Raw genomic sequence first — 56128 nt, 5'->3', positions numbered from 1 at the left:
CGGGTTCCCGCCGTGCAGGGCCACGACGGTGGGAGTGCGGTTGATCATGTGCCGACCTTAGGGGCTGGTGGGGCGGGACGAGTGGTTGCGGCGTGGCGTGTTCTGGGCGGATTTCCCGCCGAGAACTGGGAAAACACACTCGGGCGGAGGCATTGACACGCTATGAAGCGCTCGTAGGATTGTCAACAATCCACGGGTACCCTCGGCCGACGAGGTGATTCCCGCCCAACCCCCCGGGCGGGACCGGAGGAGATGCGCCAACAACCCCCACTCCTTGCGAACGGAAAGATCACGATGCCCAGGTACCTGTCGATCACGCTGGAAAAGCGCGGTGTGTCCTGCGTGGCTGAACTGCTGGACAAGGACGCCCCCCGGACCTGCGAGGCGGTGTGGCAGGCGCTCCCGCAGGTCGGGCCGGTGCACCACGCCAAGTACGCCCGCAACGAGATCTACACGATGGTGCCGCGGTTCGCCGCGGAGGAACCCGGTCAGGAGAACCCCACGGTCACCCCGATCCCCGGCGACGTCGTCTACTTCTCCTTCCCCGGTGGGATGCTCGACCGGGAGTTCAAGGAGGAGAAGGGCATCCACGAGCTGCCCGGGGTGATCGACCTGGCGATCTTCTACGGGCGCAACAACCTGCTGCTCAACGGTGACGTGGGCTGGGTGCCCGGCAACGTCTACGCCACGATCGTCGACGGCCTGGACCGGATGGCCGAGGCGTGCAACGACGTCTGGCGCTCGGGCAGCGTCGGCGAAACCCTGCGCTACGACCGCTTCGAGAGTTGACGGGAGCGCCCGACATGCCGCCTGACTTCCTCGGGGCGGTGTCCGGCCCGCAGCCGCAGCGCGGCGTGGGCGTGATCGCTCCGTTCGACCTGGCGCTGGACCGCGAGCTGTGGCGGTGGACCCCAGCGGAGGTGTCGCTGTACCTGACGCGCACCGCGTTCGTGCCGGTGCCGGTGACCGTCGAGCAGGCCAACCTGGTCTCCGACGAGGCGGCGGTGCACAGCGCGACCCGCGACCTGCTGGTGCCGGAGCCGGAGGTGGTGGCCTACGCCTGCACCTCCGGCAGCTTCGTCAACGGGGCCACCGGGGAGCGCACGCTGGTCGAGGTGATGCTGCAGGCCGGTGCCCCGGCTGCGGTGACCGCCTCGGGTGCGCTGGTGCAGGCGCTGCAGCTGCTGGGCATCAGCCGGATCTCGGTGGCCACGCCCTACGTCACCAGCGTCACCGACCGGCTGCGCGACTTCCTCGACGAGTACGGCATCGAGGTGGTCGCCAGCGTCGGGCTGGGGCTGCTCGGCCAGATCTGGAAGGTCGACTACCGGCAGGTGGTGGACATCGTGCGCTCGGCCGACCGGCCGGAAGCCGAGGCGATGTTCGTCAGCTGCACCAACCTGCCCACCTACGACATCATCGGCCCGCTGGAGCGGGAGCTGGGCAAGCCGGTGCTCACCGCCAACCAGGTCACCCTCTGGGCGGCGCTGCGGCTGATGGGGCTGCGGGCCGTGGCCTCCGAGCAGCGGTTGTTGCAGGCCGTGGACGCGCCTGCCGCGTAAAGAACGAGTCACGAGCACGCGATCGCGGCGAACCGTGCGGTAACATTGTCAACAATCGACCGGTCGCCTGATGGTTCGCGGCGGTGGCAATCCGACGTCGACAAGGATGGAGCACCTCGTGCCGCACACCGCAGGGATTCTCTACCCCGGCTACAGCGCCGAAGACGACTACCCCACCCTCGAACGCCTGCTCGGCGACGACGTCCGCCTGCCGTTGGTGCACACCCTCATGCGCGAGGACGCCCACCGGGTGGACGCGCTGCTGGACATCGGCTCGGAGCAGGTGCTGGCCGACGGGGCGCGGGAGTTGCTGTCGCGTGGCGTGCAGTCGGTGATCTGGGCGTGCACCTCGGGCAGCTTCGTCTTCGGCTGGCAGGGCGCGCGGGAGCAGGTGGAGAAGTTGCAGGCCGTCACCGGCCTGCCCACCTCGAGCACCTCGTTCGCCTTCGTGCACGCCGCGGCCCAGCTGGGGTTGCGGCGGGTCGCGGTGGCCGCGACCTACCCGGCCGACGTGGCCGCGAAGTTCGAGGAGTTCCTGCGGGCCGCCGACCTGGAGGTGGTGCGGTTGTCCAGCCGGGGCATCGTCACCGCCGCCGAGGTGGGCACGCTCGAGCGCGCCGAGGTGCTGTCCTTCGCCGCGGCCAACGACGACGACCGGGCCGATGCGCTGCTGATGCCGGACACCGCGCTGCACACCGCGGCGTGGCTGGAGGAGCTGGAGGAGGAGCTCGGCAAACCCGTGCTCACCGCCAACCAGGTCAGCGCCTGGGAGGCGCTGCGGCTGGCCGGTGCCCAGCAGGCGCGCGACGGATTGGGAGAGCTGTTCCGCAGTGGAACAGGCGGGGAGCGCAGTGCCTCCCCGGGTTGAGGAGATGGTGTCAGGTGCTCGGGACCGACGAGCAGAACCAGCAACCGGGTGAGTTAGAGCCGGTGCAGCGCAAGTCGACCGCGGCGATCGTGGCTGATCAGCTGCGGGCGGCGATCATGTACGGGTCGCTGCCCCCGGGCAGCCAGCTGGGCGAGGCCGAGCTGGCTGCCCGGCTCGGGGTGAGCCGGGGCCCGCTGCGGGAGGCGATGCAGCGGTTGGTCGCCGAAGGGCTGCTGCGCAGCGAGCCGCACCGCGGGTTGTTCGTGATGGACCTCGACGCGGCCGATGTCCAGGACATCTACCTGGCGCGGCTGGCGGTGGAGCGCGCCGCGTGCGAGCAGATCGTGCGCCACCACCGGGTGGAGGCGGTGGCGGAGCTGACCGCGGCCCAGAGCCGGATGGTCGCCGCCGCGGGCAAGGGCGACCCGATAGAGCTGGCCGATGCCGACCAGGAGTTCCACGAAACCCTGGTGCGGGTCTCGGGCAGTGCCCGGCTGCAGCGGATGGCGCAGACCCTGCTGGTGGAGAAGCGGATGTGCCTGACGGCGTTGCAGGACAAGTACCACGCCGACGTCCAGGCGCTGGTTGACGAGCACAGGGGCCTGGTGGACGCCATCGAGGCAGGTGACGAGGAGCTGCTGCTCAACCGCCTGCAGGCCCACATGACTGATGCCCTGGAGCGCCTCAACGGCTCCATGGCCAGCTGACCCGCCGCCGCTGTCGGCGTGCTGGGCTGCGGCACGCCGACAGCGCGTTCCGGTGGTGCCGAGTTGCCCGGGGAGGTCAGGTCTGCGACCTGCCCGGGCAACTTCCGGTCACAGGCCGCCGATGGCGATGTACTTGGTCTCCAGGAACTCGTCGATGCCGACCTTGCCGCCCTCCCGGCCCAGGCCGGAGTGCTTGACCCCGCCGAAGGGCGCCGCCGGGTTGGACACGATGCCCTGGTTGAGGCCGACCATGCCGCTCTCCAGCGCCTCCGACACCCGCAGGGCGCGCTGCAGGTCGCGGGTGTAGAGGTAGCTGACCAGGCCGTACTCGGTGTCGTTTGCCTGGGCGATGACCGCCTGCTCGTCGGTGAAGGTGGTGATCGGGGCGACCGGGCCGAAGATCTCCTCCCGGCTCATCCGGGCCTGCACCGGCACGTTGGCCAGCACCGTGGGCCGGTAGAAGTAGCCGTCGCCGTCGGCGGCCCCGCCGCCGGTGACGACCTCGGCGCCGTGCTGGAGGGCGTCGTCGACCAGCTCGGTGACCTTGTTCAGCTGGGCGTCGTCGATCAGCGGTCCCACCTGCACCTCGTCGGTGACGCCGCGGCCGATCCGCAGGCCCGCCATCCGCTCGGCCAGCCGCCGGGAGAACTCCTGGGCGACGTCGGCGTGCACGTAGAACCGGTTGGCCGCGGTGCAGGCCTCGCCGACGTTGCGCATCTTGGCCAGCATCGCGCCGTCGACGGCGGCGTCGAGGTCGGCGTCGGCGAAGACCAGGAACGGCGCGTTGCCGCCCAGTTCCATCGACACCCGCAGCACCTGGTCGGCGGACTGCTCGATGAGCTTGCGGCCCACCGCGGTGGAGCCGGTGAACGACAGCTTGCGGGCGCGGCCGTCGCGGATCATCGGTTCCATCAGCTGCCCGGCGCGGCGCGAGGTGACCACGTTGAGCACGCCGTCGGGCAGGCCCGCTTCCTGCAGGATCTCGGCCAGCGCCAGCATCGACAGCGGGGTCTGGTGGGCGGGCTTGATCACCGAGGTGCAGCCGGCGGCGATGGCCGGGCCGATCTTGCGGGTGCCCATCGCCATCGGGAAGTTCCACGGGGTGATCAGCAGCGCCGGGCCGACCGGCTGGCGCATCACCAGGAACCGGCCGGACCCGTTGGGGGCCACCGCGTAGTCGCCGCCGATGCGCACCGCCTCCTCGGCGAACCAGCGGAAGAACTCCGCGGCGTAGGTGATCTCGGCGCGCGACTCGGTCAGCGGCTTGCCCATCTCCAGGGTCATCAGCAGCGCCAGGTCCTCGTGCCGGGACATGATCAGCTCGTAGGCGCGGCGCAGGACCTCGCCGCGCTCGCGCGGCGGGTGCTTGGCCCAGCTCGGCTGCGCCTCGGCGGCCGCGGCGAGCGCGGCCAGCCCGTCCTCGGGGGAGGCATCAGCCACCGAGCACAGCGCCCGGCCGGTGGAGGGGTCCTCCACCTCGTAGCTGCGGTCGGCGGTGGCCGGGCGCCACTTGCCGCCGATGAGCAGCTGCTTGGGGGCGGCCTCGACGACGGTGGCCTCGCGGGGGTGCTGTTCGGTGGAAATGCTCATGGCGGTGCGAACCCTTCCGGCTCGGACGGTGGACAGCGACGCTCGGTGATGGTTGCATGACACCCGAGATTGTCGACAATCCTACATTTTCACGACGCTTGGAGTCGATCATGGCTGAGCTCTCGCCGGCGCTCAAGCAGGCCACGCCGGTCCTGGCCGCCCGCGGCGAAGGGATCCACCTCTACGACGAGCAGGGCCGGCGGTACCTGGACTTCACCGCCGGGATCGGGGTCACCAGCACCGGGCACTGCCACCCGCGCGTGGTCGAGGCGGCTCAGCGCCAGGTGGGTACCCTGATCCACGGCCAGTACACGACAGTCATGCACCGGCCGCTGCTCGAACTGACCAACCGGCTCGGCGAGGTGCTGCCGGCGGGCCTGGACCGGCTGTTCTACGTCAACTCCGGCAGCGAGGCCGTCGAGGCGGCGGTGCGGCTGGCGCGGCAGGCCACCGGTCGGCAGAACATCGTGGCCATGCAGGGCGGCTTCCACGGCCGCACGATGGGCGCGGGCGCGCTGACCAGCTCCGGCACCAAGGTGCGCGCCGGAATCGGCCCGATGATGCCGGGCGTGGTGTTCACCCCCTTCCCCGAGCCCTACCGGCAGCGCTGCAGCCAGGCCGAGGCGGTGCGCTCCGCGCTGGCCGAGTTCGACCAGCTGCTGGTCACCGTCAGCGCACCGCGCGACACCGCGGCGATCATCGTCGAACCGGTCCTGGGCGAGGGCGGGTACCTGCCGGCTCCCGCGGAGTTCCTCACCGGCCTGCGCGAGCGCGCCGACCGGCACGGCATCCTGCTCATCGTCGACGAGGTGCAGACCGGTGTCGGGCGCACCGGCCGGTTCTGGGGCCACGACCACGCCGCCGTGCGACCGGACATCCTGATCACCGCCAAGGGGTTGGCCAGCGGCTTTCCGATCTCGGCCATCGCCGCCCCGGAGCAGCTGATGAGCCAGGCCTGGCCGGGCTCGCAGGGCGGCACCTACGGCGGCAACGCGGTGGCCGCCGCGGCAGCCATCGCCACCCTCGACGTGGTGCGCGACGAGAAGCTGGTGGACAACGCCGCCGAGCAGGGCCAGCGGCTGTTCGACGGGCTGCGCGGTGTGGCCGCCCAGCACCCGGTGATCGGTGACGTGCGCGGGCTCGGGCTGATGCTGGCCAACGAGTTCACCGCCGAGGACGGCACCCCCGACGCCGCCGCGGCGGCCCGCGCGCACGCGGCCGCCGCCGAACGCGGCCTGCTGCTGCTGACCTGCGGACCGCACGGCAACGTGGTGCGGATGATCCCGCCGCTGATCGTCACCGCCGACCAGGTCGACGAGGCGGTCGGGCTGTGGGGAGAGGCGGTGGCCGCAGCGGTGTGACCAGCGGCCCGAGGTGGCGGGTGTGACGTGGGACTCCCGCCCGCCACCAGCCCAAACGGGCGGGCCTCGGTCACTGTTCGATAGCGGGGGCTGCCCGGCGGTTCCCGGTCTGGAATGCTGCACGCCAACGATCGACGAGCGCGGGCCGCGCCCGCACACGACCGACGCAGGTGTGAGCATGAGCGACTGGTCGGCTGGGCAGCAGCCGAGAGGCCGGAGGCCGCAGGGCGGCGGCTACGACTACTACCGCGGCGCCCGTCGTCCGGACGGGCCACCGCCGGGACGTCGTCCACCGCCGCCCCCGCCACCGCCCCGGCGGGGACACCGGCCGCCGGTGGACGAGGAACCACCGCCCCGCCCGCCGCGCCGCAAGAAGCGGTGGGGTCGGCGCATCGGCATCACGCTGGTCGTGCTGGTGGTGCTGCTGGGTGGCCTGGTGATCTACTTCGACAGCACCCTGCAGCGCACCGCGGCGCTGGACTTCGGTGGCCAGTCCCCGGACTCCTCGGGCACCAACTGGCTGCTGGTCGGCTCGGACAGCCGCGAAGGACTCGACGACGCGCGGCGGGAGGAGCTCTCGGCCGGTGACGCCGGAGGGCGCCGCACCGACAGCATGATGCTGGTGCACATCCCCAGCGGCGGCGGGCAACCCGCGATGGTCAGCCTGCCCCGCGACTCATACGTGTCCATCCCCGGCCACGGCAAGACCAAGCTCAACGCGGCCTTCGCCTTCGGTGGCCCGCAGCTGCTGGCCCAGACCGTGGAGCAGGCCACCGGGGTGCACATCGACCACTACGCCGAGATCGGCTTCGGTGGGTTCGCCGACCTCGTCGACGCCGTGGGCGGGGTGGAGATGTGCCTGGACAAGCCGATGAAGGACGAGATGGCCAACGTCGACCTGCCCGAGGGCTGCCAGACGTTGGACGGACCGGCCGCGCTGGGCTTCGTGCGGGCCCGCTACTCGCTGGACGGTGGCGACCTGGAGCGCGCGGAGAACCAGCGCAAGCTGCTGGGGGCCCTGGTTGACCAGGCCACCAGCCCGGCCACGCTGTTCAACCCGTTCCGGCTGTTCCCGCTGGCCTCGGGCGCGAGCAAGACGTTCCTGGTCGACGACGGCGACCACCTGTGGCACTTGGCGTCGCTGGGGCTGGCGTTGGGCGACATCAGCGGTGGCGAGGGCGTGACCACCAGCGTGCCGTTCGGCCGCTTCGGCCGGGACGCCAACGGTGGCTCGGTGATCGTCTGGGACTCCGACGGCGCCTCGCGGATGTTCGACGCGATCGCCAACGACCAGCCGATCCCACCGGACCTGCTCGGCCAGTGACCGGACACGATGTGGGCCGCCCCCGAACCTCGGGAGCGGCCCACATCGCCGTTGGGAGGGACGATCAGGAGGCGAAGCGCCGCAGCTGCTTGGCGTTGCCGTTGAAGGTGTCCTGCCCACCGGGCAGCGGGCCCTGGTCGCCGTGCTGCCAGATGCTGTGGTAGTCCCACCCGGCTGGCAGCTGGCCGATGTGCTCGGCGTAGCGGGCGATCCACAGCGGGTTGTTCGCGGCGAAGTCGGGGTTGGCACCGGTGCAGCGGTTCCACCAGTCGGTGGTGGTGTAGATGACCGGGAAGCGGCCGGTGCGGGCGTGGTAGGTGTTGGAGAAGTCGGCGATCCAGCGCGACATCGCGGCCGGGTCCAGCCCGTAGCAGCCGTCACCGTAGGGGTTGTACTCGATGTCCAGCGCGCCCGGCAGGGTCCGGCCGTCGCGGTGCCAGCCGCCGCCGTTGTCGACGAAGAAGTTGGCCTGCTGGGCTCCGCTGGAGCGGTCGGGCAGCCCGAAGTGGTAGGCGCCGCGCACCATGCCGACCTGGTGCGAGCCGGTGTACTGCTGGTGGAAGCTGCCGCTGCGGAACCCCGAGCCCTCGGTGGCCTTGACGTAGGCGAAGCGGGCACCGTCGGCCCAGGCCCGCGCCCAGTCCACGTCGCCCTGGTGACCGCTGACGTCCATTCCGGACATCGCCCCCGCGGGCAGCTGCGGGGTGGTGGAGCTGCGGGTGCCGGGCAGGCTGTAGCCGGCCCAGGCGCCGTTGGGGTCCTGCGGGTCGAGCAGCGGGGCGCTGCGGGCGTTCTCGGGCGCGGCCTGGGCGGTCCCGGTGATCAACGCGGCCGCGGTGACCAACGCGGCCAGCAGCCCGGATGTCCTACGTGGACCACCGGTGGACCGGGAACGCCGGTGGTTCTTGCCGAACGAACGTCGCACTGAACTCGCCTCCTCACCGACGCGGAACGTCGATCGGAGCCGGGCCGTTGGACCGGCGGGGGATGAGGATCTTCTGGTGATCGGAGAATAACGCGGCCCCCGGGGCACCGCTGTGCTCCGACGCGCCGATTCGCCGGATTTGCCCGGTGGTTGCAGTCCACAGTGGTGTGGCGTGACGCAGGTCTCCCGACTGGAGAATCGCGCCGCGGTCAGGTAGGTCTCGGGCATGGCACAACGAGCGGGTGGCCCCGGACCGGGGCGGCGCGGGTATCGGCGGCGACCGGATGATCGCGAGTTCGCCGGGGGTGAGCGCGGGGACGAGCAGGCGCTGCGGCAGGAACTGCGGGCCGCGCACGGCGCGAGCTACGGCCGCTACAAGGCCCTGCGGGGCCGGTGGTCCTTCGGCGGGTTCACCCTGGAGGTCCAGAAGGTCCAACCCGACCCCTACGCCCCGGCCAGCCGCTGCGAGGTCCGCGTCGCCGACCCGGTGGCCGGGTTCCCGGCGCAGTTGTGGCGCGGGCCGGTGCGGGCCCGGGCGCTGGCCGGGTACCTGGTGCGGGCCGCGCACCAGCGGCTGCGCGACAGCCGGCTGCGGGTCGACGCCGGTCGCCAGCAGGTGCTGGACCGCTCGGCCTGCCAGGTGGTCGACGGGGAGGTGGTGCTGCGGTTGGGCATCGACCTGCCGGGGCGCGGCCGCACCATCGACGGCCGAGCGGCCGAGCGGGCGCTGTGCGACGAGCTGCCGGAGGTGGTCGAGACCGCGCTGCGCTGGGCCACCGCGGACCAGGCGCGGGTGAGCGAGTTCGTGGAGTCGGTGGAGGACACCGACGCGTTGCGGCGCCAGCTGCCGGAGCTGGGGTTGATCGCGTTCGTCGCCGACGGGGCGGTGCTGCCGCGGCGCAGCGGGGTCGACGAGCGGCCGCTGGTCGACGGGGTGCCCTTCGAGTCGCCGGAGTCGATGCGGGTGGCGGTGGAGCTGCCCAACCGGGGCCGGGTGACCGGGATGGGCGTGCCCGAGGGGATCACACTGGTCGTCGGTGGCGGGTTCCACGGCAAGTCGACGCTGCTGCGGGCGCTGGAGTTCGGCGTCTACGACCACGTGCCCGGTGACGGCCGCGAGCTGGTGGCCTGCCGCGAGGAGACGGTGAAGATCCGCGCCGAGGACGGGCGGCGGGTGCACCGGGTGGACGTCAGCCCGTTCGTCAGCCACCTGCCCACCGGGGCCGACACCACCGACTTCTCCACCGACAACGCCTCCGGCTCGACCTCGCAGGCCGCGGCGATCGTGGAGGCGGTGGAGGCCGGAGCCAAGGTCCTGCTGGTCGACGAGGACACCGCGGCCACCAACCTGATGATCCGGGACGCCCGGATGCAGGAGCTGGTGGCCAAGTCCGCCGAGCCGCTGACGCCGTTCGTGGACCTGATCCGCCCGCTGCGCGCCGCCCACGGGGTGTCCACGGTGCTGGTGATGGGTGGCTCCGGGGACTACGTGGACGTCGCCGACCAGGTGGTGATGCTCGACGCCTACCGCGCGCACGACGTGACCGACCGGGCCAAGCAGTTGGCCGCCCAGCCCACCGGCCGCCACTCCGAGGCCGAGACCTACCCGCCGGTGCGCCACCGGGTGGTGGACCCGCGGTCGATCCCCGCCGAGCGGCCCAAGGTCCGCGCCCGCGGAGTGGACGCGCTGACCCTGGGCGAGTCCACTGTGGAGCTGCGTGGGGTGGAGCAGCTGGTCGACCCCACGCAGGTGACCGGGATCGGGCTGGCGCTGGTCAGCTTGGCGCGGCGCGGGGTGCTCGACGGCTCGCGCACGGTGGCCGAGGTGCTGGAGGTCTTCGCGGCCGAGGTCGCCGAGCGCGGGGTGGCCGCGGTCGACGACCGCCACGTCGGTGACTTCGCGGTGCCGCGCCGCTTCGAGCTGGCCGCGGCGCTGAACCGGCTGCGGGTCCTGCGGGTCTCGGGGTTCCGCAGCTGACCTGCGCTGCGGGGTTTCGCCCGGGGGTGGGGGCGGGCATCATCGGGTTGAGCGGATTTCCCGATTGCTGCCGTGCACCACGTGCGCGGCGGACGGGAGGCGAGCGATGCCTCGCATGGGTTTCCCGGAGCGGACCACCGCCGGTTACACCGACCGTCGGCACGCCGGGCGGGTTCTGGCCCAGCGGCTGAGCGGTTTGGAGCTGGTTGATCCCGTCGTGCTCGGCTTGGCCCGCGGTGGGGTGCCGGTCGCGGCGGAGGTCGCGCGGGCGCTGGGGGCGCCGCTGCGGGTGTGCGTGGCGCGCAAGATCGGTGCCCCGAGCCAGCCGGAGCTGGCGGTGGGGGCGGTCACCGCCGATGGCCCGGCCAGCTACGACCCGCACCTGGTGCGCGCGTTCCATCTGGACGAGCAGACCCTGCGGGCGGCCTGCGAGCGCGAGCGGGCCGAGGCGCGGCGGCGGGAGCAGCTGTTCCAGCGAGGTGAGCCGCTGCCGCTGGCTGGCCGCGACGTGGTGCTGGTCGACGACGGCCTGGCCACGGGTGCCACGGCCCGGGCGGCGGTGCGGATGCTGCGCGAGTCCGATCCGCGCAATGTGGTGCTCGCGGTGCCGGTGGGTGCTCCGGACGCGGTGGCGGCGCTGCGCGAGGAGGCCGACGTGGTGGTGTGCGTGCTGCAGCCGGTCGGTTTCGCCGCGGTGGGGCAGTGGTACCGCAACTTCCGGGCGACGACGGACGAGGAGATCCACGACATTCTCGCCGAGTTCGCCTGAGCCCCACTAGCAGCGAGGAGCTCCGGAACATCCTTGCGAGAATCATTTGCGTCTGTGGTTTCAGCGTTAACCGAAATTATTTCACTTCATGCACCCCGGTCATGCTCGAGCACCACCACAACACCGCATCGACCAGGATGCGACGACATCCGCGGAGGACATCGTGACCATTCGGGCCACTGGCAGCCTCGGTGTGCGAGGCACTCCCCGGGCCAAGGGCGTTTCCTGAGTCGCGGGAGGAGACCTCGCTGGCCTTGACGATCCGGCCGGGGATGGGGGAGCGTCCCGCCGTCGTTGGAGGGGAGGGGCGGCGCAACGAGGTGCCCGCCGCGGCGGTGACGGTGGACTATGTCACCCGTGCCGCGCAGCAGGGTACGGTGAGCCCGCTTCGGCGCGACGGCCAGGGGTGGAGAGCCTCGGCAGCGATCTTGACCGGGGTGGACGTCGACCCCCGGGTCTTGACTTTGGTCATCTCCCTGGTTTCAGTGGACGCCAAATTCATTCCTCCGGATCGGCTCGCACCAACCCCCGCGCCGACGCGATAACCTCCCTGCACCTGCTCCTGCGTTGCGGAGGCTGGGGATCGGGTGGTTCGCCGCCACCGGTTGGGGGTCTTCGGGCGCGTCGGGGTGGAGTTGGGCATCGGTTTCGGGTTGATTGGGTCGCTATGACTTCCGCTGGGCATTCCGAGAGCACGCCGTCGCAGGCGGGTAGGCACGCGCCACCTCGGCGGTCGGGGACGAGACGGGGTGAGGAAGCCGGCGAGCAGGGGTACTCGGCCGAGGTCGCCTGGCAGGTGGGCGAGGCGACGGTGGCGCTGGGCGAGCGGTTGCGGGACCCGTCGGTGCCGCACGACGTGCCGGAGATCGAGCGGGTCATGCGCGGGTTCTCGCTGACCGTGGAAGGCATGTCCGCCGGGGTCGGCGGGGTCACGGAGTGGTTGCGGGCGGCTGGGCACGTTGGCCCGCTGTCGGGGCACGCGAGCGTGATGGCGGAGCGGTTGTCGCACATCGGCAAGGAGCTGACCCGGTTGGCGGAGGCGATCGAGCAGGCGCAGAAGCGGGCCAGCTGAGCCCGGCGGTGCGGCGCAGCCGGGTGGGTGTGCTCGGCCCCGCCGGGCTGCTCAGTATGTTGGTGCTTGCATCGCGGCTGCGGTGATCGAGTTGTGCTGGTCCGCGGCTCTCCGGTGTTGGGGGTGCGCGGGCGGGGCTGGTGCGTGTGGTGTGGAGGTGGCCCGGTGGTTCGCGGCAGTGTCGGAGATTCCTCTGCCGCCTTCGACTCGCTGTTCAGCGAGGTGCTCTCCGGGGCGGACGGGGCGGTGGCCGCGGAGCGCTCGTTCACGTTGGGCTCGTTGCTCGACGAGCAGGCGCACGAGGTGGTGTCGAAGGCGGTTCGGGCCACTGTGGACTGGGGTGGTCGGGAGCTGGACAGCGCGCACCTGCTGTGGGCGGTGACGCAGGTCCCGGCGACGGCCGAGCTGCTGGTGTCCTCCGGGGTCCGGGTGGAGGAGCTGGCTGCGGCGGTGCGCTCGGCGGTGGTCGGGCAGGAGTTGTCGGGCGCGGGGCGGCCGGTGCTGTCCTCGGCGGCGCGGCGGGCGCTGCTGGGGGCCTACCAGCAGGCGTTGGGCGAAGGTGCTGATGTGGTCGGGGCGCGGCACGTGGTGCTGGGCCTGGCGGCGGATGCGGATTCGGTGGCGGGTCGGGCGTTGGCGCGGGCGATCGAGTTGGGTGATCGGGGTGGGGCTGGGTCGGTGTTGAGCGTGACGCCGCGGTTGGACGAGTTCGGGCTGGACCTGACCGAGCTGGCGCGGGCTGGCCGGTTGGATCCGGTGGTGGGCCGGGACGCCGAGATCGAGCAGGCGATCGAGGTGCTGGGGCGGCGGTCGAAGAACAACCCGGTGTTCGTGGGTGATCCGGGGGTGGGCAAGACCGCGATCGTGGAGGGGCTGGCCCGGCGGATCGTCGAGGGCGCGGTGCCGTGGTCGCTGGCCGACGTGCGGGTGGTGTCGCTGGACCTGGCCGGGATGGTGGCCGGGGCGAAGTACCGGGGTGAGTTCGAGCAGCGGTTCCGGGACGTGATGGCCGAGATCCGGGCGAACCGGGACAGCGTGCTGGTGTTCATCGACGAGTTGCACAGCATCGTGGGGGCGGGTGCCGGTGAGGGGTCGATGGATGCGGGCACCATGCTCAAGCCGGCGTTGGCGCGCGGTGAGCTGCGGTTGATCGGGGCGACGACGGTCGAGGAGTACCGTAAGCACGTGGAGAAGGATCCGGCGTTGGAGCGCCGGTTCGCGCCGATCATGGTGGACGAGCCGTCGGTGGCGGACACGGTGGTGGTGCTGGAGGGGTTGCGGGAGCGCTACCAGCGGCACCACCGGGTGCGCATCGACGATTCGGCGTTGGCGGCGGCGGCGGAGTTGTCGCAGCGCTACATCGCGGACCGGTTCCTGCCGGACAAGGCGGTGGACTTGCTGGACCAGGCGTGCTCGCGGGTGCGGTTGCGGCGTGGTGGTGAGGTGCGGGAGTCGGCGGTGTTCGAGCCGACGGTGGTGGCTGACGACGTGGCCGACGTGGTGGCCTCGCGGACCGGGATCCCGGTGGCCGATGTCAGCGCGGCGGATGTGGAGCGGTTGTTGGGGTTGGAGGAGCAGCTGCGGTCGCGGGTGGTGGGGCAGGACGCGGCGGTGGCGTCGGTGGCCGAGGCGGTGCGCCGGGCGCGGGCGGGGTTGGCCGATCCGGATCGGCCGATCGGCAGCTTCTTGTTCCTGGGGCCCACGGGGGTGGGCAAGACGGAGTTGGCGCGGGCGTTGGCGCAGGCGTTGTTCGGGGATGCGCAGCGGTTGTTGCGGTTGGACATGGGGGAGTTCCAGGAGAAGCACACGGTGTCGCGGCTGGTGGGGGCGCCGCCGGGGTACGTGGGGTACGGGGAGGCTGGTCAGTTGACCGATCGGGTGCGGCGGCAGCCGTACTCGGTGGTGCTGTTGGACGAGGTGGAGAAGGCGCACCCGGATGTGTTCAACACGTTGTTGCAGGTGTTGGACGCGGGGCGGTTGACCGACTCGCAGGGGCGGTTGGTGGACTTCCGCAACGTGGTGGTGATCATGACCTCGAACATCGGGGCGGATCGGATCATGGATGCCGGTGCTGATGCCGGGGAGTCGGCGTTGGTGGTGCTGGAGGAGTTGCGGGCGTTCTTCCGGCCGGAGTTCATCAACCGGATTGACGACGTGGTGGTGTTCCGGCCGTTGGCGGCGCAGCAGTTGCGGCGGATCGCGTCGTTGCTGCTGGAGCGGACGGCGGCGCAGCTGGAGGCCAAGGGGGTGCGGTTGGTGGTTTCGGACGCGGGGTTGGACTGGTTGGTGCAGCGGGGCTACCAGCCGGAGTTCGGGGCGCGGCCGTTGCGCCGGGTGATCGCGCGGGAGTTGGACAACCGGTTGGCGTCGATGGTGCTGGGTGGTGCGGTGTCGGCGGGGGACCAGGTGTCGGTGGACGTGGTGGACGGGGAGTTGTCGTTGGGGGTCTCGACGGTGTGGGAGCCGGTGTCGGGTGGTCGGCACGCGGCGCCGAGTGGCGCGGTGGAGGTGGTGGGGCAGCCGGTGCAGCGGCACAGCGTGTTCGGCTGAGCGGTCACGCTGTGTTGTGGTCGTGTGGGGTGCGGTAGGGGTGTGGGTGTCGTTTGGTGGGGTTGGTGGCTGCTGGTAGTGGTGGCCACGGGCGTGGTTGTCACACGAACGTGGCGAGCCTTGTTGGGTTGGCTGGCGGCTCTTACGGTGGGGGTTGCGGTTGAGCAGCCGCCACGGAGCACCTCTTGCGTGGAGCGCAGCGACGAGTTCTGGTCCCGTGGCCGTGGTCGGACCGTCGATTCGCGAGTTCAGGGGGTGGCAGTGTGATCGTCTCCAGATCCGGTATGCGTCCGGTCGCCTGGGCCGGCAGCGGCCCGGCGATCGTTGCGCCGCGGGCGCCGGTGGATCCGATGATCGGGCACGGGTGCTCGTCGGCGTTGCGGTTGGCGGTGGAGTGGCCTGCTCCGGGTGTGGTGGTGGTGCGCATCGGGGGCGAGATCGACCTGGCCACGGTGCCGAGGTTGACGGAGTTGATCCGGCAGCGGTTGACTGCGGCGGCGTTGCGGTCGGTGGTGCTGGACCTGTCCGAGGTGTCCTTCGCCAGCAGTGCCGCGGTGGAGTTGTTGTTGCACGTGCAGCGGCGCGCGGATCACCGCGGGGTGGGGTTGCTGGTGGTTCCGGGTTCCGGTGCGGTGTGGCGGTTGTTGGCGGTGGCGGGGTTGGGTGATCGGTTCGCGTGCCGGGGGTGCGCGGCGGAGGCGGTCAGCGAGGCGTGCAGCTGAGGGGGCAGCGGGTGCTGGTGGCGAGGTGGTCGGCCAGGGGCGCCCAGCTGCCGTCGGGGTTGTAGGGGCCCCAGGTGCCGGGGTCGTTGGACCAGTACCACCAGCCGACGCCGGCGTCGCGGGCTTCGGCGAGCACGTCGTCGACGTAGTCCAGGGCGCCGGGTTGGCTGGCGTCGAGGCCGAATTCGCCGATGACCATGGGCATGCCGAGGCGGCGTGCGGTGGCGGTGTTGTCGGCGAACCACTTGCGGAGGGTGTCGCGGGTCAGGGCGCGGGTGATGCCGGTGTAGGTCTGGCCGGTGTCGAGCAGCAGTGGGTAGAGGTGCGGGGCGTAGGCCAGCCGGGGTTGGCCGGGGCGGGGGTCGGTGAGCTCGGGCAGGGCGGAGGGGACCAGTGCCTGGTTGACGCCGAAGGCCTGGGGTTCGACGAGGATCCAGTGGGTGGGGTCGACTTCGCGGATGGCGTCGATGGTGCGCTGGTAGAGGGGTGCGAGCTGGTGCTTCTCGAAGAAGGGCCAGGGGACGCTGCCGCCCCAGGGTTCGTTGAACAGGTCGTAGCCCAGGACGCGGTGGTCGGTGGCGTAGCGCTGGGCGACGTGGCGCCAGGCGGCGGTGAAGTGCTCGGCGAGTTCGGGGTGCTGGCCGGTGGTGCCCCAGAAGTGGTCGAAGGCGCGCATGACGCCGGGTTGCAGGTAGGTCAGGGGCCAGGGGTCCTGGAGGGTGGCGGGGAGTCCGTCGAAGTGGCTGGCCCAGGCGGGGGCGCCGCCGTTGCGGCCGGTGCCGGTGACGGCGGGGCCCCACAGGTCTTGGTGCATGTCCAGGACGACGTGCATGCCGGCGCGGTCGTAGGCCTCGATGCGGTCGGTGATGTCGTCGAGGTAGGCCTCGTCGTAGCGGCCGGGTTCGGGTTCGACCTTGGACCAGTAGATGAGCAGGCGGACGGAGTTGGAGCCGATCTTGGCGGCTTCGGCGGTGATGTCGTCGGGGGTGGTCCAGGGCATGGCGTCGGGTGAGTCCTTGGAGCTGTGCCCGTTGTTGAAGCCGTGCGGGATGAGGGGGTTGCCGTCGAGGTCGGTGAGGGGGCGGGGGTTGTCGGTGGCCCAGGCGGGGGTGGCGGTGGTGAGGGTGAGGGTGAGTGCGGCCAGGGCGGTGCTCCAGCGGCGGAGGGTCATGGTCGGGACGGTAGCGGAACCACCACAGAATGTGAATACGATTCATGAATGGTTCGGGTCGGTCGGCGCGGGCGGCCCCTCAGACGGCCGGAGCGGCTCGTCTAGGCTCGTGGGCATGCCGGACACGCAGTACGAAGACCTCCTCCGCCACGTGCTCGATGCGGGGACCCGCAAGGACGACCGGACCGGCACCGGGACGCGGTCGATCTTCGGGCACCAGCTGCGCTACCGGCTCGACGACGGTTTTCCGCTCATCACCACCAAGAAGGTGCACTTCCGCTCGATCGCCTACGAGCTGCTGTGGTTCCTGCGCGGGGACTCCAACGTCAGGTGGTTGCAGGAGCGCGGGGTGAGCATCTGGGACGAGTGGGCGGCACCGGACGGAGACCTGGGGCCGGTCTACGGGGCGCAGTGGCGGTCGTGGCCGACGCCCGACGGCGGCCACGTCGACCAGATCAGCGAGGTGCTGCGCACGCTGCGGGACAACCCCGATTCGCGCCGGATCATCGTCTCGGCCTGGAACGTCGCCGACATCCCGCGGATGGCGCTGCCGCCGTGCCACGCGTTCTTCCAGTTCCACGTCGCCGGCGGCAGGCTGTCCTGCCAGCTGTACCAGCGCAGCGCGGACCTGTTCCTGGGGGTTCCGTTCAACATCGCCAGCTACGCGCTGCTGACCCACATGATCGCCGAGCAGGTGGGCCTTCGGGTCGGTGACTTCATCTGGACCGGGGGCGACTGCCACATCTACGACAACCACGTGGAGCAGGTGCGCACGCAGCTGTCGCGGGAGCCGCGGCCGTTCCCGACGTTGCGGTTGGCCCCGGCGGAGAGCCTGTTCGACTACACCTACGAGCACATCTCGGTGCAGGGCTACGACCCGCACCCCGGCATCAAGGCCCCGGTGGCGGTGTGATCGGGCTGATCTGGGCGCAGTCGGTGACCGGGGTCATCGGCCGGGACGGGACGATGCCGTGGCACCTGCCGGAGGACCTGCGGCACTTCCGGTCGGTGACCCAGGGGGCCACGGTGCTGATGGGGCGGCGCACGTGGGAGTCGTTGCCGCCGCGGTTCCGGCCGCTGCCGGGGCGGCGCAACCTGGTGCTCTCGCGCACCCCGCAGGAGGGGGCGGAGACCTTCGCCGACCTGGAGCGGGCGCTGGCCGCGGCGTCGGGGGACGTGTGGGTGATGGGCGGTGCGGCGGTGTACCGGGCGGCGCTGCCGGTGGCGGACCGGATCGTGGTCACCGAGATCCGGGAGCCCTTCGAGGGCGACACCTTCGCCCCGCAGGTGGGGCGGGCACCGGATGGGACCGGGCCGTGGCTGGAGTCTTCGACGGGCTTGCACTACCGGTTCGTGACCTGGGGTGGCTGAGGGCGCAGCCCGATGCCCAGGGTGCTCTGCCTGGGCAGCACCCCGGCGCTGAGGACGGTGTCGAGCACCGGGCGCAGCAGGGCCGCGAGGGTGGTGGTGTCGGCGCCCAGCGCGCGCCAGGGTGCGGCGGCGAGTTCGTCGGTGCGGTGCTCCACTGCCGCGCGGAGCTGGTGCCCGGCGTCGGTGGCCTGGCCTGATGCGTCGATGAGGCCGCGGGCGCGCAGGCGTTGACTGGCCTGGTCCCACTGCTGCTGGCTCCAGCCGCGGCTGGCGAAGACCTCGGGTGGTGCCGCTCCGACCGCGGCGAAGGAGACCAGGGATTCCAGCGGGCCGAGGTCGTGCTCGCGCAGGGCGGTGAGGTGGCCGTCGCCGCGGTGCTCGCGCAGGATCGTCGCGGCCTGCCACAGCACGAGGTGCGCTTCGGTGGGCCAGGGCTGGGCGGCGTTGGCCGCGGCCAGTGGCCGGTGGTGGGTGTCGGCGGCTTCGGCGGCCCGGCGGGCGAGTGCGGCGGCCGTGCTCAGCTGCGCGGGGGTGTCCCGGTAGAACTCCCCCACCGCCGACAGGCGTGCGGCCAGGACCTGGTGCGGGGTGGCGATGTGCCAGGCGGCGGGGATGTGCTGGGCGACCATGTGCGGGTTGAAGCTGTGGAAGGCCGCGGTGGCGGTGGGGGCGTCGATGGCGCCCAGTGGCGCGGCACGCCAGGCGAAGTAGCTGGGCCAGCGCTGGGCGACCGGGTAGCCCAGGCGGTGGGCGTGGTCGAAGGCCACGGGTGCGTAGTACAGGACCGCGTGGATGGGCTCCAGCAGCCACCACATTCGGCGGGCGGTGCTGGTCTTGGCTGTCATGGTGCCTCCGATCAGGAATCTTGTCGTTGACAAGATGGCGGTGCGGGCGTGGTCTTGTCAATGGCAAGATGAGGGGGTGGCCCGTCCCTACCACCACGGCGACCTGCGCGCGGCGCTGCTGTCGACGGCCGTGGAGATGATCACCGAACACGGCACGGCGCAGCTGAGCCTGCGCGAGCTGGCCCGCCGCGCGGGGGTCTCGCACGCCGCGCCGCGCCACCACTTCGGCGACAAGCCGGGCCTGTTCACCGCGCTGGCCGCCGAAGGCCAGCAGCTGCTCACCGCGCAACTGCTGGCCGCGGCACCCGACCTGCGGGAGATGGGGGTGCGCTACGTCGAATTCGCCGTGCGCCACCCCGGGCACTTCGAGGTGATGCAGCGGCCCGAGGTGTGCCGGGCCGAGGACCCGGACCTGCGGGCAGCCAGGGCCGCCACGGCGCGGGCGTTGCGCGCCGGGCTTCCGGGTGGGCTGGGTGAGGCCGAGGCGGACCGGGCGGCGTTGGCCGCTTGGTCGCTCGCGCACGGCTTCGCCACGCTCGCCCTGTCCGGGAGCCTGCCGTCGCGGGTCGGCGACACCGCCGAGGCCTTCCGCGAGATCGCGGACCTGCTGGCGGTGCGGCGCTGAGGCTGTCACGGCGCCAGGGGCAGCAGGGTCTCGGCGATGGTGGTCTGCACCGCGTTGAGGCGGGGGTGGCCGTCCTCGACGTCCCACAGGCAGTTCTGCAGCACCCGCGCCAGCGACCAGCCCACCGCCCGGCGCCGGTCCAGGCCCAGCACCTCGGTGAGGATCGCCAGGCGGCGGCGCAGCGCGGCGGGCAAGTCACCGGTGGCCACCGCCTGCTCCCAGCGGTTGTCCAGCGCGGGCAGCAGGTCGAAGCCGGGGTCGCCGACCAGCGGCTGGGGGTCGATGGCCAGCCACGGTTCCCGCTGCGCGGCCAGGACGTTGTCGTAGTGCAGGTCCCAGTGCAGCAGGCGGTCACCGGGCTCGTCGACCAGGTCGGTGACGATGTCGGCGCAGCGCCGCAACACCCTGGCTTCGGCATCGCTGAGCTGCGCGCACGCCTGCGGGGTCTCGCGCACCATCGCCGCGGCGATGGTGCCCAGCTCCCGCACGCCCGGTGGGGCGGGCGTGGCGTGCAGGCGTGCCAGCAGGCCGGCGAGGACACCCACCGCGGCATCATCATCGGCTGCACTCGACAGTGCGGTGGGTCCGAGGCGTTCCAGCAGCATGCTGCCCGAACCGGGGTCGTGGGCGAGCATGCGCACCGCGCCGTTGCCGTCCCAGGCCCGCAACCCCAGCGGCTCACCGGCGGTGTCGGGGGTGACGGGCTGCAGCTTCAGCACCGCCGGGGTGCCATCAGCGCGCCGCACCGGCAGCACCAGGGCCACCATCCCGTGCCGGGGCGGGCCGTCAGGTCGCAGGTCCCAGGCAGTCAACTGCTGCTCGGCCAGCGCGGGCAGGTCGGCGAGCCAACGGTCGTCACCGAAGACCTCGTGGTGGGTGGCGGCGTAGGCCGCCGGAATGACCACGGGGCAACCAGTCATCAGGGGGATCTCCTTCGCCACCGGAAGAACTCGTGCGGCGGGCGAAGGAGGAGCGGGGGTGCTCGGGTACGTCAAAGCATGAGATCACTCTAGTCTCAGCGGCCCTGCCAGCGGAGCGGAGTCGCCCGCACCCGGTGCTGGAAGTCCTGGCTGTCGAACGCGGTGCGCACCAGCTCCTCACCGTCGGGGGCGTGGGCCAGCCGCCTTGCTCGCCCGCATCTTCCGCCGCGCGGCGACCCCAAAGTTCGTCCACTTCGCACACCTCGGTGAGCAACCCCGCGGCGTGGGCTTCGGCGGCGCCGGACAACCGGGCACGCAGCAGCATGTCCTTGCGCGGGCCGGGAGATCGTGCGCGGCGCCCTGAGAGCGGCGAGGGCCGGATACCGTGATCGGCATCACCGCGTTGTGTCTGCAAGCAGTCAGGTCGGAGCTGACAAGGTTGATCGCCGAGGCTGCTCCGGGTGGACCAGCCGCCCGCGAAGACCGCCCACAGCCCGGCACCGGAAGGAGACACTGCCGGTCGTGACCGGATCTGTTGACGACACCCCGGCGGTGCGCGCCCCCAGCATCGTCGGCCCACCCAGCCTGGTGGAACTGGCCGCCGCGACCCTGCGCCGCATGATCATCGGCGGTGAGCTGCGGTGCGGGCAGCGCATCGTGGAGAACCGGCTGACCCGCGAACTGGGCATCAGCCGACCCCCGCTGCGCGAGGCACTGCGGGTGCTCGAACGCGAAGGCCTGGTGCGGCAGGTGCCCCGCAAGGGTGTGATCGTGACCCCGCTGACGCTGCACGACATCTACGAGATCTGCACGCTGCGCGCGGAGTTCGAGACCCTGGCGGTGCGGTTGGGGGTGCCGGTGCGCGAGGCGGCGCGGATGCGGCGCTGTCGGCAGGCGCTGCAGCGGATGGGCGAGGCCGCCGAGATCGGTGACCAGGCGGCGTTCCTGGAGTTCTCGTTCGCCTTCCACGTCGCGGTGGTGGGCCTGTCCGGCCACCAGCGGCTGGAGGAGGCCTACCGGTCGCTGCAGCTGCAGCTGATGCTGTCCATGGCGCTCAACCGCAAGGCCCGCCAGGACCGGGAGGGCCTGGGCCAGGACGTGGCCCGCCACCAGCGGCTGCTGGAGACCATCGACGCCGGGGACCCCGAGGCGGTGCTGGCCGAGCTGGCCGTCCACGGCGACCGGACCTTCCTCGAGGGCATCGAGACCAGGGTGGACGGGCACACCGAAGAAGCGCTGCAGTGGCTGCGGCGGCAACGACAAGCACAGGAGGACACGTGAACCCAGGCCCCACCACGCTCGCCGTCGACGGCATCAGCCCGCAGCTGGACCCGGAGGCGTTCGTGGCCCCGGGAGCGGCGCTGATCGGGCGCGTGCGGCTGGCCGCGGCATCCAGCGTCTGGTACAACGCGGTGCTGCGCGGCGACATGGCCGACATCAGCGTCGGGGAGTCCAGCAACATCCAGGACGGCTGCGTGGTGCACGCCGACCCCGGTTTCCCCGCCCAGATCGCCGAGGGGGTCACCGTCGGCCACCAGGCGGTCCTGCACGGCTGCACCGTGGGGGCGGGCTGCCTGATCGGGATGGGTGCGGTGGTGCTCAACGGTGCCCGCATCGGCGCCGGGTCGCTGGTGGCCGCCGGAGCGGTGGTGCTGGAGGGCACCGAGGTGCCGCCCGGGTCGATGGTCGCCGGGACTCCCGCCAAGGTCCGCCGGGAGCTGACCACCGAGGAGCAGGACGCGCTCAAGCTCTCCGCCGAGCACTACACCCAGCTGGCCCGCAAGCACCGCGCCGCCCTGGGCTGAGGCCGTGGGTGCGCGCGGATCACCCCGCGCGCACCCACGGCCACGTGATCCCCCCCGAACAGACCTGACAGCGCTTGTACAAGTGCTGTTATGTTCGGGGGGTGCCGCCCGATCCCACCGAGGACGTCAGCGTCTGGCAGCCACTGCGGCAGCTGCTGCGCGACCTCGAAGACGACATCGACCAGTTCTACGCCCAGCGCGGCGTCACCGGGGTGCGGCCGCGGTTCGTCGGGCCGCTGGTCCGGCTCGGCCACCGCGGGGCCATGAGCATCCGCGAACTCGCCGACGCCCTGGAGGTCACCCACTCGGCGATGAGCCAGACCGTGGCCGCGCTGCGCCGCGAAGGCCTGGTGCGCTCGGTGACCGGAACCGACGCCCGCACCCGCCAGGTCACCCTCACCGACCGCGCCCGGCAGCTCCTGCCGCTGCTGCAAGCCGAGTGGCGGGCCACCGAAGAGGCCCTGCGCGAGCTCGAGGACGAGATCCCCTACGCGCTCAGCCGCGCGGTGGCCGACCTACGGCAGGCCCTGGACCGGCGCCGGTTCCGCGACCGCATCGCCGACCACCTCCCACCCTGGTGAACCTGCTCGACCGGCTGGTCGACACCCGGCCACTGCGCACCAGCCCCGCCTTCCGCCGCCTGTGGTGGGCCGGGGTCGTCTCCGCGCTGGGCGGGCAGTTCACCGTGGTCGCGGTGCTGTTCCAGATGTGGCAGCTGACCGCCAGCCCGGTCGCGGTGGGCGCGGTCGGACTGGTGCAGGCCCTGGCGATGACAGGCGTCGGCCTCATCGGCGGCACCCTGGCCGACGCGCTGGACCGGCGCACCCTGGTGCTCACCGCCACCACCGCGCAGCTCGCCGCCGTGGTGCTGCTGGCCCTGCACGGCCTGACCGACCTCTCCTCGCAGTGGGGGCTGCTGGCGCTGGTGGCCCTCAACGCCGCGGGCAGCGGGCTGGGCGCGCCCGCCCGCCGGACGTTCGTGCCCCGCCTGCTGCCCACCGCCCTGGTGCGCGCGGGCGTGGCGCTGGTCAACCTCAGCTTCCAGATCGCCCTGCTGTTGGGACCGGCGCTGGCCGGGGTTCTGCTGGCGCAGTGGGGGGCCAGCGCCTGCTACCTGCTCGACGCGGCGGCCTTCACCACGGTGCTGCACGGGGTGGCGCGGCTGCCCTCGATGCGCCCGGACGGGCAGCCCACCCGGCCCGGCGCCCAGGCGATCTGGCGCGGCTGGCGGTTCATCGCCACCACCCCGGTGCTGCGCGGAGCACTGCTCACCGACGTCATGGCCACCGTGCTGGCCATGCCCGTCGGACTGTTCCCGCTGATCAACGAGCAGCGCTTCGGCGGGGACCCGCGCACCCTGGGGCTGCTGTTCACCGCGGTGGCCGTCGGTGGGATCACCGCGGGCGCGGCCTCGGGCACCATCACCCGAGCCCGCAAACCCGGTGCCGTGATGCTCGCCGCCGCGGCGGTGTGGGGGCTGGCGCTGGCCACGTTCGGGCTGGCGACCTCGCCGTGGGCGGCGCTGGCCTGCCTGGCCGTGGCCGGTGCCGCCGACACCACCTCAGTGATCACCCGCGCGGCGATCGTGCAGCTGGCCACCCCCGACAGCCACCGCGGCCGGGTCTCGGCCGTGGAGCACATCGTCGGCGCCTCCGGCCCCGACCTGGGCAACTTCCGCGCCGGGCTGGTCGCCGAGACCACCAGCGCGGCGGTCGCCTCCTGCGCAGGCGGGCTGCTGTGCGCGGCGGGCATCGCGTGGGTGGCGCTGCGCAACCCCGAACTGCGCCGCTTCGACGAGACCACCACCTGACCCACCACCGCGAAAACCGCTCGACACCCCTGGGGTGGCGGGGAAACAATGCCTGCTCGTGCCCACCACCCCCGACCGCAGGAAGATCCCCGTGCTGTGGTTGTGCGGGCCGCCCGGCGTCGCCGAGACCGCAGCCGCGCAGGCCCCGGACCTGGAGCGAACCAACCTCGGCACCCTCCGAGTGGACACCACCCACCGCACAGCCGAGCAGGCCACCGACGAGGTCATCGCCCGCACCGGATGGCCCGCGACCTGACCCGCACAAGCTGACCTGCTCAGCTCCCACCACGCGCAGGGCCCCGGCCGAACCCCCCGGCCGCCACGCCTTCGGCCGCACGCACCCGCTCATCATCGAAGGCCAGAGTTCACCCGCCCTCGGCGCAGGCCCCTCGTCTGCCGTGCGGCGGCGCGCAGAACGCGGTTCCCGGGGAAATCGCGCAACACCGGGAGTACGGGCACCGGGAGGTGAAGCGCGCGCGGTCCACTCAGGAGTCTGCGGTGGCGGTGACGACGGTGGCGTCGCGGTCGGCGCAGTGCAGCACCCAGGGCACCAGGCCCGCGGTGGCGAGCAGATCAGCGGTGAGCGGGGCCTGGCGGCGACTGGTCTCGATCAGCACGGTGCCGCCGGGGGCCAGCCACCGCGGTGCCTCGGCGGCCACCCGCCGCTGGACGGCCAGACCGTCGAGGCCACCATCCAGGGCCACCGCCGGTTCGTGCAGGCGAGCCTCCGGCGGCATCAGGCCCACCTCGCCGGTGGGCACGTAGGGGGCGTTGGCCACCAGGACCTCCACCCGACCCCGCAGCCGGTGGGGAAGTGGGGCGTACAGATCGCCCTGGGCGACGTGGGTGGCGCCGGGCAGGTTCGCCGCGGCGCAGGCCACCGCGGCCGGGTCGACATCCGCGGCGTGCACGGCGGCTTGCGGGCACGCGGCCAGCACCGCGGCCGAGACAGCACCAGCCCCGCAGCACAGCTCCACCACCACCGAACCCGGTGTGGTCCGGGCGATGGTCTGTTCGGCGAGGAACTCGGTGCGGCGGCGGGGCACGAACACCCCCGGTGCCACCGAGATCCGCAACCCGCAGAACTCGGCCCAGCCCAGCACCTGCTCCAGCGGAAGCCCGGAGACGCGCTGGCCCACCAGCTCGGCCAGCTCGTCGTGGTCGCGCGCCGCCTGCCGCAGCAGCGCCGCCTCGTCCTCGGCGAAAACACAACCGGCCGCGCGCAACGCGGCCACCACATCAAGAGAAGACGGAAGGATGATGAGCGCCTTTCAACACGATCCGGTCGGGCGCTCCAACGCGATCACCGGCGCGGTCGTCCGGAAGGGAGCCCCCGATCTGCCACAGCGGAAATGGGTCTCACCTCCTCGTCCCTCGCGCGGTCGGCAGCACACTAGCAACCCCGCCCCTCCCACCCGGCGCGGGGGAGCAGGGGGGTGAACAACAGCGCTGGGGTCGTGACCGGTGGTCACGACCCCAGGCTTCTGCAAGTCCTGGCAGCAGGCCCCGGTTGTCGTGTCGATGTGCCCCGGTATTGCGCTCGCGGCGCGTGCGCGCCGCCAGCCTGCTGCCTCGACGCCGCCCGGGCGCAGCCGGGCGGGGCGGGTGTCAGACCCGCGTGTTGCGCTGGCGCTGAACGCTCGACTGCGGGTGCCGCATCACCATGCGGGCCCGCTCCATCTCGCGCGCCATGCTGCCCAGCCAGCGAACCAGACCTGCCATCGGGGCATCCTCCACTACTCCGAGAGGGTTAATCGACGACTCGTCGCCAGTTGTCAAATCCGGCACCCGACAACCGACGTGAACCGGACCGGAAACGGCCGTCTCACCCGCCATGTCGTTGCAGGTAGTCCCGGTGTTTCACGCAATTCGTAACGTATCGATAACGAAGATCGGAACAGCTCTCCTTCACCCGAAAAGGTGAAGCAAACAGGGCTGTCCGGACCCTGCGTCATCACCCCGGATGCGTCCCCACGGTGTCCCGGAGGTCCTGAGCCACCGCCACATCCGACCGGCGCGCGCAATGCGCGCAGCAGAAAAACCGGCCGCTGGCCTCCACCCCGTGCCCCAGGATCCGACACCCGCAGTGCTCGCACACCGGCGCCAACCGCTGCGCGGCGCACTCGAAGCTGTCGAAGGTGTGCACCCCACCACCCGTGGTGTGCACCTCGAAGCTCATCCAGTAGTCGTTGCCGCAGACTTCGCAGGTCGCCATCACGTCGCCCTTCCCGTGCCAACCAGGCCCGACCCCCGCAGCATGCGAGCCCCCCACCCACTCGGCAACCGCGCCCGACCGCGAGGCGGTGCCACCCACCCCGACGGTGTGCCACCATGATCAGCATCACACCCGCGAGCCCTCCGGGAGCAGCCATGCACGACGACCGCCACATCGTCGAACAACGCCTCGACCGCGTCCTGGCCGAACGACTGCGCCCCGCCCAGCACCGCGACGCCACCCCCTGCGACATCGCCGTCTGGCACGTGCCCGGCGAACCCGTCGACGTCACCGAAGCCCTGCGCGCCGACTACACCCCCACCAGCACCGGCCAACCCTGGGGACCGGCGTGGGGCACCAGCTGGTTCCGCATCACCGCCACCGTCCCCGAGCACTGGGACGGCCGCACCGCCGAAGTCCTCATCGACCTCGGCTTCGACGACGACCGCCCCGGCTTCCAGTGCGAAGGCCTCGCCCACACCCCCGACGGCACCCCCATCAAAGGCCTGCACCCCCGCAACACCCACCTACCGCTGGGCCGCAACAGCGCCGGCAAAACCCGCACCTTCTACGTCGAAGCCGCCGCCAACCCCATCATCCTGGGCCCCCACGGCTTCCAACCCACCGACCTCGGCGAACGCCCCACCGAACCCGGACCCCCGCTGTACGTGCTGCGCCGCGCCGACCTGGCCCTCCTCGACGAAGAGGTCCACGAACTGGTGCACGACACCGACGTGCTCAACCAGCTGATGCGGGAACTGCCCACCGACTCACCCCGCCGCCACCAGATCCTGCGCGCCCTGGAACGCATGCTCGACCGCCTCGACCTGCACCACATCTCCGCCACCGCACCCGCCGCCCGCGCCGAACTCGCCGACGTGCTGGCCACCCCCGCCCACCCCAGCGCCCACACCCTCTCCGCCGTCGGCCACGCCCACATCGACTCCGCCTGGCTGTGGCCACTGCGCGAAACCGTCCGCAAGGTCGCCCGCACCGTCGCCAACGTCACCACCCTGATGGCCACCCACCCCGACTTCCACTTCGCCATGTCCCAAGCCCAACAACTGGCCTGGCTCAAGCAACACCACCCGCAGCTCTACGACCGCGTCCGCACCTTCGTCCACACCGGGCAGTTCGTACCGGTCGGCGGCATGTGGGTCGAATCCGACACCAACATGCCCGGCGGCGAGGCCCTGGCCCGCCAACTCATCCACGGCAAGCGCTTCTACCTCGACGAATTCGGCATCGACACCCAGGAGGTCTGGCTACCGGACTCCTTCGGCTACTCCGCCGCGCTCCCGCAGCTCATCGCCGCCTCCGGATCCCGCTGGTTCCTCACCCAGAAAATCTCCTGGAACCAGACCAACCGCTTCCCCCACCACACCTTCTGGTGGGAAGGCATCGACGGCACCCGCATCTTCACCCACTTCCCACCCGCCGACACCTACAACGCCGAGATCACCGGCGCCGAACTCGCCCACGCCCAGCGCAACTTCGCCGAACACGGCCACGCCACCCGCTCCCTGCTGCCCTTCGGACACGGCGACGGCGGGGGAGGACCCACCCGCGACATGCTCGCCCGCGCCGCCCGCACCGCCAACCTGGAAGGCTCCCCACGCGTCAGCCTGGACACCCCCGCCGAGTTCTTCACCGCCGCCGAAGCCGACCACACCGGCCCCGCAGTCTGGTCCGGCGAGCTCTACCTGGAATTCCACCGCGGCACCTACACCTCCCAGGCCAAGACCAAGCAGGGCAACCGCCGCAGCGAACACCTCCTGCGCGAAGCCGAACTCTGGTGCGCCACCGCCACCATCGCCACCGGCCGCGACTACCCCCACGACGACCTGGACCGGCTGTGGAAGCAAGTCCTGCTGCACCAGTTCCACGACATCCTGCCCGGCTCCTCCATCGCCTGGGTCCACCGCGAAGCCCAGCAGACCTACCAGCGGGTCGCCGCCGAACTCGACACCATCACCACCCAAGCCCAACAAGCCCTCGCCGGCCCACCCGCGCACCCCATCACCTTCAACGCCGCACCCCACACCCGCCACGGCGTACCCGCCCTCGGCGCGGCCACCGGCGAGCACACCACCCCACCCACCCCAACCCGCCACCCCGACGGCACCACCACCCTCGACAACGGACTGCTGCGCGTCACCATCGACCAACACGGCCTGCTGACCTCGGTCTACGACCACGCCGCCGAACGCGAAGCCCTCGCCGCGCCCGGCAACCTGCTGCAGCTGCACCCCGACCACCCCAACGCCTGGGACGCCTGGGACCTCGACAACTTCTACCGCCACCAGGTCCACGACCTCACCGACGTCGAGGAGATCACCACCGACGAGCACACCGTCCACATCCGCCGCAGCTTCGGCGACTCCACCCTCACCCAGCACATCAGCCTGCCCGCCCACACCCGCCGCGTCGACATCACCACCGACATCGACTGGCACGAGACCGAAAAGATCCTCAAAGCCGCCTTCCCCCTGGACATCCACGCCGACCGCTCCGCCGCCGAAACCCAGTTCGGCCACGTCATGCGCCCCACCCACACCAACACCTCCTGGGACGCCGCCAAGTTCGAGATCTGCGCCCACCGCTACCTGCACGTCGGCGAACCCGGCTACGGCCACGCCCTGCTCAACGACTCCACCTACGGCCACGACGTCACCCGCGACACCCGACCCGACGGCACCACCACCACCGTCCGGCTCTCCCTGCTGCGCGCACCCCGCTTCCCCGACCCGCACACCGACCACGGCCACCACCGCCTGCGCTACGCCCTGCTGGCCGGAGCCGACATCAGCGACGCCGTCCGCGAGGGCTACCAGCTCAACCTGCCCGAACGCACCACCCTCGGCTCCCGCACCGTCGCACCCCTGATCACCGTCGACAACGACGCCGTCATCGTCGAAGCCGTCAAACTCGCCGACGACCGCAGCGGCGACCTCGTGGTCCGCCTGTACGAGTCCCGCGGCGGCCGCGCCCACACCCGCCTGACCATCTCCTTCCCAGCCACCGCCGTCACCCGCACCGACCTGCTCGAACGGCCCCTCGCCGAACCCGAGGCCCCCACCGACGCCCTCGACATCCGGCTGCGCCCCTTCGAAATCCGCACCCTGCGCTTCACCCGCACCACCTGAGCAGACCCACCACCGCCCGGTGCTGGCCCTGTGCTCCCGAAGCTCCGGTGAGCCGAGCCCGGAACCACACGACTAGGGGAGTGGCGGGTAACCAGACCGGCGCGACACGGTCGGGTTCTGCCGTCGGAGCTGCGGGCCGCACGGCAGGAGCTGCTGGCGGTGTGGTGCTGGGTGCGCGGCAGACCGAGATCACCAACACGCTGGTGCAGCTGCCACACCCCGCGACCTGCCGCGTGATCCAGGTGTGGAGGGCGGACAGGGGGCCGCCGAGCTGGATGAGGCGTCCGCCCTCGCGCAGCGTTCCGAGGTCGACGGGGGCGAAACCGAACTCGGAGACCACGTCACTCACGGTGTCCTCGGCGTCGGCGCCGTCCCCGGCGAGGCACAGCACCTGCCGCCCCGCCTCATGGCGGGGATCGGGTGCGATGAACTGCACGTAGAGGGCGTTGAACGCCTTGACCACACGTGCGCCGGGAAGCAGGGAGGCCACGTACTCGCTCCCGGTGAGGCCGCCCAGGTCGGCGGTCTCCGGAGTCGGGGCAGGGGAGGCGAACTGGTTGGTGGCGTCGAAGACAACGGTTCCGTCCAGGCGGGGAGCCCGGCGATGACGTCCGGGGCCTGCGGCCAGTTGACCGCGCACGACGAGGTCTTCTCCTCATCGGGCGCCCCCGTCCGGAGTCGGCCATCGGCGGTGTGGCGAGCAGGACGGCTCCACTCTTGGCCGGGCGGCGCGCGTGCCGACCACCGCCCTGAAGTCCACGAGATCGTAGCTGGCCGCGACTTCAAGCAGCTCCGGCGTGCTCTGCGCCAGGTCCTGGGCGAAGGCGACGTCCTGGGCCCTCTCCCTGGCGCTGCCGCTCATCTAGCGCAGTATCGACATGCCCTGCACCGTCAGTGCCCGCTCCATGAGAGAGCGCCTCCAACGACGAACCGCCCACCGCACGCCTCGGACGGCGGCTGCCCCTCCGCCTCCCTCTTCACCGACGCCGGACGGCACAGCGAAACCGTCCAGAACGCCTACGCAGCCGGCGCAGAGGGCTACCTCACCGCCTTCGCCGAGGAGTTCGCCCGCGAACACCAAGGGGAGATCACCCCACAAAAGGCGCGGAAGCGCGCGGTGCTGCTGCTCAGCCGACTCGTAGGGGCGATGGCCCCCGCCCGCGCAGTGAGCCACGTCCAGCCCGAACTGTCCGACGAGATCCAGCAGACCTGCCGCACCCACGCCCTCGACTGACCACCTCGCGGCTCGCCGCAGCTCCGGAAGAACTGGCCGGTGCTCAGGAGTGCTCCACCCTGCACCACCGCAAGGGGTGGAACCGCGACGAAGACCCCTCCCGCAAGCCGGGTCAGGCCAGCAACCGCAACCAGGTCGCCCGGTCCACCACACCACTGACCGGCAACCCCACCGAAGCCTGGAACTCCCGCACCGCCACCACCATCCGATCAGCGAAACGAGCACCACTCGGCACGTACCGGCCAGCCGAGACCAACAACGCCTGCGCAGCCCGCACCGCATCACCCGACGAACCCGCGCCCAGCACCGGCACCACACCATCCCAACCACGACCACCGAACAACCCCGGCTCCGGCACCCGCGTCGCCGAGCACGACCTGCCCACGGCCCCCAGCTCACCAGCCACCCGGCCAGCCACCTGCTGCGTGGCACCGGCGAACACCCCGTCCACCGGCACCGACTCACCCCGGGCACGCAACAACAACTGCAACGCCGTCACCCGCGGACCCGCCACGCCCGGCCTCAACAACGGCCACACCGCAGGCTGCACCACCGCCCTGCCCACGGCCGCACCCACCTCCTCCCGCAACTCCGGTAACCGCGCGTAGAGCACATCACCCGGGCACTCGGTGGCCATGAAATCCCGGTGCCCGTAGATCTCACCCGGCTCGATCCCGTACTGGGACACCATGTACGAGCACAACTCCACCAGCGAATCCCACAACGCCCCCGGCACCGACGCCTCGGTGTAGGTGCCCTCGTTCTCGATGCCCAACGACACCGAGTTCTGCTCCCCGGCGTGCGCACCCAGCACGTGCTGATCACCCGACTCCAGCACCGACAAACTCTTGTGCCGCCCCTCCAGCAACCAGCCACCCCGGGAGTTGGTGAAGTTCTGCCCGGTGTCGATCCAGCCGTTGGAATCCATGTGGTAGTCCTGGATCTGCCGCGCCAGCGACACCGCGTGCTCCTGCGAGGTGTCCTCGCTGTTGGGCGTCGCGGTGTGGTGCACCACGATCTTCACCGGCCGCTGGTCGAGCACCTGCACCGGAGAACTCGGCTCCCGCGCACCCCACTCCGAGGTCGAGGCGATCTCCGGCGCCGCGCGCCGCGACGACGCCCACACCGGAACCCCCGTGACCCCCACGGCCGTGGCCGCCAGCCCACCGGCCAGCAACACCCGACGCGCCACCTGAACACCGCGCAACACCATGCCGAACTCCCGCAAATCCGACGATCAGATCAGCGCCGACCCTAGGAACCCGACCCCGGACACGGGAATTCTTGGCGACAACCCGCCACCAACCCGACAACAAATCACCACCGGGCGATCACCGTCATCACCACGCCGCCACCACGTCCCTGCCCATGACCGACCACCACCGCGGACACCAGGGGAGCGACAGATGGACCGGTTCGCCCAGTTCCTGCGCCGCCAGCTGGACATCGACCTCGAACTGCTGCGCCAAGCCAGGCAGGACGCCGAAACCGGCACCCACCACCCCTGCCTGATCACCCCCATCCGCGGCTTCCGCGAATGCGAACTCAAAACCCGCCTGCTCACCGCCCACCACCACTGCGGTACCGGCCACGGCCCCTGCGACGAGCTGGGAGAGAGCTACCCACCCGAAGACGAACGCGGCTGCCCCACCCGCGCCCTGCTCGGCCTGCCCTACGCCGACCGCCCCGGCTACGCCCCCCGCTGGCGCCCCTGACGGGCCAGGGGAGCCAGCTCCCCACGCCCACCGGCAACAACGCGCCGACCGCGGCACGAACCGGTGCCAGCTCCACCGAATCAGACGCCACCCGCCACTGGGCGTGCGACCGTGTACTCGCAACCGGCGCCCGCGCGATCGTCCCCGGCCACCGCCCGACCCCGACAGCATCCACGCCGGGCGCGAAACCAGACCAACACCGGCCCACGTCCGCGCCGCACCTTCCACTCCTCCGCTCGGCCAGCGCCATCATGCTCGTGCTCGGCGCAGGCCACCTGGCCCTCATCGCGCTCATGAGCTCGCCCCAGCTCACCGCCTGGCTGTGGCAGGGGCTGTGGGCCGCCGTCCCGCTCATCGACACCGGCACCGACCCCACCGGCGAGAACCTGGTCGCCTTCTGTCGGGCCTGGGCAGCTTCGCCGTCCCCCTGGCCCTGCTGGCCTGCCTGGTCTGGCACCTCGCCGAACGCGGAACACCGGTGCCCGCAGGAATCGGCTGGGGCCTGGCGGTGTGGTGCGCCGTCGCGGGCACCATCCTCGTCCCGTCCCCGTACTACGCCGGAACCATCGCCGGAGTCCTCATCGTCCTGGCCGCGCGGACGAGGACCCCGGACCTCGCGACGGGCCAGGGCAGGGGAGCAGAGGTTTGAGGGTTTCGCCGTTGCAGCACGGAAACGCGGCGAACAAGCCTCAATAGGATCTTCAACGATACTGTTGAACGGCGTGAACCAGGCTGATGAGCACACCGAACTGAGCACGACCGAGCTGCGCGACGTTGCTGCCTACGCCGTGAGCTGCGCGGAACCGGCCATGGCGATCTTCGAGTCCGCCCGCCCCGACGACCACCGGCCACGGGAAGCCATCGAGGCCGCGCGAGCATTCGCCACAGGCGCCAAGCGGAGCAAGCTGATCCGCGACACCGCGTGGGCAGCACACCGGGCATACCAGGAAACCCGCGACGCAGGACAGCTCGCTGCGAGCGAAGCCGCTCGCGCCGCCGTCGCCGCAGCCAGTGCCGCGTACCTGCACCCACTGGCCAAGGCGACGCAGGTCCTGCACATCCTCGGCCCAGCCGCCCACGCGGCCCGCGCCTACGAACTCCACGCCGACGACGCCCCGGCCATCGCACGCGAGCACCTCGAGAAGGCGCGAAACCTGGCCAGCCCCACCGTGGTCAGCGTCCTGACCCGCTACCCACCGGCCCCAGGTGGACGTGGCCGCGCCGGAGAGCTGGTGCGCATCCTGGACACGGCACTCCGGCAGGCGACAACCCTCCGTTGACGCGCCTACCAGGCGGGCTCCACACGCGAGGGGAGAGGCAGCAGCCACCTGTCCCTGCGAACCAGGAAGAGGAGCGGGCCATGACTCCTGGGCGAGTGCAAGGGGAGCCGCGAACTCGGGTACGCCAGACATGCCACCCAGCGCGACCGCGAATCACGTTGGGGTCAGCGCAGAACGAGGACAGCACGTGACACCGAACCGGTTTCGGTTTCTCCATTTGATGGATAATGTTGATTATCCATCAAATGGAGAAGTGGCGCCGAGTCGGAGGAGGGCGCCACCCTTGGGGGATCGAGGGATGCCCTGCTCGTCTCAGGCCGCGTTGCCTGCTGCGCACATCACGTCCGTTTGGCGTGCGCAGCGTTCGCATGCTTGCCGGTGGGTAATCAGCCGACGCAGACGCGTACCGCGCAAGAACCACGCCGTCGAGGCCGACCCAGCCAGGCATCATCGGAGCGACCTCACGGTTTGTGGATCATGAAGCGTCGGTCGACATCCACCAACACCACTGATGAGCGTCCCATTCCATCACCCTGGTTTTGTCACAGTGACGTTAATAGTTGGTGGGACCGGGTTCGGCAGAGCGTATCCGGCTCGACCAACCAGGGGTCGCGCCGCCGCGGTCCGCCACCAATCGAGATTCGACCGGACCGCGCACCGCACTGACGCGACACGGCGGCCGCACGTCTGGCCCGGCGAGCGCCAGCCGCCCGCAACATCGAACGCTCGCCGGCGACAGCCGCGCCAGATGTGCGGGCGCACGTCGACACGGCACGCGTAGCACTTATCAAGGGCTCGCAGCGGGCCCCTTCGGCCTCATGAACGCAGGTCAAAGTAACGCCGATAATGTACATTATGTTAAGTAACTGGGCTGAGCAGTCGTCCAGCCCCTCCTCCGCGTCCCGATGACCGTCGTAGGTCCGGTGCGCTCCCTGGCGCGGCGTTGGCCAAGCCGCCCGTTGCTGGCGACTCCCCACTCGGCTGCCTGCCTGCGGGCCGTGCGGGAGCGGCATGCTGAGCGCTGCTCGCATGACCGCCGCTCGACAAGCCTCGTCGTGTCAGCACGGATCCACACGCTGCGGTTCAGTGAAGATCGATTCGCGGTGCCACTCCCCTCACCAGCTCACCAACGGGACTGGAGCTGGATGGTCGAAAAAGCCGCTGGCCTCCTGGCTGCCTGGTCGCGAGACTGCCGAGATGGCCTTGCACGAGGACGAGATCCCGGTCGACCAGGGTCTGGTCCGATCGCTGTTGGAGGCGCAGTGCCCGGAGTGGGCCGACCTGCCGTTGGCGCCCGCCGGTGCGGGCACGGACAACACCTTGCACAGACTGGGCCGAGATCTGCTGGTGCGGCTCCCACGGACCGCCGACAAGGCCCAGTCCGTGCGCAAGGAGCAGGAATGGCTTCCGCGGTTGGCGCCCCTGCTCCCCTGCGCGGTTCCCGAGGTCGTCCACGTCGGGACACCCACCGATGCCTTCCCGCTCGCCTGGTCCGTCTTCCGCTGGATCGACGGTGCCGAAGCGGGTCCCGACACCGTCCAGGACTGGGCTGCTTTCGGCACGGACCTGGCGGTGATCGTGCAGGAGCTGCACAGCATCGACCTCACGGGAGCGGCTCACGCCACAGGGCTCAGCTGGTACCGCGGTGGCAGCCTGCGGCCGTGCGACCCGTGGATCAGCCGATGCCTGGATGACTGCCGGGACTTGGTGGGTTCCGATCTCGACATTGATGCTCTGGAGCAGTTGTGGCGCGCCGCGCTCACCCTGCCCGAGCCCACCGGGCCCAAGGTCTGGCTCCACGGAGACCTCAAGCCGACCAACCTCCTGGTCCGGGATGGCAAGCTCCACGCGGTCATCGACTTTGGCGGTCTGTCCACTGGTCTGCCCGACGCCGAGCACGCCGCGGTCTGGGACCTGCCTCCACGAGCACGCCGGGCCTACTGGAACACTGCGGAACTCGACGAGGTGCCCTGGGCCCGCGCCCGAGCCTGGGCGGTCGCCGTGGGCGTCAGCGGGATCGCCTACTACTGGCACACCTTCCCCGCTTTCGTCGCGGAGTGCCGAGCACGCCTCGAAGCGATCCTCACCGACTTCGCCGCACGCGCGGACTAGGAACCCCGTCCACCCCTGGTGAAGCGGGCAGGGCGAGCGGGGGTTCAGGGGGTCGTGAGTGCGTAACAGTGTTCGAACACTGTTACGCACTCACGACCGGTGGCGTGGGGCGCTGGGCTCGGGCTGTGAACGCCGCTCCCCTGGCCGACTCCTCCTCGGTGGTCACGGCCGATCCTCGGTGGCGGCGTAGACGCCCAGGCCCGGGGCTACTCGCAGGGCCGAGCTGGAGGAGAGCAGTACCACCGAGGCGCCGGATGGCAGCAGTGGCAACGCTTTCTGGACGGTGAAGATCGTGCCCTTGAAATTGATCGAGGTGGTGCGCTCGTACTCCTCCTCGGTGATCGCGCCGAGTCAGTTGTCCTATGAGACTCTCCCGTTGTCGTAACTGATTTTGTTACATCGGCGGGTGTGAACTTGTTCTCTCGATCGAAGAAAGTCGACGATCCGGGGTCAGGAGGCTTTCAGGACGTCCCGGAGCACGTCCTCCAGCGTGGTCTTGGCCAGCTCCCTGCGCATGGCGGCCTCGACCTCGTCGTACACGGCGGCCATCGCCGGTCCGATGCCGTGGCCCACGACGCACCCGGGATCCGGTGTCGCGCGGTGCAGGGCGAAGACCGGCCCCGGCTCGATCGCCTGGTAGACGTCGAGCAGGGTGATCGCTGCCAGGTCCCGCGCGAGCATCCAGCCCGCCCCCGCCCCTCGCTGCGAATCGGCCAGGCCGGCCTTGCGCAGCTCGGCCAGCAGGCGGCGGATCACCACCGGGTTGGTGTTGACGCTCCCCGCGATCTGCTCGGAGGTGGCGACCTTGTGGCCGCGCCGCTGGTGCAGCCCGATCCACGTGAGGGCGTGCGCCGCGATGGTCAGCCTGCTGTTGGCACTCACGTCGTACTCCGCCTCCCTCGCTCTGGTCGTAACATTATTTGTTACAGCGACATTCGGCAAGCCCCGCGGGGCAGCTCTCGGTCGTCCAGGTGGTGCTGCGAGCGCAGCCGTAGTGACTAGATGTAGAGTTGAGGTCACTACGACCGAAGGGGAGGTTCCGTGCCCCGTTCGACCATTCCCGATCGTGCGAACGTGATCCTGGATCAGACGCGGGCGATCGTCCTGGAGAAGGGCTACCAGCGCACCACCATCGCCGAGATCGCCCACCGCGCCGGAGTCGGCAAAGGGGCGGTCTATCTGGACTTCCCGTCCAAGGAGGCGTTGCTGGACGCGCTGCTCGTGCGCTCCGCGCGGTCGCTGACGCAGGCAGTGCGCGACCGGGTCGACAGCAGTGCGCAGCCGGTGTCGCTGTCGGCGGTATACCGGTTCGGGCTGGAGGCGCTGCTGGGAGATGAGCTCATGCTCGCCTGCTACCTCGCCGATGACGGTGCGCTGGGCGGTTACCTGCGGGAGAAGGGGCCGCAGCGGTACCGGCCGCGGATGGAGTGGCTGGCCGACTACGTCGCCGAGCTGAGCCGGGCGGGGCTGCTGCGCGCTGATCTGGATCCGGCTGCGGCCTCGTTGGTGATGTCGGTGTTTGCCGTGGGCCTGGCGAACACCTCGGCGACGGTGGGGGCCTTGAGCGGTGAGCAGTTGGGCCAGGCGGTGGAGTTGATGGCCGAGTTGGTCGCCACCGGATGGGAGGTGGGTGGTGCCGGTGATCCGGTGGCCGCGCATCGGGCTCACTCGCGGTTGCTGGACCTGCTCGCTGAGCAGATCGGAGAAGCATGACTTTCGCCGAACACCAGGATCTCGACCTGGCGCAGGGGCCGTTGCGGGTGTACCAGGCGGGGCCGGTGGGTGCGCCGTGCGTGGTGCTGCTGCACGGGGCGATGCTGGACACCGCAAAGCTGACCTGGCGGCACCTGATGCCGGTGCTGGCCCGGGATCGGCGCGTGGTGGCGGTCGACCTGCCGCGACACGGTGGGTCTCGGCCGTGGTCGGGGCTGGTGGACCAGGCGCGGATGGAACGGGTCGTCGAGGAGTTGCTGGATCATCTCGGCGTTCCCCGGGCCGTGCTGGTGGGGTTGTCGATGGGTGGTGGGATCGGCATCGGGTACGCCCTTGCGCGTCCGGAGCGGGTCGCCGGGCTGGTGGCGATCAACCCGGGCGGGCTGGACGACAAGCGGCCGATGCAGTTGCTGACGTGGTTGTCGTTGCAGTGCTCTCCTCTGCTGCGCTGGTCGGCGCGGTGGGTGGCCTCGCCGTCGATTCTGCGGCGGTCGATGATCCGGACGTTCTCCCAGGGCGAGGGCACGCGCGACTTCGAGGCGCTGATGGAGTTGAGCGAGGCCGAGGCTCAGCGTCAGGCCGAGCACGGTGAACGCGTGCTGGACGACTGGCAGATCGTTGCCTACGGGCCGCGGCGGATGCGGCTCAACCACATCCCGGAGCTGCCCCGGCTGCGGGTTCCGTCGTTGTGGGTGCACGGGCGGGAGGACACGTTGGTGAGCGGGGCGGTGATGCGGCAGGCCGTGGAGTCGGCTCCGGGTGCGGTGCTGGCCGAGATCGGTGGTGCCGGGCACCTGGCGCCGCTGGACCGGCCCGATGCGGTCGCCGAGGCGATCGTGTCGTTCCTGGACGGGCTGGACTGAGGTCAGGTCAGGGCCGGGGTTCCAGGACGGCTTGGGTTTGGGTGGTGTGGGCGATGCGGCGGCCGGTGGCGTCGAGCAGTTCGGTCTGCACGGTGATGTTGGTGCGGCCCACGTGCAGGGGGCGGCTGACCGCGTGGAGGGTGCCTTCGCGCAGGGCGCGGAAGAAGTTGGTCTTGGACTCGGTGGTGGCGGTGGTGGCGCCGTCGGGAAGGTTGAGGTGGGCGCAGAGCGCGCCCGCGGAGTCGGCCAGCGTCATGACCGCTCCCCCGTGCAGCGCTCCCCCCGCGGTGCAGTGCTGGGGTGCCCAGTCCAGGTGGGCGCGGACCTCGTGCGGGGTTGCTTCGGTGAGGTGCACGCCGAGGGCGTGGGCGAAGGGCATCAGCGCGATCAGCTGCTGGTGGTCGGTCACGCGGCTCCTCCGGTGAGCATGGTGGTGGCGGCGGTGACGAGTTCGGCGTTGTCGGCGGCGATCTGCCCGTCGGGCAGGGCGAGGGTGTCCTCCAGGCCGATGCGGGTGGCCAGACCGCGGCGGGCTGCCACGGCCAGCACCGGCCAGGCTCCGGCGGCTTCGCCGTGCAGGAGGATCGGGGCCGGTGCGGGGCGCAGGCGGGTCAGCAGTGCTTCGGCGGTGGTGGCTGCGCCGCGGGCGGTGTGGTCGGTGACCTCGGCGAGGATGCGCAGCACCCGTCCGCGGTGCGGTGAGCGGTGGAACTGCTGGTCGGCGTCGGTGCCGGAGTAGATGCCGGCTTCCACGCCGATGCCGCGTTCGAGCAGGGTGGCGGCGATGTCGTCGGCGCCGGGTTCGTGCCAGTTGACCGAGGCGTGGTCGGGCAGCACGGTCCAGGCGCGGATGGCCTGGATGCGGGCTGCGGCGTCGGGGGCGGTCCAGGCGCCGGTGGTGACGCCGACCGGGGTGCCGGGTGCGGCGGCGCGCACGGCGCGCAGGGTGGCGGCGACCAGGTGCGGGTCGAGGCTGTCGGTGCCGTCGGGGGCTTTGGGGTGCAGGTGGATGTCGGTGGCTCCGGCGGCCACCGCGTCGGCGGCGGCTTTGGCCAGTTCTTCCGGGTGCACGGGCAGGTGGAAGTGCTCGCGGGGTGACCGGGCGCCGTTGAGGCAGACCTGCAGCATGCTGTGATTCTCCCCTGGTGGGGCGTGGGTGCGGAAGTTGGCGGGCTGGTTTCGTGATCATCTCGCAGCGCCGCCCCACCATCGGTGGATGGGGGCGGCTAGCGTGGGTGGGGTGTTGAGCAAGCGGATCCTGCGGGGTGTGGCTGCCGGGGAGATCACCGAGGCGTACCTGCGGTGGCCGAGCCGGTTGGTGGAGCCGGGCAGCCAGGTGAGCACGGCGGTGGGGTTGATCGGTGTTGGTGCGGTGGTGCGGGTTGATCCTGCTGAGCTGACCGATGCTGATGCGCGGCGGGCCGGGTTCGGTTCGGCGGCGGGGTTGCGGTCGTCGTTGGACAAGCACGGTCGGGGTGAGGTGTACCGGGTGGTGCTGAGCTTCGACGGGCCTGCGCCGGAGGTGGTGCCGGATCCGGTGGTGTTGGGGGTGGTCGAGCGGGCGGGGATCGATCGGGAGTTGGCACGGTTGGACGTGTCGGCGCCGCGGGGGCCGTGGACGCGGCAGGTGTTGGAGGTGGTGCGGCGGCGGCCGGGTGTTCGGGCGGCTGAGCTGGCCGCGGAGCAGAACCGGCCGGTGTCGCGGTGCAAGTCGGATGTGTGGCGGTTGCGGGAGTTGGGGTTGGTGGAGCCGGTGGGTTCGGGGTTCGGGTTGTCGGCGCGGGGGCGGGCCTACCTCGGGGCGGGGTGAGGTGGCTGCGGGTCAGCGGGGGCGGATGATGCCGCGTTGCAGGGCGGTGGTGATGGCTGCGGTGCGGTTGTCGACGTCGAGCTTGTCGTAGATGTGCACCAGGTGGGTCTTGACGGTGGCTTCGCTGATGAACAGGGCCTTGGACAGGGCGCGGTTGGACAGGCCTTGGGCCAGCAGTTGCAGGATTTCGACTTCGCGGGGGCTCAGCGCGGGTTGGGGTTGGCGCAGGTGGCCGAGCAGGCGGGCGGCCACGCCGGGGGCCAGTGCGGTTTGGCCTTGGGCGGCCAGGTGGACGGCTTGGCGGAGTTCGTCGGGTGGGGCGTCTTTGAGCATGTAGCCGGTGGCGCCGGCTTCGACGGCGGCGAGGATGTCGGCGTCGGAGTCGTAGGTGGTCAGCACCAGCACGGGTGGTCCGCCGTTGGTGGTGATGTGGCGGGTGGCGGTGACGCCGTCTATGCCGGTGGGCATCTGCAGGTCCATCAGGACGATGTCGACGTCGGTGGTGGCCAGGGTGTTGAGGGCGGCTTGGCCGTCGGCGGCTTCGGCGACCACGGTCATGCCGGGTTGGTCGTCGAACATGGCGCGCAGGCCGCGGCGGACGACGGGGTGGTCGTCGACGAGCAGGATGCGCAGCGGGTTGGCCTTCACCGGATCTCCTCGGGGGTCAGGGGTAGCCGGATGGCCACCGCGGTGCCGTCGCCGGGTGCGGTTTCCACTGCCATGGATCCGCCCAGTGCGGTGATGCGTTCGCGCAGGCCGGTCAGGCCGTAGCCGGTGCCGTCGGGGGCGGGGCGCACGGTGGTGGGGTCGAATCCGGTGCCGTCGTCGTAGATGTCGAGGGTGACTTCGGTGTCGAGGTAGCCGAGGGTGACCACGGTGGTGCTGGCGTGGGCGTGGCGGGTGACGTTGGACAGGCTGGTCTGGGCGGCGCGCAGGAGGGCGACTTCGTAGCTGGAGGGCAGGGCGACGGGGGTGCCGTTGGTGTGCAGGCGGCAGTGGGTGCCGGTTTCGCGGGCGGTGTTGGTGCACAGCCGTTGGAGTGCTTGTGGGAGTCCGGCGTCGCTGAGCGAGGGTGGGCGCAGGTCGCGGACGAAGCGGCGGGCTTCGTCGAGGTTGTCGGCGGCGGTGCGGTGGGCTTCGGTGATGCGGGTGCGGGCTTTGTCGGCGTCGGCGGGCAGGGCGGTTTCGGCGGCGCGCAGGAGCAGGACGATGCTGGAGAGGCCTTGGGCGAGGGTGTCGTGGATTTCGCGGGCGAGGCGTTCGCGTTCGGCGGCGACGCCGGCTTGGTGCTGGGTGGTGGCCAGTTCGGCGCGGGTGCGGGTGAGGTCGTCGATGAGGGCTTGGCGGCGTTGGGTTTCGGCGTAGATGGCGGCGTAGCCCCAGGTGATGACGACGGCGACGCCGGCGCCGATGGTGGGGCCGAGCACCATGCCGATGCTCCAGGTGCCGGTGCGCCAGCCTTGGGCGGTGACCACGACGGCGGTGACGACCACGACGGCGGTCAGGGCGTGGCGGCCGTGCAGCAGGTGCAGGTGCAGGAAGAACAGGGGGAAGGCCAGCCAGGCGAAGTCGGGGCTGGTCGTCAGCAGTGCGGCCCAGACGGCGGTGACGGCGGCCAGCCAGCTCATGGCGCGCCACCGGTGGTGCAGGGTGTGGCGCAGCAGGGCGCCGGTGCTGTAGACGGCGGTGAGCACGAGGGCTCCGGCGATGGGTGGCCAGCCGGTGGGGTGGGTCAGGGTGGCGCGGGTGGTGGCGATGGCCAGCAGCAGCAGGAAGCCGGTGTGGAAGGCCAGGCGGACCAGACGCAGGGCGGTGGCCAGGCCTGGGGTGGTTGGGGCGGCGGTGTCGGGCACTGCGGTCACCTTAGCCGCTGGTGCGGGGGTGTTCACCAGGACCTTTCTAGCTGTGGCCGGGGTGGTCCGGCATCGTTCGTTCGGTTGAGCCGGGTGTGCACCGGGTGGCGTGGGCAGGTCGATCCGCGTTGCGATGGCAGGCGGGCTTGTGGTGGGGAGGCTGGTGGGCGTCATTGGTCCACTGATCGGAAAGCAGAGCACTCGTGTTCCTCGCCATCCGCGACATCCGCTTCGCCAAGGGGCGGTTCGCGCTCATGGGTTCTGTGGTGGGGCTGATCACGCTGCTGATCGTGCTGTTGTCGGGACTGACCGCGGGCTTGGCCCACCAGTCCACTTCGGCGATCACGCAGCTGCCCGCCACCCACATCGCTTTCGGGGCTGCTGAGGGGCAGCCTCCGGAGGAGTCCTTCGCTGATTCCTCGGTCACCGTTGAGCAGTTGGCCGCTTACCGGGCTGCGCCCGGGGTGCGGTGGGCTGAGCCGTTGGGCATCGCCCAGACCCGGTTGGACACCCCGGTTGGGGGTGCTGCGGCCACGGTGTTCGGGGTGGCGCCGGGTGCGGACCTCTCCCCCGTGCCGGTGGCCCCGGGTGGGTTGGTGGTCAGCCGGGAGCTGGCCGAGGAGGCCGGGCTGGCGGTGGGTCAGCGGGTCCGGGCCGGTACCGCGGAGTTGACCGTGGACGGGGTCGTGGAGAACTCCTTCTACAGCCACACGCCGGTGGCGTGGGCGGCGTTGGAGACCTGGGCGGTGGTGCGGCCGCCGCAGGTTGGTGCGTCGGTGGCCACGGTGATCGCTGCTGATGTCGTGGATCCGGCTGCCGCGGATGCCGCGGCGGGGACCGCTTCGGCGACGGTGGCGGGCAGCTTGGCCGGTATTGGTTCCTACTCCTCGGAGAACGGGTCGCTGTTGATGATGCAGGGGTTGCTGTACGCGATCTCGGCGTTGGTCATCGGGGCGTTCATGACGGTGTGGACGATTCAGCGCAGTGGTGACATCGCGGTGCTCAAGGCGTTGGGTGGGGCGACTGGGTACTTGCTGCGGGATGCGTTGGCGCAGTCGGTGGTCGTGCTGCTGCTGGGTGCTGGGCTTGGTGGCGCGGTGGGTGTGGGGTTGGGGGCGGTTGCCGGGCAGGTGGTGCCGTTCCAGTTGACCGCGGCCACGACCGTGCTGCCGGTGGTGTTGATGATCGTGTTGGGCATGGTGGGTGCTGCGCTGGCGGTGCGGCGCATCACCTCTGTTGACCCGCTGACCGCGTTGGGAGCTGCGCGATGAGTCTTGAGCTGAGTGGTGTGCGTGTGTGCTACCCCGATGGTGACCGGGTCCTGACCGCGTTGGACGGGGTGGGTCTGCGGGTGGCGGCTGGGCAGCTGGTGGCTGTGGTGGGGCCGTCGGGGTCGGGCAAGTCGAGCTTGCTGGCGGTGGCGGCGACGCTGTTGCGCCCGGATGCCGGGCGGGTGGTGCTCGACGGGGTGGATGCTGGGGGTTTGTCGGCGGCGGGGCGTGCCCGGTTGCGGTTGGACAAGGTCGGCATCGTCTTCCAGCAGCCGAACTTGTTGGCGTCGTTGACGGCGGTGGAGCAGGTGCTGGCAACCCACCACATGCGGGGTGGGTCGGTGCGGCGGCAGCGGCGGGCGGCGGCGGAGTTGCTGGCGTCGGTGGGGTTGGACGGCAAGCAGCATCGGCGTCCGCACCAGCTCTCCGGTGGGGAGCGCCAGCGGGTCAACATCGCCCGGGCGCTCAGCGGGCGGCCTGCGGTGCTGCTGGTTGATGAGCCCACTGCTGCGTTGGACCACGAGCGTGGTCGGCAGGTGGTGGAGCTGCTGGCGGAGGTCACCCGCCAGCACCAGGTGGCGACCGTGGTGGTGACCCACGACACCGAGTACCTGGATGCGGTGGATGAGGTGGTGGAGATGCGTGATGGGCGGTTGGGTGCGTTGCAGGCCCGCCGCTGACCGGCCTGGGGCCGCCGGAGGAAGCTCCGGCGGCCCTGTGCCGGTCAGTAGTGGGTGTGCATGGCGTGGCGCACTTCGGTCAGGGTGGTCTCGGCCAGGGCGTTGGCGGTGGTGTTGCCCTGGTGGAGGACGTCGCGCAGGTAGGTGCGGTCGCGGGCGAGTTCGGTGCGGCGGGCGCGCAGTGGTGCCAGGTGTTCGTTGACGGCTTCGGTGGTGACCTTCTTGAGCTGGGCCGCGCCGCCTGCGCCGATTTCGGTGGCCAGTTGTTGGGGGTCGCGGCCGGTGCACAGTCCGGCCAGCAGCAGCAGGCTGGCCACTTCGGGGCGGGTGTGCGGGTCGTAGGTGATGTGGCGTTGCGAGTCGGTCTTGGCGCCGCGGATCTGGCGGGCGGTTTGGTCGGCGGTGGCGGAGAGCAGGATGGCGTTGCCGCGGCTCTTGCTCATCTTGGTGCCGTCGGTGCCCAGCAGCAGTGGTGCGGGTGAGAGCAGCGCGTCGGGTTGTGGGAACAGCGGTTGGTAGCGGTCGTTGAAGCGGCGGGCGATGGTGCGGGTCAGTTCCAGGTGTGGCAGTTGGTCCTGGCCCACCGGTACCAGGTTGGCCTTGCAGAACAGGATGTCGGCGGCCTGGTGGGCGGGGTAGGTGAACATCAGGCCGCTGACCGCGGCTTGCCGGGAGTGGGCGATCTCGTCCTTGACCGTGGGGTTGCGGTTGAGCTCGGCCACCGAGATCAGGCTCAGGAACGGCAGCAGCAGTTGGTTGAGGGCGGCTGCGGCGCTGTGGGTGAAGATCGTGGCGTGCTGGGGGTCGATGCCGGCGGCCAGGTAGTCCAGCAGCAGGTCCTCGACGTGCTGCTGGAGGTGTTCGGCGACGTCGCGGTCGGTGAGCACCTGGTAGTCGGCGATGATCACCATCAGTTCCACGCCCTGCTGCTGCAGGCGCACCCGGTTGTGCAGGGTGCCGAAGTAGTGGCCCAGGTGCAGTGGGCCGGTGGGGCGGTCGCCGGTGAGCACGCGGAACTGGTGCGGCTGTTGGGCGATGAGCTGTTCGAGTTCGGCGCTGCGGCGGTGGGCGGGTGCGGTGTCGATGGGGCTGGTCATGGTTCTCCCGACCTTGCTCGGGGGCCTCGGCTGGGACGCCCGGTGGTCGTGGGAGGAGACGAGAACGGGCCGTTCAACCGAACGGCCCGGGACGATGTCGTGCACGTGCTGGTGGCCGCTCCTATCCGGAGCGCCACCACGCCTGGCACGAACTGCGAATCACGGGGGCCACTGTACTCGCGGTGGTGGGGGTGGTCAGTCCAAGGCCAGTTTCAGGGAGGTTTCCACGGTGGTGAAGCCGAGCTTGTCGTAGATGTGGCGGGCGGGGTTGCCGAGGGTGACGGCCAGTCCGAGCACGGGCCAGCCCTGGGCGGCGGTGCGGGCCAGGGCGCGGCGCAGCAGGAGGCCGCCCAGGCCGGTGCAGGTGGGGTCGGGGTGGCGGAAGAGGTCGCCGATCCAGGCGGTGCCGTTGAAGTCGTTGACCACGATTCCGGCGACGACTTCGTCGGCGGCGTTGACGATGAGTGCGCTGCTGTCCAGCAGGGGGCCCAGGACTCGTCCGCTGAGCAGGGGTTGGAGTTCTTCGCTGATCAGTTGCTGGTCGCTGCTGGGTGAGCCGTCGGGGTGCTGTGGTGGGTAGGCCGCGCGCCAGGCGGGCAGTACTGCGGTGGCGGGCCGGTCGCAGGGCACCGCGCGCAGCGGGGCTGGGGGTTGCTGGTGGGCCCTGTGCGGTGGGGGTGGGTCGCGGCGCAGGTCGCGGTGCATGGTGGCGGCGTGGCGGTGCACGCGTGCTCCGGCTCGCACCAGGTGCCGGCCTTGGTCTTCGGTGACCAGGAGGTGCCAGCCGGGTAGTTCCGCGGTGAGGACTTCGAGGACCGCTGGGCCACTGGCCTGCAGCAGGCGGGCTGTGCGGGGTACGCCGGTCACTGGGGCGTAGGAGATCGTCGTCGAGCCTTGGCGCACCACTGCGGCGCCTGCGGGGGCGCCGTTCTCTCTCAGCACCCGCCCAGGTCTACACCGCTTCCGTGGGCTGGGCAATCAATTTCCGCGCGCGTCCGGGACGCTAAGATCAACTGGTGCTGGTGGTGGTGCGGGCTGTTGCACCGGGACCACCCTGGACCTGCACACCGGCCGCACCGCTCGAGAAGAGATCCGCGATGCCCAACACACCCGATCCGACCCGCGTGCACCCCACCACCCGGCCGGAGCTGACCAACGTCGCGTTCCTGTCCACAGTGGTCAGCTCACCGCTGATCGAGGTCGGCGAGTTCACCTACTACGACGATCCGCAGGGCGCGGCCGAGTTCGAGACCCGCAACGTGCTCTACCACCACGGCCCGGCCAAGCTGCGCATCGGGCGCTTCTGCGCGCTGGCCACCGGGGTGCGGTTCATCATGCCCGCTGCCAACCACCCCATGGTCGGTTGTGCGACCTACCCGTTCACCCTCTTCGGTGGGGACTGGGCCGAGGCCACCCTCGACATCGTCACCGCGCTGCCCGGCAAGGGTGACACCGTGGTCGGCAACGATGTGTGGATCGGTCGGGACGCCACGGTCATGCCGGGGGTGCGCATCGGTGATGGCGCGGTCATCGCCACCGGTGCGGTGGTGACCAGTGACATCCCCGCCTACGGCATCGCCGGGGGCAATCCGGCGCGGGTCATCCGCCGCCGCTTCTACGATGACGATGTTGAGCTGCTGCAGCGCATCGCCTGGTGGGACTGGCCGGTGGCGGCGATCACCGAGCACGTGCGCACCATCATGGCCGGGCATCCGAAGGAGCTGGCCGCGGTCGCCCGCCGCGAGGGGCTGCTGGTCGACTGAGCCGCCTGGCACAACTGGAGAGGACACGCTGTTGATCGATCCCCGGCTGCGTGGTCGGGTCGCGGTGATCACCGGTGCCGACAGTCCGCTGGGCATTGGTGCGGCCACCGCCCGCGCGCTGGCCCGCCAGGGGTGCAAGGTCGTGCTGGTCTCCCGGCCGCGCACTCCCCCGGAGCCCACTGATCACGTCTGCGATGCGCTGCGCGCTGACGGGGTCGAGGCGGACTCGGTGGCCGTGGACCTCGCCGACCCGAGTGCGGCGGGGGTGGTCTTCGAGCACGCCGAGGGCTGCTTCGGGCCGGTGGAGATCTTGGTCAACAACGCCGCGCACCACGTCCCGGACACCTTCCGGGCTGATCCGGTGCGTGGGTTGGTCGCTGTGGAGGCGGCTGGGCTGGATGCCCACCACGCGGTCAACACCCGTGCCCCGGCGCTGCTGATCGCTGAGTTCCACCGCCGCCACCTGCGTCGCAGGGCCAGTTGGGGGCGCATCATCAGCATCTCCACCGACGCGGTGCCCGGCACTGCCGGGGAGGTTTCGCACCTGGCCAGCAAGCACGCGCTGGAGTCGCTGTCGCGGTCGGCGGCGGCCGAGCTCGGGTCCGCGGGCACCACGGTCAACATCATCGCCTGCGGCCCGGTGCAGACCGGGTGGTTGTCCGAGCACGCCACCGCCCGCGCGGCCGAGCTCAGCCCGCTGGGTCGGGTCGGGCGGCCCGACGACATCGCCGACCTGGTGGTGTTCCTGGCCTCGCACCAGGCCCGCTGGCTGACCGGCCAGACCCTCTACGCCGGTGGCGGCAAGCGCATGCTCTGACCCGCCGAGGTGCGGGTGGCGCACCGTCATGACAGCAGCTCGGCGGGCGGGCTTGGGCTACCGTGGCTGGTGTGAACAGTCAGCCCCTCCCTGGTGGAGTGGTGCACGACCTGCCCGCCGACCTGCGCGAGGCGCTGCTCGCCGATGCCACCGCGCTGGCGGCCTGGCACGACATCACGCCCCTGGCCCGCAACGAGTTCATCTGCTGGGTCCAGGACGCCAAGCAGCAGGCCACCCGCCAACGCCGCATCCGCCGCACGCGGGAAGAGCTGGTCGAGGGCAAACGCCGTCCATGCTGCTGGCCGGGCTGCAAGCACCGCGAACGCACCGGGCTCACGCCGGACGGGCCCGGCTGCTGAGCAACTGCACCGCCAAGCCCGCCAGCACCGCGCCCATGAAGTAGCGCTGCGCCCGCAGCCACCCCGGTCGCCGCGCCAGCAGCCCCGCCACCGACCCGGCGGTGAGCACGATCAGCGCGTTGACCGACACCGCGACCGTGATCTGCACCGCGCTGAGCACCAGGCTCTGCGCGGCCACCCCGCCTCGCGCCGGGTCGACGAACTGCGGTAGCAACGTCACGTAGAGCACCGCGATCTTGGGGTTGAGCAGGTTGGTCACCAGTCCCATCGCGAACAACCGGCCCGGTGGGTGCGCGGGCACCTCCGCCGGGGTGAACGCCGATGCCCCGCCCGGGCGCAGCGCCTGCCAGGCCAGCCACAGCAGGTAGCCCGCTCCGGCCAGCTGCACCGCCGTGTACAGGGCGGGTACCAGGGTGAACACCGCGGCGATCCCGGCCGAGGCCGCCGTGGCGTAGACCAGGAAACCCACCGCCACCCCGGCCAGCGACACCAGGCCAGCCCGCCGACCCTGCGTGACTGACCGCGACACCAGGTAGACCATGTTCGGACCCGGCGTGAGCACCAAGCCCAGCGCCACCACCGCGATCCCCGCCACCGCACCGACACCGACCACGCGTCACCTCCACTCGTGCCGGTGACGCTAAGCGGCCCGGGCAGTGCGGCGAACAGCCAATCCCGCGGACCTGGCCGCACGGCCCCGGTGCTCGAACCAGGTGGGAGGGTGGTGGGTGCCAGCTGACCGCGTTCCACCCCTGTCGTGGTGGTAGGGGGTTCCGGCCTGGGGCGCCAGCCGGTGATCCGGGCCCCACCTGCGGCGAGAGGGCCCGGCTCCGGTGGGGTCGGTGCGGACGCGAGCCCGTCCAGCCCACCCCCGGTCCCCGGTCGGTGAGCCGCTCGAGCACCCCGCCGTGGTGCACCACCCCGCCTGTGGTGATGCCCCGGGAGGCTGAATCGGTCCCGCAGCGGGTCCACTGTGATCCGTGGCCGGCCCGCCGCGGCACCGCGGCGCTGGGGATAGCATCCGGCTAGGCAATCACCCGGCGAGCAGGAGAACGAAACCTCATGACCAAAGCTCCCGTCACCGTGACCGTCACCGGTGCGGCCGGTCAAATCGGCTACGCGTTGCTGTTCCGGATCGCCTCCGGTCAGCTCATCGGGCCCGACACCCCGATCAAGCTCCGCCTGCTGGAGATCCCGCAGGCGGTCAAGGCGGCCGAGGGCACCGCGATGGAGCTCGACGACTGCGCCTTCCCGCTGCTGCAGAGCATCGACATCAGCGACGACGCGCGCACCGCCTTCGACGGCACCAACGTCGCGCTGCTGGTCGGCGCCCGCCCCCGCACCAAGGGCATGGAGCGCGGTGACCTGCTGGAGGCCAACGGCGGCATCTTCAAGCCGCAGGGCGAGGCCATCAACGCCGGTGCCGCCGAGGACGTGCGCGTGCTGGTGGTCGGCAACCCCGCCAACACCAACGCCCTGATCGCCCAGGCCCACGCCCCGGACGTGCCCGCCGAGCGGTTCACCGCCATGACCCGCCTGGACCACAACCGGGCCCTGACCCAGCTGGCGCAGAAGCTGGGCGTGCCGGTCACCGAGATCAAGAAGCTGACCATCTGGGGCAACCACTCCGCCACCCAGTACCCGGACCTGTTCCACGCCGAGGTCGGCGGCAAGATCGCCGCCGAGCAGGTCGAGCAGTCCTGGCTGGCCGACGAGTTCATCCCCACCGTCGCCAAGCGCGGCGCGGCCATCATCGAGGCCCGCGGCGCCTCCTCGGCGGCCTCGGCCGCCAACGCCGCCATCGACCACGTGCACACCTGGGTCAACGGCACCCCCGAGGGTGACTGGACCTCCGCCGCGGTGGTCTCCGACGGCTCCTACGGCGTGCCGGAGGGCCTGATCTCCTCCTTCCCGGTCACCGCCCGCGACGGCAAGTTCGAGATCGTGCAGGGCCTGGAGATCGACGAGTTCTCCCGCGCCCGCATCGACGCCTCGGTCAACGAGCTGGTCGAGGAGCGCGACGCGGTCCGCAAGCTCGGCCTGATCTGAGCCCGAGGCGCTCGGGGCCGCACCTGCGTAAGCCAGGTGCGGCCCCGCAGTGCGTTCTAGGCCGGGTGGGCCAGCACCGGGTAGTGGTCGGAGAAGTCGGTGTAGGTGTAGGTCTGGCCCCACGAGGTCACCGACCACTCCGGCGAGTGCACCGCGCGGGTCTCGGCCACCCACTGCCGCGCCCCGTGCCCGGCCAGGGGCAGCACGTGGTCCAGCTGCTGCCCCGGCCAGCCCGGCGCCTGGTCCGCGGCCACCGAGTTGGTCGCCGGGTCGTAGGAGGCGGGGTGCCCGATGGGTGTTGGTGCGGTCGCGCCCAAGGTGGCCAGTGCCGCGCTGAACTCCTCGGCCGCTGCGTCGATGTTGAGGTCCCCGGCCACGACCACCGCCTCCTCGGCCGGGATCGCCCGGTCCGCGACGAACTGCGCGATCTCGCCCAGCTGAGCGGCCCGCACCCCCGGCGCCCGGTCCCCGCAGGCCGGGTCGTCGGCCTGCAGGTGGGTGCCGATCACGTGCACCGGGCCGCCGGGAGAGTCGATGCGGGTGTAGGCGAAACCCTTGTTGGACGCCGCATCGGCGCCGCAGCCCGGCGCGAAGACGTGCTGGACGCGCTCGGCCACCGGCCAGCGGCTGAGCACCGCCACCCCACCGTCCTCGGCGGGTGTCCGAATAGGACCCGAGCGTGGCGTCCCAGCCGTCCCGGGAACGCCCCAGCACCGGGGTCTGGTGCGGGTAGTCCGCGGCGAGGTTGGCCAGCAGGCGCTGCGAGGCCTCGTTGTCGAAGGCCTCCTGCACCACCACGACGTCCTGGCCCTGCAGCACCCCTTCGGAGGCCAGCAGGTCGGCCCGCTGCAGCTGCCCCCAGTTCGGGTACAGCGAGCGCGGCAGCATGAACACGTTGTAGCTGGCGATCCGCGGCCCGTCGGTGGCGGGAGCGGCCGCCGCCGACGGGGTGGCCATGCCGCTCAACGCCACCACCAGGGACATGAAAGCTATTCGTATCTGCAGGGGGGATCATCATGCCCACCCCCCGCCGCGCCCTCCACCACCTGGCGGACAACAGCCGGGAACAACCCGGTTGCCACCGACCACACCCGACCAGCAGCATCAGTCCATGGACCGCCCCGCTGAGGAGATCCCCCTGGACACCGCGGTACTGCGGCGCTGGCGCAGCACCGACCTCGCCGACCTGCACCGCGTGGTCACCCAAGCCCTGCCCCACCTGAGCCCCTGGCTGCCCTGGGCCACCGAGGACTACAGCCTGGAGACCGCCGCCCAGTTCCTCCAGCAGTGCCAGGACAACTGGCACACCGGTAAGGCCTTCACCTACGCCATCACCGTCGACGGCGCCCTCGCCGGCTGCATCGCCCTGGAACGCCGCATCGGCCCCACCGGCCTGGAGATCGGCTACTGGCTGCACCCCGGCCACACCGGCCGCGGCCTGGCCACCACCAGCGCCGCCGCCCTGACCGACCAAGCGCTGGCCCTGCCCGGTGTCGACCACGTCGAGATCTGGCACGACGCGGCCAACACCGCCAGCCAGGCCATCCCGCAACGCCTCGGCTACACCTGCGTCGACCGCCACAGCCCACCACGCCTGCCCGCCCGCCCCGGCGAGTCCGGCATCGAGGTCGTCTGGCGCCTGACCCGCTGAGTCCCGCGACCGCCGCCCGTCACGGCTGAGGGCGCGGCTCGCCCAAACCCGCGATCAGCAGCTCCACGAGTCGACGTGGGTCGTAGTCGGGATCGTGGTCGGCGCCGATGCAGAGGTTGCCGACTCCCCGCATGAGCTCATACGCCCCCAGCTCGGCCCGGATCCCACCCGCACTGGCCGCGGCTTCGAGCAACTGGGTGCACACCGGCACCAGGCGGTCGAGGAAGTAGGCGTGTAGCGCGTCGAAACCGGCGTTGTCGGACTTCAGCACCGCGGCGAGCCCGTGCTTGGTGACCAGGAAGTCCACGAAGAGGTTGATCCACTGCCCCAGCGCGGCGTGCGGGGTCGCGCTGGTCGCCAGCAGGGTCGGCCCGGCTTCGGCGAGTGCTTCGACCTGGTGCCGGTAGACCGCGATGATGAGGTCCGCCCGAGTCGGGAAGTGGCGGTAGATGGTGCCCACTCCGACCCCGGCCTTGGCTGCGACATCGCGCACCGGCGCCTCCACGCCCGAGGCGACGAAGACCGCGGCGGCCGCGTCGAGCAGGGTCTTCTCGTTGCGCCGGGCGTCCGCCCGCTTGGACCGGGACGCGCGCCCCGCGCCGTCGCTGTCGTGCACCACTTTGCTCCTCCAGGATCAAGCTTGCTAAGCGGAACGAGGTTCCGTATCTTTACCGGAGCAACGTTCCGCTTGTTCATGGTGCCAGGGCATGAACCCGCCGACCAGGCCACGCCCCCTCGGCACCACCCGCGATGGAGGAAAACTCATGCAGTACCGCACCTTGGGCCGCACCGGTGTGCAGGTCAGCGCCCTCGCGCTCGGCGCGATGAACTTCGGCGCCATCGGACGCACCAGCCAGCACGAGGCCACCGCCATCGTCGACGTCGCGCTGGAGGCGGGGATCAACCTCATCGACACCGCCGACATGTACGGCGGCGGCGAGTCCGAGGAGATGGTCGGCAAGGCCATAGCCCACCGCCGCGACGACATCGTGCTGGCCACGAAGGCCGGCATGCCCATGGGAGAGGAGCGCAACCACCGGGGCAGTTCCCGTCGCTGGCTGGTCACCGAACTGGACAACAGCCTCCGCCGCCTGGGCGTCGAGCACGTGGACCTCTACCAGATCCACCGGTGGGACCCCAGCACCAGCGACGAGGAGACGCTCTCGGCGCTGACCGACCTGCAGCGCGCGGGCAAGATCCGCTACTTCGGCTCCTCGACCTTCCCCGCCCACCGCATCGTGCAAGCCCAGTGGGCCGCCCGCGAACACCACCTGAGCCGCTACGTCACCGAACAGCCCAGCTACTCGATCCTGCAGCGGGGAATCGAAGCCGACGTGCTGCCCGTGACCGAGCAGTACGGGCTCGGTGTCCTGGTGTGGAGCCCGCTGGCCTCGGGCTGGCTGACAGGCGCGGTCCGCGCCGGACAGGACATCACCACCCACCGCTCCACGTTCATGCCCGAACGCTTCGACACCGCCCTGCCCGCCAACCGGGCCCGGCTCGACGCCGTCGAGCAGCTGGCCAAGCTCGCCGACCAGGCGAACCTGACCATGATCCAGCTCGCGCTCGGATTCACCACCGCGCACCCCGCAGTGACCAGCGCGCTCATCGGCCCCCGCACGCTGGAACACCTGCGCTCGCAACTGGCCGCCGCCGACACCGTGCTGCCCGCCGACGTGCTCGACGCCATCGATGCCATCGTGGCCCCCGGCACCGACCTGGCAGCCCACGAGAAGTTCGACACCCCACCCGCCCTGCTCGACCCGTCACTCCGGCGCCGCTAGACGCCGCCCGCAGGAGCGCTCCACATCCCCTCCCGCAACACCCAAGCCGTGGCGCGCGGGGCCAGCGAGGAGTCGTCCTCGCTGGCCCCGCCGGAGAGCAGTCACCAAACGACTGGCGAACGCGAACAGCTACCCGGTTCGACCAGCACTTCCGACAACCCGCGTCCGTGCTCCCAGGTTGGTGAGTTCCCGGGCGCTTGTCGGCGTCGTGCAAGCCTTCGAGCCGCTCTCCCCCCGCCCTGCGCGCAGGGACGAAAACCGCAAGCGATTCGGGCGTGATCGGCGCGCTACAGGTCGAACGCCAGGTGCGGTCGGGACCAGGTGATCTCGCCCTCCGGCGGCACCACGCCGACCCGCCGGGCACCCATCGCCAGGTAGAAGCCCTCCGACGGCGGGTGCGACACCACATGCAGGCGCCGCAACCCCCGCGCGCGGGCCTGCGCGCAGGCGTCTGTGAGCAACAGCCGACCCAGACCGAGCCCCTGCGCCGCGTCGTCGACGAACAGGAAGTCGACCTCGCCCTCCCCGTCAGTGCCGCGACCGGGGACCAGCACGGTGTGGAAGCCCAGCACACGCCCGCCGTCCTCGCGCGCCACCCGCACCAGGTGCGCGGTGAGGTAGTCCGCGTCGAGTCCCGGCTCGGCCACCATCGCCTGGTAACGCCCCTCGTAGGCGCTGCTGGTGCGCACGATCCGCGTCAGCTCCGCGCAGTCGGCGGTCGTGGCGTCCTCCACCCGCGTCGTCATGACCGCCAGTCAACACCACCGCCACGACAGCGGGCGCTGACCGGGTCACCACACCGAGTCGAGGGCTTGCTCCAATACGGGCATGCGGTGCGGCCCCGCGAGGTGGCGGGTGAGGTAGGCCCAGCAGTAGCCGCGCGAGAGCGACACCCACGCCGCGCAGCAGCGCCGGGGTCGGGTGCAGGTGGGCGTTGACCAGCCCGGGCAGTACCACCCGCGTGGGCCGGTCCACCGGGTGCTGCGGTCGATGCGCGTGATGCGACCGTCGGCCAGGGTGGTGGCGAACGGCCATCGCCGGCGTGACCGGTGATCCCCCGCACCTCCCGCAGCACCCGTTCCACAACCAGTCTTCTCGATCGACTGACGAACTCAGACTAGTACCGCCAGCAACCGGTTTTCCCACCACGAAGCGGAAATCCCGTCCGAGGAGCCGGTAGCGTGGTTGCGTGCCCACCAACGAGGTCCGCTTGCTGCGCAGCGCAGCACTGTCCGATGTGGCCGAGTACGCCTACGGCGCCGTCGTGCCACCCGATTCCCCCCTGGTCTTCGCCGCCGGGGCCTGCCCGCTCGACGAGGACGGGACCACCGTCGCGGTCGGCGACTACGCTGGCCAGGCCCGCCAGATGATGCGCAACCTGAGCACCGCCCTGGCCGAAGCCGGAGCCGCACTGTCCGATGTGGTCAAGACGACCGTGTACGTGGCCAGCACCCGCCAGCAGGACCTGGTCACGGCCTGGGAGGTCGTGCGCGACCAGTTCGGCGACCACGACCCGCCCAGCACCCTGATCGGCGTGACGGTCCTGGGCTACGACGACCAGCTCGTCGAGATCGATGCCCTGGCCGCGCTGAAGACCAGCTGACCCCACGGGTGGCGCTGAGGGACGGGACACACCGTCACACCCGTCCTCAGCGCACCCCGCCACCGGGGACCACTACCGGGGACGGTGAGTCCCGCAGTGCCGCCAACTGGCGCGCCGCGTCGTCCCGCGCAGCCGCCAGATGCCACACGGAGTCGACGCGCAGCGTCCACAGCTCCTCGGCCTGACGCTGGCACAGCTCGACGAGCTCCGCTCGTTGCTGCCGCACCTTGGCACGCGCCTGCTCGGCCGCGCGCGTGAGGTCGACGCGCTGGGCCTGCGCCGCGCGCGCCACCTCCAGCACCCACTGCCGTCGGGCGTCGGCGAGTTGGCGGTGCGCCTGCTGCCTCGCCACGCCGACCTCGGTCGCCGCGTTCCACCCGTCCCGCGCGAGGGGCTGCTGAACGGCCTCGCGGGCGACTTCGACATCTCGCACCACAGCCTCACCCCAAACCCGCGGCCACACGGCGAGTGCGACCTGGACCACACTGGGGAGCCTGAATCGTAGCCAATCCGCCCCGTGCGCACGTCGTCCGCGACACCCGGCTGGCACCCCGCCCGCCCGGGGCGGGGACAATGGGGGCAATCCGCACGTCTACCTGGAGCACAGCCGCGTTGTCCCACCAGAACCGCACTCCCGTCGACCTCGGGCTGCACGCCGACTGCGGCAGCTGCTTCGGGCTGTGCTGCGTGGCGCTGCCCTTCTCCGCCTCGGCGGGATTCGCCGTCGACAAGGACGCCGGGACGCCGTGCACCAACCTGCTGGCCGACTTCTCCTGCGGCATCCACGCCCACCTCCGCCAGGAGGGCTTCTCCGGGTGCACGGTCTTCGACTGCTTCGGCGCCGGGCAGAAGGTCTCCCAGCACACCTTCGGCGGCCGCGACTGGCGGCAGGATCCCCAGCGCCGTGGGCAGATGTTCACCACCTTCGCCGTGATGCGCCAGCTGCACGAACTGCTGTGGTACCTGGCGGATGCGCTGACCCGGCCCGCCGCCGCCCCGGTGCACGGCGAGCTGCGGCAGGCGCTGCGGGACACCGAGGCGCTACCTTCGCCGTGATGCGCCAGCTGCACGAACTGCTGTGGTACCTGGCGGATGCGCTGACCCGGCCCGCCGCCGCCCCGGTGCACGGCGAGCTGCG

The 56128-nt window shown here is 71.3% G+C and carries 60 protein-coding genes (1 of these 60 cut by a window edge); 37 read left to right on the top strand and 23 right to left on the bottom strand.

The window, feature by feature from the left end; translation table 11 throughout:
- Window positions 1–48: the start of a D-2-hydroxyacid dehydrogenase gene (locus ABT324_RS19935; protein WP_351179362.1), read on the bottom strand. 930 nt of this gene lie to the left of the window's left edge; only the first 48 of its 978 coding nucleotides appear in the window; it begins with the start codon at window positions 46–48; its stop codon lies beyond the left edge, outside the window.
- 246 nt (window positions 49–294) lie between these two features.
- Between ABT324_RS19935 and ABT324_RS19930 the strand changes: the two genes are divergently transcribed.
- From ABT324_RS19930 to ABT324_RS19915, 4 genes are all read left to right on the top strand, one after another.
- Window positions 295–789, top strand: coding sequence for a DUF3830 family protein (locus tag ABT324_RS19930; protein WP_351179359.1), 495 nt, complete (start codon window positions 295–297; stop codon window positions 787–789).
- 14 nt (window positions 790–803) lie between these two features.
- Window positions 804–1562 (top strand): maleate cis-trans isomerase family protein, encoded by a 759-nt coding sequence (locus tag ABT324_RS19925; protein ID WP_351179356.1) that lies wholly within the window; start codon window positions 804–806, stop codon window positions 1560–1562.
- Window positions 1563–1680: 118 nt separating this feature from the next.
- Window positions 1681–2430 carry a maleate cis-trans isomerase family protein gene (locus ABT324_RS19920; RefSeq protein ID WP_502949770.1) on the top strand — a complete coding sequence of 250 codons (750 nt, stop codon included), beginning with the start codon at window positions 1681–1683 and terminating at the stop codon, window positions 2428–2430.
- A gap of 14 nt (window positions 2431–2444) precedes the next feature.
- Entirely contained in the window at window positions 2445–3137 is a 693-nt protein-coding gene (locus ABT324_RS19915) for a GntR family transcriptional regulator (RefSeq protein ID WP_351179350.1), read from the top strand.
- Between the two features lie 108 nt (window positions 3138–3245).
- On the opposite strand, the gene ABT324_RS19910 is transcribed toward ABT324_RS19915, so the two are convergent.
- Window positions 3246–4727: an NAD-dependent succinate-semialdehyde dehydrogenase gene (locus ABT324_RS19910; protein ID WP_351179347.1), complete on the bottom strand. Its 1482-nt coding sequence runs from the start codon at window positions 4725–4727 to the stop codon at window positions 3246–3248.
- A gap of 110 nt (window positions 4728–4837) precedes the next feature.
- Between ABT324_RS19910 and ABT324_RS19905 the strand changes: the two genes are divergently transcribed.
- Window positions 4838–6088: an aspartate aminotransferase family protein gene (locus tag ABT324_RS19905; RefSeq protein ID WP_351179342.1), complete on the top strand. Its 1251-nt coding sequence runs from the start codon at window positions 4838–4840 to the stop codon at window positions 6086–6088.
- 178 nt (window positions 6089–6266) lie between these two features.
- Complete coding sequence (locus ABT324_RS19900; protein ID WP_351179339.1) at window positions 6267–7412, top strand: LCP family protein; 1146 nt, start codon at window positions 6267–6269, stop codon at window positions 7410–7412.
- A gap of 64 nt (window positions 7413–7476) precedes the next feature.
- Here the strand turns inward: ABT324_RS19900 and ABT324_RS19895 are convergent, their stop codons facing one another.
- Window positions 7477–8256, bottom strand: coding sequence for a lysozyme (locus ABT324_RS19895; RefSeq protein ID WP_502949774.1), 780 nt, complete (start codon window positions 8254–8256; stop codon window positions 7477–7479).
- 307 nt (window positions 8257–8563) lie between these two features.
- On the opposite strand from ABT324_RS19895, the gene ABT324_RS19890 reads away from it, so the two are divergent.
- The 5 genes from ABT324_RS19890 to ABT324_RS19870 all read left to right on the top strand — a co-directional run bounded on the left by ABT324_RS19890 (window position 8564) and on the right by ABT324_RS19870 (window position 15428).
- Window positions 8564–10315, top strand: a complete 1752-nt coding sequence (locus ABT324_RS19890) for an ABC-ATPase domain-containing protein (RefSeq protein ID WP_351179333.1) — start codon at window positions 8564–8566, stop codon at window positions 10313–10315.
- Window positions 10316–10421: 106 nt separating this feature from the next.
- Window positions 10422–11084 (top strand): phosphoribosyltransferase, encoded by a 663-nt coding sequence (locus tag ABT324_RS19885; protein ID WP_502949769.1) that lies wholly within the window; start codon window positions 10422–10424, stop codon window positions 11082–11084.
- 796 nt (window positions 11085–11880) lie between these two features.
- A complete protein-coding gene (locus ABT324_RS19880; RefSeq protein ID WP_351179330.1) occupies window positions 11881–12156 on the top strand; it encodes a hypothetical protein in 276 nt (91 codons plus the stop codon).
- 165 nt (window positions 12157–12321) lie between these two features.
- A complete protein-coding gene (locus ABT324_RS19875; protein ID WP_351179327.1) occupies window positions 12322–14706 on the top strand; it encodes an ATP-dependent Clp protease ATP-binding subunit in 2385 nt (794 codons plus the stop codon).
- A 350-nt stretch (window positions 14707–15056) separates the two neighbouring features.
- Complete coding sequence (locus ABT324_RS19870; protein ID WP_351179324.1) at window positions 15057–15428, top strand: STAS domain-containing protein; 372 nt, start codon at window positions 15057–15059, stop codon at window positions 15426–15428.
- Here the strand turns inward: ABT324_RS19870 and ABT324_RS19865 are convergent.
- Entirely contained in the window at window positions 15409–16599 is a 1191-nt protein-coding gene (locus tag ABT324_RS19865) for a glycoside hydrolase family 5 protein (protein WP_351179321.1), read from the bottom strand. The genes ABT324_RS19870 and ABT324_RS19865 overlap by 20 nt on opposite strands.
- Window positions 16600–16714: 115 nt before the next feature.
- Here ABT324_RS19865 and ABT324_RS19860 point away from each other — a divergent pair, with 115 nt between their 5' ends.
- Both ABT324_RS19860 and ABT324_RS19855 read left to right on the top strand, forming a co-directional pair.
- Window positions 16715–17512 (top strand): thymidylate synthase, encoded by a 798-nt coding sequence (locus ABT324_RS19860; protein ID WP_351179318.1) that lies wholly within the window; start codon window positions 16715–16717, stop codon window positions 17510–17512.
- Window positions 17509–17970 (top strand): dihydrofolate reductase, encoded by a 462-nt coding sequence (locus ABT324_RS19855; protein WP_351179315.1) that lies wholly within the window; start codon window positions 17509–17511, stop codon window positions 17968–17970. Before ABT324_RS19860 ends, ABT324_RS19855 begins: the two co-directional genes overlap by 4 nt.
- On the opposite strand, the gene ABT324_RS19850 is transcribed toward ABT324_RS19855, so the two are convergent.
- Window positions 17943–18815 (bottom strand): SCO6745 family protein, encoded by an 873-nt coding sequence (locus tag ABT324_RS19850; protein WP_351179312.1) that lies wholly within the window; start codon window positions 18813–18815, stop codon window positions 17943–17945. The genes ABT324_RS19855 and ABT324_RS19850 overlap by 28 nt on opposite strands.
- A 76-nt stretch (window positions 18816–18891) precedes the next feature.
- Between ABT324_RS19850 and ABT324_RS19845 the strand changes: the two genes are divergently transcribed.
- Entirely contained in the window at window positions 18892–19440 is a 549-nt protein-coding gene (locus ABT324_RS19845; protein WP_351179309.1) for a TetR/AcrR family transcriptional regulator, read from the top strand.
- 5 nt (window positions 19441–19445) lie between these two features.
- On the opposite strand, the gene ABT324_RS19840 is transcribed toward ABT324_RS19845, so the two are convergent.
- Window positions 19446–20363, bottom strand: coding sequence for an aminoglycoside phosphotransferase family protein (locus ABT324_RS19840; RefSeq protein WP_502949773.1), 918 nt, complete (start codon window positions 20361–20363; stop codon window positions 19446–19448).
- 519 nt (window positions 20364–20882) lie between these two features.
- Here ABT324_RS19840 and ABT324_RS19835 point away from each other — a divergent pair.
- The 5 genes from ABT324_RS19835 to ABT324_RS19815 all read left to right on the top strand — a co-directional run bounded on the left by ABT324_RS19835 (window position 20883) and on the right by ABT324_RS19815 (window position 24231).
- The gene (locus ABT324_RS19835) at window positions 20883–21641 is read left to right on the top strand and encodes a GntR family transcriptional regulator (protein ID WP_351179303.1); all 759 of its coding nucleotides are present in this window, start codon (window positions 20883–20885) and stop codon (window positions 21639–21641) included.
- Window positions 21638–22165, top strand: a complete 528-nt coding sequence (locus ABT324_RS19830) for a gamma carbonic anhydrase family protein (RefSeq protein ID WP_351179300.1) — start codon at window positions 21638–21640, stop codon at window positions 22163–22165. Before ABT324_RS19835 ends, ABT324_RS19830 begins: the two co-directional genes overlap by 4 nt.
- A gap of 101 nt (window positions 22166–22266) precedes the next feature.
- Window positions 22267–22746, top strand: a complete 480-nt coding sequence (locus ABT324_RS19825; RefSeq protein WP_351179297.1) for a MarR family winged helix-turn-helix transcriptional regulator — start codon at window positions 22267–22269, stop codon at window positions 22744–22746.
- The gene (locus tag ABT324_RS19820) at window positions 22743–23975 is read left to right on the top strand and encodes an MFS transporter (RefSeq protein WP_351179294.1); all 1233 of its coding nucleotides are present in this window, start codon (window positions 22743–22745) and stop codon (window positions 23973–23975) included. Before ABT324_RS19825 ends, ABT324_RS19820 begins: the two co-directional genes overlap by 4 nt.
- Before the next feature lie 58 nt (window positions 23976–24033).
- Complete coding sequence (locus tag ABT324_RS19815; protein WP_351179291.1) at window positions 24034–24231, top strand: hypothetical protein; 198 nt, start codon at window positions 24034–24036, stop codon at window positions 24229–24231.
- Window positions 24232–24460: 229 nt separating this feature from the next.
- Here ABT324_RS19815 and ABT324_RS19810 read toward each other — a convergent pair whose 3' ends face one another.
- Both ABT324_RS19810 and ABT324_RS19805 read right to left on the bottom strand, forming a co-directional pair.
- On the bottom strand, window positions 24461–25213 hold the full coding sequence (locus ABT324_RS19810) for a putative protein N(5)-glutamine methyltransferase (RefSeq protein ID WP_351179289.1): 753 nt from the start codon (window positions 25211–25213) through the stop codon (window positions 24461–24463).
- 716 nt (window positions 25214–25929) lie between these two features.
- Window positions 25930–26190: a metallothionein gene (locus ABT324_RS19805; protein ID WP_351179286.1), complete on the bottom strand. Its 261-nt coding sequence runs from the start codon at window positions 26188–26190 to the stop codon at window positions 25930–25932.
- Window positions 26191–26345: 155 nt separating this feature from the next.
- Between ABT324_RS19805 and ABT324_RS19800 the strand changes: the two genes are divergently transcribed.
- Complete coding sequence (locus ABT324_RS19800; protein ID WP_351179283.1) at window positions 26346–29336, top strand: alpha-mannosidase; 2991 nt, start codon at window positions 26346–26348, stop codon at window positions 29334–29336.
- On the opposite strand, the gene ABT324_RS19795 is transcribed toward ABT324_RS19800, so the two are convergent.
- Window positions 29320–29976 (bottom strand): NADPH-dependent F420 reductase, encoded by a 657-nt coding sequence (locus ABT324_RS19795; RefSeq protein ID WP_351179280.1) that lies wholly within the window; start codon window positions 29974–29976, stop codon window positions 29320–29322. The genes ABT324_RS19800 and ABT324_RS19795 overlap by 17 nt on opposite strands.
- 706 nt (window positions 29977–30682) lie before the next feature.
- Window positions 30683–31783 (bottom strand): peptidoglycan recognition protein family protein, encoded by a 1101-nt coding sequence (locus ABT324_RS19790; protein WP_351179277.1) that lies wholly within the window; start codon window positions 31781–31783, stop codon window positions 30683–30685.
- A 193-nt stretch (window positions 31784–31976) separates the two neighbouring features.
- Here ABT324_RS19790 and ABT324_RS19785 point away from each other — a divergent pair, with 193 nt between their 5' ends.
- The 4 genes from ABT324_RS19785 (at window position 31977) to ABT324_RS19770 (ending at window position 35677) form a co-directional block, all read left to right on the top strand.
- The gene (locus ABT324_RS19785; RefSeq protein ID WP_351179274.1) at window positions 31977–32285 is read left to right on the top strand and encodes a DUF6221 family protein; all 309 of its coding nucleotides are present in this window, start codon (window positions 31977–31979) and stop codon (window positions 32283–32285) included.
- A gap of 478 nt (window positions 32286–32763) precedes the next feature.
- The gene (locus ABT324_RS19780; RefSeq protein ID WP_351179271.1) at window positions 32764–32934 is read left to right on the top strand and encodes a hypothetical protein; all 171 of its coding nucleotides are present in this window, start codon (window positions 32764–32766) and stop codon (window positions 32932–32934) included.
- A gap of 73 nt (window positions 32935–33007) precedes the next feature.
- Window positions 33008–33565: a putative immunity protein gene (locus ABT324_RS19775; protein ID WP_502949768.1), complete on the top strand. Its 558-nt coding sequence runs from the start codon at window positions 33008–33010 to the stop codon at window positions 33563–33565.
- A gap of 1197 nt (window positions 33566–34762) precedes the next feature.
- On the top strand, window positions 34763–35677 hold the full coding sequence (locus tag ABT324_RS19770) for an aminoglycoside phosphotransferase family protein (protein ID WP_351179265.1): 915 nt from the start codon (window positions 34763–34765) through the stop codon (window positions 35675–35677).
- A gap of 162 nt (window positions 35678–35839) precedes the next feature.
- Here the strand turns inward: ABT324_RS19770 and ABT324_RS19765 are convergent, their stop codons facing one another.
- Window positions 35840–36019 (bottom strand): SDR family oxidoreductase, encoded by a 180-nt coding sequence (locus ABT324_RS19765; RefSeq protein ID WP_351179443.1) that lies wholly within the window; start codon window positions 36017–36019, stop codon window positions 35840–35842.
- Between the two features lie 108 nt (window positions 36020–36127).
- Window positions 36128–36559 carry an Rrf2 family transcriptional regulator gene (locus ABT324_RS19760; protein ID WP_351179262.1) on the bottom strand — a complete coding sequence of 144 codons (432 nt, stop codon included), beginning with the start codon at window positions 36557–36559 and terminating at the stop codon, window positions 36128–36130.
- Window positions 36560–36751: 192 nt separating this feature from the next.
- On the opposite strand from ABT324_RS19760, the gene ABT324_RS19755 reads away from it, so the two are divergent.
- A complete protein-coding gene (locus ABT324_RS19755) occupies window positions 36752–37390 on the top strand; it encodes a TetR/AcrR family transcriptional regulator (protein ID WP_351179259.1) in 639 nt (212 codons plus the stop codon).
- Window positions 37387–38253 carry an alpha/beta fold hydrolase gene (locus ABT324_RS19750; protein WP_351179257.1) on the top strand — a complete coding sequence of 289 codons (867 nt, stop codon included), beginning with the start codon at window positions 37387–37389 and terminating at the stop codon, window positions 38251–38253. The genes ABT324_RS19755 and ABT324_RS19750 overlap by 4 nt, the downstream gene beginning before the upstream one ends.
- A 7-nt stretch (window positions 38254–38260) precedes the next feature.
- Here the strand turns inward: ABT324_RS19750 and ABT324_RS19745 are convergent, their stop codons facing one another.
- Together ABT324_RS19745 and ABT324_RS19740 are read right to left on the bottom strand one after the other, a co-directional pair.
- A complete protein-coding gene (locus ABT324_RS19745) occupies window positions 38261–38662 on the bottom strand; it encodes a PaaI family thioesterase (protein ID WP_502949767.1) in 402 nt (133 codons plus the stop codon).
- Window positions 38659–39381: a 3-keto-5-aminohexanoate cleavage protein gene (locus tag ABT324_RS19740; RefSeq protein WP_351179254.1), complete on the bottom strand. Its 723-nt coding sequence runs from the start codon at window positions 39379–39381 to the stop codon at window positions 38659–38661. The genes ABT324_RS19745 and ABT324_RS19740 overlap by 4 nt, the downstream gene beginning before the upstream one ends.
- Window positions 39382–39493: 112 nt before the next feature.
- Here ABT324_RS19740 and ABT324_RS19735 point away from each other — a divergent pair, with 112 nt between their 5' ends.
- Window positions 39494–40063 (top strand): hypothetical protein, encoded by a 570-nt coding sequence (locus ABT324_RS19735; protein WP_351179437.1) that lies wholly within the window; start codon window positions 39494–39496, stop codon window positions 40061–40063.
- A gap of 12 nt (window positions 40064–40075) precedes the next feature.
- On the opposite strand, the gene ABT324_RS19730 is transcribed toward ABT324_RS19735, so the two are convergent.
- Entirely contained in the window at window positions 40076–40711 is a 636-nt protein-coding gene (locus ABT324_RS19730) for a response regulator (RefSeq protein WP_351179251.1), read from the bottom strand.
- Window positions 40708–41916, bottom strand: a complete 1209-nt coding sequence (locus ABT324_RS19725; protein ID WP_351179248.1) for a sensor histidine kinase — start codon at window positions 41914–41916, stop codon at window positions 40708–40710. The genes ABT324_RS19730 and ABT324_RS19725 overlap by 4 nt, the downstream gene beginning before the upstream one ends.
- Window positions 41917–42119: 203 nt before the next feature.
- Here ABT324_RS19725 and ABT324_RS19720 point away from each other — a divergent pair, with 203 nt between their 5' ends.
- Window positions 42120–43187, top strand: coding sequence for an ABC transporter permease (locus tag ABT324_RS19720; RefSeq protein WP_351179245.1), 1068 nt, complete (start codon window positions 42120–42122; stop codon window positions 43185–43187).
- Window positions 43184–43867 carry an ABC transporter ATP-binding protein gene (locus tag ABT324_RS19715; RefSeq protein ID WP_351179242.1) on the top strand — a complete coding sequence of 228 codons (684 nt, stop codon included), beginning with the start codon at window positions 43184–43186 and terminating at the stop codon, window positions 43865–43867. Before ABT324_RS19720 ends, ABT324_RS19715 begins: the two co-directional genes overlap by 4 nt.
- A 44-nt stretch (window positions 43868–43911) precedes the next feature.
- Here the strand turns inward: ABT324_RS19715 and trpS are convergent, their stop codons facing one another.
- Complete coding sequence (gene trpS / locus ABT324_RS19710; RefSeq protein ID WP_351179239.1) at window positions 43912–44964, bottom strand: tryptophan--tRNA ligase; 1053 nt, start codon at window positions 44962–44964, stop codon at window positions 43912–43914.
- A gap of 195 nt (window positions 44965–45159) precedes the next feature.
- The gene (locus tag ABT324_RS19705) at window positions 45160–45906 is read right to left on the bottom strand and encodes a GNAT family N-acetyltransferase (protein ID WP_351179236.1); all 747 of its coding nucleotides are present in this window, start codon (window positions 45904–45906) and stop codon (window positions 45160–45162) included.
- 155 nt (window positions 45907–46061) lie between these two features.
- Here ABT324_RS19705 and ABT324_RS19700 point away from each other — a divergent pair, with 155 nt between their 5' ends.
- The 3 genes from ABT324_RS19700 to ABT324_RS19690 all read left to right on the top strand — a co-directional run bounded on the left by ABT324_RS19700 (window position 46062) and on the right by ABT324_RS19690 (window position 47903).
- A complete protein-coding gene (locus ABT324_RS19700) occupies window positions 46062–46727 on the top strand; it encodes a CatB-related O-acetyltransferase (RefSeq protein ID WP_351179233.1) in 666 nt (221 codons plus the stop codon).
- 31 nt (window positions 46728–46758) lie between these two features.
- A complete protein-coding gene (locus ABT324_RS19695; RefSeq protein WP_351179231.1) occupies window positions 46759–47544 on the top strand; it encodes an SDR family NAD(P)-dependent oxidoreductase in 786 nt (261 codons plus the stop codon).
- A gap of 71 nt (window positions 47545–47615) precedes the next feature.
- Window positions 47616–47903, top strand: coding sequence for a YdeI/OmpD-associated family protein (locus ABT324_RS19690; protein ID WP_351179228.1), 288 nt, complete (start codon window positions 47616–47618; stop codon window positions 47901–47903).
- Here ABT324_RS19690 and ABT324_RS19685 read toward each other — a convergent pair.
- Entirely contained in the window at window positions 47878–48516 is a 639-nt protein-coding gene (locus ABT324_RS19685) for a LysE family translocator (RefSeq protein ID WP_351179225.1), read from the bottom strand. The two genes, ABT324_RS19690 and ABT324_RS19685, sit on opposite strands and share 26 nt — an antisense overlap.
- A gap of 449 nt (window positions 48517–48965) precedes the next feature.
- On the opposite strand from ABT324_RS19685, the gene ABT324_RS19680 reads away from it, so the two are divergent.
- Window positions 48966–49952 carry a malate dehydrogenase gene (locus ABT324_RS19680; protein ID WP_351179222.1) on the top strand — a complete coding sequence of 329 codons (987 nt, stop codon included), beginning with the start codon at window positions 48966–48968 and terminating at the stop codon, window positions 49950–49952.
- A gap of 56 nt (window positions 49953–50008) precedes the next feature.
- Here the strand turns inward: ABT324_RS19680 and ABT324_RS19675 are convergent, their stop codons facing one another.
- Window positions 50009–50593 (bottom strand): endonuclease/exonuclease/phosphatase family protein, encoded by a 585-nt coding sequence (locus tag ABT324_RS19675; protein WP_351179219.1) that lies wholly within the window; start codon window positions 50591–50593, stop codon window positions 50009–50011.
- A 470-nt stretch (window positions 50594–51063) separates the two neighbouring features.
- Here ABT324_RS19675 and ABT324_RS19670 point away from each other — a divergent pair, with 470 nt between their 5' ends.
- Window positions 51064–51603 (top strand): GNAT family N-acetyltransferase, encoded by a 540-nt coding sequence (locus ABT324_RS19670; RefSeq protein ID WP_351179216.1) that lies wholly within the window; start codon window positions 51064–51066, stop codon window positions 51601–51603.
- Between the two features lie 19 nt (window positions 51604–51622).
- On the opposite strand, the gene ABT324_RS19665 is transcribed toward ABT324_RS19670, so the two are convergent.
- Complete coding sequence (locus ABT324_RS19665; protein ID WP_351179213.1) at window positions 51623–52219, bottom strand: TetR/AcrR family transcriptional regulator; 597 nt, start codon at window positions 52217–52219, stop codon at window positions 51623–51625.
- A 148-nt stretch (window positions 52220–52367) separates the two neighbouring features.
- Here ABT324_RS19665 and ABT324_RS19660 point away from each other — a divergent pair, with 148 nt between their 5' ends.
- Window positions 52368–53387, top strand: a complete 1020-nt coding sequence (locus ABT324_RS19660) for an aldo/keto reductase (protein WP_351179210.1) — start codon at window positions 52368–52370, stop codon at window positions 53385–53387.
- 287 nt (window positions 53388–53674) lie between these two features.
- Here the strand turns inward: ABT324_RS19660 and ABT324_RS19655 are convergent, their stop codons facing one another.
- Entirely contained in the window at window positions 53675–54133 is a 459-nt protein-coding gene (locus ABT324_RS19655) for a GNAT family N-acetyltransferase (RefSeq protein WP_351179207.1), read from the bottom strand.
- 443 nt (window positions 54134–54576) lie between these two features.
- Here ABT324_RS19655 and ABT324_RS19650 point away from each other — a divergent pair, with 443 nt between their 5' ends.
- Window positions 54577–54990, top strand: a complete 414-nt coding sequence (locus tag ABT324_RS19650) for a RidA family protein (protein ID WP_351179204.1) — start codon at window positions 54577–54579, stop codon at window positions 54988–54990.
- A gap of 46 nt (window positions 54991–55036) precedes the next feature.
- Here ABT324_RS19650 and ABT324_RS19645 read toward each other — a convergent pair whose 3' ends face one another.
- Window positions 55037–55423 (bottom strand): hypothetical protein, encoded by a 387-nt coding sequence (locus ABT324_RS19645; RefSeq protein WP_351179201.1) that lies wholly within the window; start codon window positions 55421–55423, stop codon window positions 55037–55039.
- Between the two features lie 179 nt (window positions 55424–55602).
- Between ABT324_RS19645 and ABT324_RS19640 the strand changes: the two genes are divergently transcribed.
- Complete coding sequence (locus tag ABT324_RS19640; RefSeq protein ID WP_502949766.1) at window positions 55603–56046, top strand: hypothetical protein; 444 nt, start codon at window positions 55603–55605, stop codon at window positions 56044–56046.
- Window positions 56047–56128: the final 82 nt, after the last annotated feature.

The sequence above is a fragment of the Saccharopolyspora sp. NPDC000359 genome (assembly GCF_040300525.1).
Lineage (GTDB): Bacteria > Actinomycetota > Actinomycetes > Mycobacteriales > Pseudonocardiaceae > Saccharopolyspora.
This window is presented reverse-complemented; position numbering and strand designations above follow the sequence as displayed.

What these genes read in the sequence shown, in the direction of transcription:
- ABT324_RS19930 (WP_351179359.1), top strand. Translation starts at nt 295, where the DNA reads ATGCCCAGGTACCTGTCGATCACGCTGGAAAAGCGCGGTGTGTCCTGC.
- ABT324_RS19925 (WP_351179356.1), top strand. Translation starts at nt 804, where the DNA reads ATGCCGCCTGACTTCCTCGGGGCGGTGTCCGGCCCGCAGCCGCAGCGC.
- ABT324_RS19910 (WP_351179347.1), bottom strand. Translation starts at nt 4,727, where the DNA reads ATGAGCATTTCCACCGAACAGCACCCCCGCGAGGCCACCGTCGTCGAG.
- ABT324_RS19905 (WP_351179342.1), top strand. Translation starts at nt 4,838, where the DNA reads ATGGCTGAGCTCTCGCCGGCGCTCAAGCAGGCCACGCCGGTCCTGGCC.
- ABT324_RS19900 (WP_351179339.1), top strand. Translation starts at nt 6,267, where the DNA reads ATGAGCGACTGGTCGGCTGGGCAGCAGCCGAGAGGCCGGAGGCCGCAG.
- ABT324_RS19890 (WP_351179333.1), top strand. Translation starts at nt 8,564, where the DNA reads ATGGCACAACGAGCGGGTGGCCCCGGACCGGGGCGGCGCGGGTATCGG.
- ABT324_RS19885 (WP_502949769.1), top strand. Translation starts at nt 10,422, where the DNA reads ATGCCTCGCATGGGTTTCCCGGAGCGGACCACCGCCGGTTACACCGAC.
- ABT324_RS19870 (WP_351179324.1), top strand. Translation starts at nt 15,057, where the DNA reads ATGATCGGGCACGGGTGCTCGTCGGCGTTGCGGTTGGCGGTGGAGTGG.
- ABT324_RS19865 (WP_351179321.1), bottom strand. Translation starts at nt 16,599, where the DNA reads ATGACCCTCCGCCGCTGGAGCACCGCCCTGGCCGCACTCACCCTCACC.
- ABT324_RS19860 (WP_351179318.1), top strand. Translation starts at nt 16,715, where the DNA reads ATGCCGGACACGCAGTACGAAGACCTCCTCCGCCACGTGCTCGATGCG.
- ABT324_RS19850 (WP_351179312.1), bottom strand. Translation starts at nt 18,815, where the DNA reads ATGACAGCCAAGACCAGCACCGCCCGCCGAATGTGGTGGCTGCTGGAG.
- ABT324_RS19805 (WP_351179286.1), bottom strand. Translation starts at nt 26,190, where the DNA reads ATGGCGACCTGCGAAGTCTGCGGCAACGACTACTGGATGAGCTTCGAG.
- ABT324_RS19800 (WP_351179283.1), top strand. Translation starts at nt 26,346, where the DNA reads ATGCACGACGACCGCCACATCGTCGAACAACGCCTCGACCGCGTCCTG.
- ABT324_RS19790 (WP_351179277.1), bottom strand. Translation starts at nt 31,783, where the DNA reads ATGGTGTTGCGCGGTGTTCAGGTGGCGCGTCGGGTGTTGCTGGCCGGT.
- ABT324_RS19785 (WP_351179274.1), top strand. Translation starts at nt 31,977, where the DNA reads ATGGACCGGTTCGCCCAGTTCCTGCGCCGCCAGCTGGACATCGACCTC.
- ABT324_RS19770 (WP_351179265.1), top strand. Translation starts at nt 34,763, where the DNA reads ATGGCCTTGCACGAGGACGAGATCCCGGTCGACCAGGGTCTGGTCCGA.
- ABT324_RS19750 (WP_351179257.1), top strand. Translation starts at nt 37,387, where the DNA reads ATGACTTTCGCCGAACACCAGGATCTCGACCTGGCGCAGGGGCCGTTG.
- ABT324_RS19740 (WP_351179254.1), bottom strand. Translation starts at nt 39,381, where the DNA reads ATGCTGCAGGTCTGCCTCAACGGCGCCCGGTCACCCCGCGAGCACTTC.
- ABT324_RS19715 (WP_351179242.1), top strand. Translation starts at nt 43,184, where the DNA reads ATGAGTCTTGAGCTGAGTGGTGTGCGTGTGTGCTACCCCGATGGTGAC.
- trpS (WP_351179239.1), bottom strand. Translation starts at nt 44,964, where the DNA reads ATGACCAGCCCCATCGACACCGCACCCGCCCACCGCCGCAGCGCCGAA.
- ABT324_RS19700 (WP_351179233.1), top strand. Translation starts at nt 46,062, where the DNA reads ATGCCCAACACACCCGATCCGACCCGCGTGCACCCCACCACCCGGCCG.
- ABT324_RS19680 (WP_351179222.1), top strand. Translation starts at nt 48,966, where the DNA reads ATGACCAAAGCTCCCGTCACCGTGACCGTCACCGGTGCGGCCGGTCAA.
- ABT324_RS19670 (WP_351179216.1), top strand. Translation starts at nt 51,064, where the DNA reads ATGGACCGCCCCGCTGAGGAGATCCCCCTGGACACCGCGGTACTGCGG.
- ABT324_RS19660 (WP_351179210.1), top strand. Translation starts at nt 52,368, where the DNA reads ATGCAGTACCGCACCTTGGGCCGCACCGGTGTGCAGGTCAGCGCCCTC.
- ABT324_RS19655 (WP_351179207.1), bottom strand. Translation starts at nt 54,133, where the DNA reads ATGACGACGCGGGTGGAGGACGCCACGACCGCCGACTGCGCGGAGCTG.